Source organism: Streptomyces marokkonensis (assembly GCF_008312835.1).
GTDB lineage: Bacteria > Actinomycetota > Actinomycetes > Streptomycetales > Streptomycetaceae > Streptomyces > Streptomyces marokkonensis_A.
Map to the genome: position 1 here is coordinate 1 of NZ_VSKS01000034.1, position 52,122 is coordinate 52,122.

Here is a 52,122-nt window from a genome sequence, read left to right on the forward strand (position 1 = left end):
CGGCGGGTTCGGCCGGATCGGCGGGTTCGGCCGGCTGCCGGGCCCCGGCCGGGGGGTCGGCGGGCTCCGGCGGTGTCTCGGGGTGGTGCGCGGCGCGGCCCTGCGGGGGCATGGCGACGAGAACGTCCGCGCCGGGCTGGGTGAGGGTCTGGGTCTGGGTCTGCACGGGGGCGACCTCCAGGATGATCGCTGCCAGGGGGGACGACAGCGGCACTTCGGGGGCGGAGCCGGCGGCCTCGCCGCTGTCCGTCCCGTACGCGATGAGCGGAACCGCGGATGTCCGGGACCCGTCGGTGACGGATCGGCCGCGCTCCGATGACTCAGGCACCGCACCCCAGTGTGGGGTACGGCACATCGTCCCCACGAGGGGCGTGCGGTGACTTTTTGCGTCCGGTGCGTGACCGCGCGCTCACCCGGGCCGGCGGGTACCCGCGCCGGCCGGTGTCACAGCGCCGCCGCGCCGTGTGCGCGCAGGGCCTGGTCGTACTGCTGGAGGACCCACAGTTCGTTCTGGACGGCGGCCAGTTCGGCCGGGTCGCCGTGGGCGCCGAGGCGGGTGAGGCGGCCGGTGATGTCGCGGATGCGGCGCTCCACGGCGCGGCGCCGGACCGTGACCAGCTGGGCGCCCGCGTAGGTCTCGTCGACCTCCTTGACGCCCCGGTGCAGCATGATCGCCTCGACGGCGAGCTCGGTGACCATGGCGCGGACGGTGTCGTCGGGGGCGGCGTCGCGCACCCGGATCAGGTACTCCTGCGGGTCCTGGATGCCGTACTCCGCGCCGCCCGCGTCCAGGATCGCCTGGCGTACGGCCGCGTAGGGCGGCGCGGTGAACTCGTCGATGCCGTACGCGTCGAAGGCCGGGGAGACCAGTTCCGGGCGCTGGAGGGCGAGTTTGAGCAGCTCGCGTTCGGTGGCGAAGACCGGGTTGCGGAGGTTGAGGGCGGGGCCGCGCGGGGACTGCCCGGCGGGGGCCGCGGCGTACTGCTGGGAGGCTCCGCCGGGCCGGCGGCGGTCGGGGGCCGGGCCCTTGCCGCCGCGGTCGCGGGCCCAGCGGGCGAGCTGGGCGACCCGCTTGACGACGAACTGGGTGTCGAGGATGCCGAGCATGCCCGCGAGCTGGACGGCGACCTCGTGCTGGGCGCCGCTGTTCTTGATGCGGGCGACGATCGGGGCCGCTTCGTCGAGGGCCCCGGCGCGGCCGGCCGGGGTGTCCAGGTCGTAGCGGCGGACGACCTGGCGCAGGGCGAACTCGAAGAGCGGGGTGCGGGGTTCGACGAGGTCGGCGACGGCCTCGTCGCCCTTGGCGAGACGCAGGTCGCAGGGGTCCATGCCGTCCGGGGCGATGGCGATGTACGTCTCGGCGGCGAACTTCTGGTCGTCCTCGAAGGCGCGCAGGGCCGCCTTCTGGCCGGCCGCGTCGCCGTCGAAGGTGAAGATCACGCGTGCGCTGCCGTTGTCCATCAGCAGCCGGCGGAGGATCTTGATGTGGTCGCCGCCGAAGGCGGTGCCGCAGGTGGCGATGGCGGTCGTGACGCCCGCGAGGTGGCAGGCCATGACGTCGGTGTAGCCCTCGACGACGACCGCGCGGGAGGACTTCGCGATGTCCTTCTTCGCCAGGTCGATGCCGTAGAGCACCTGGGACTTCTTGTAGATCGCGGTGTCGGGGGTGTTGAGGTACTTCGGGCCGTTGTCCGCCTCGTAGAGCTTGCGGGCGCCGAAGCCGACGACGTCTCCGCCGATGTCGCGGATCGGCCACATCAGCCGGCCGCGGAAGCGGTCGATGGGGCCGCGGCGGCCCTCCTGGGAGAGACCGGAGAGGATCAGCTCCTTGTCGCTGAAGCCCTTGCCGCGCAGGAAGCGGGTGAGGTGGTCCCAGCCCTGGGGGCTGTAGCCGACGCCGAAATGGAGGGCGGCGGCCTGGTCGAAGCCGCGGTCGGCGAGGAAGACCCGCCCGGTGTCCGCCTCGGGGGACGTCGCGAGCTGTTCCGCGTACCACTCGGCGGCGATCTTGTGGGCCTCGACCAGGCGGATGCGCTCGCCGCGCTGGTGGGTGGGGTTGTACCCGCCCTCCTCGTAGCGCAGGGTGATGCCGGCCTGTCCGGCGAGGCGCTCGACCGCCTCCGAGAAGGAGAGGTGGTCGATCTTCATCACGAATGTGATGGTGTCGCCGCCCTCCTGGCAGCCGAAGCAGTGGAAGAGTCCCTTGCTCGGGCTGACCTGGAAGGACGGCGACTTCTCGTCGTGGAAGGGGCACAGGCCCTTGAGGTTCCCGCCGCCCGCGCCCCGCAGCTGGAGGTACTCGGACACCACGGCGTCGATCGGGACCGCGTCCCGAACCGCCTTCACGTCCTCATCATTGATCCGCCCAGCCACGCGTGAATTCTACGGGGGCGCTGTGACACCTCCGGGGCGTGCGCGCCCCGCGAGGGGCGCGGGGCCCTAGGCTCCGAGGCTCTCCAGGGGCACATGCGGGTCCGCCAGGGCCTCCGTGTCCACCGGGGCCCCGCTCCGGATCAGTCCCTGGATCGGGTCCGTGACATCCCACACATTCACGTTCATCCCCGCGAGCACGCGTCCTTCCTTCACCCAGAACGCGATGAACTCGCGCTTCGCCGCGTCGCCCCGGATGACCACCTGGTCGTACGAGCCGGGCGGCGCCCACCCGGAGTACTCCATCCCCAGGTCGTACTGGTCGGTGAAGAAGTAGGGGACGCGGTCGTAGGTCTCGCCCCGGCCCAGCATGGAGCGGGCGGCCGCCGGGCCGCCGTTGAGGGCGTTGGCCCAGTGCTCCACGCGCAGCCGCGTGTCGAACAGGGCGTGCGGGAAGGACGCGACGTCGCCGGCCGCGTAGATGTCCGGGTCGGACGTGCGCAGCCGCTCGTCGACGAGGACGCCGCCGCCGGCCTCGCGGTCCGCGAGCCGAAGGCCCGCCGCCTCGGCGAGGGCGACGCGCGGGGCCGCGCCGATCGCCGCGAGGACGGCGTGCGCGGGGTGCTCCTCGCCGTCGTCGGTGCGGGCGGCGAGGACCATGCCGTCCTGGCCGGTGATCTCGGTGAGCGTGGCGCCGAAGTGGAAGCGGACGCCGTGCTCGCGGTGCAGCTCGGCGAAGAGCTGCCCGAGCTCGGGGCCGAGGACCGAGTGCAGCGGGGTCTGTCCCCGGTGGACGACGGTGACCTCCGCGCCGTACCGGCGGGCCGCGGCCGCGATCTCCAGGCCGATCCAGCCGGCGCCCGCGATCACCAGATGGCCGTTGTCCCGGCCGAGGGAGGCGAGGACGCCCTTGAGGCGTTCGGAGTGGGCGAGGCGGCGCAGATGGTGGACGCCCGCAAGGTCCGTGCCCGGGACGTCCAGGCGGCGCGGCTCGGCGCCGGTGGCGAGCAGCAGCTTGTCGTAGCGGACGGTGGTGCCGTCGTCGCCGAAGCGGACGGTCCGCGCGGCGCGGTCGACGGCGTCGACGGTCTGGCCGAGGTGCAGCTCGATGTCGTGGCGCGCGTACCAGGCGGGCTCGTGCACGAAGACGCTGTCGCGTTCGTCCTTGCCGAGGAGGTAGCCCTTGGACAGGGGCGGACGCTCGTACGGGTGGTCGCGCTCGTCGCAGATCAGTATCACGCGGCCGGTGAAGCCCTCCGCTCTCAGCGTCTCGGCCGCCTTGGCGCCGGCCAGTCCGCCCCCGACGATGACGAAAGTCTGATCCGCGTCGACCACGTGATGCCTCCTCGTTACGGTGTAGCCACCTGCGAGCGTCCCGCACCCGGAATGATCCCGGAAGGGGGAGTGACCCGATCAGGCCAAGCGGGTCACGACTGCCCCGTGAGCCGGGCGTGGAGCGAGCGGGCCGAGGCGTCCGTGAGGGACGCGATCTGGTCGACGACCACCCTCTTGCGGGCGCGGTCGTCCGGGGCCCGGTCGAACAGGGTGCGGAACTGGGGGTCGAGGCCGTCGGGGGCGCGGGCGGTGAGCGCCTCGGCGAGTTCGGCGACGACGACGCGCTGGTCGGCGCGGAGCAGTTCCTGCTCGGCTCGCTGCATGACGTACCGGTCGGCGACCGCCTTGAGGACCGCGCACTCCATGCGGGTGCCGCGCGGTACGACCAGCTCGGCCCCGTATCTTGTGAGACGACCGCTGCCGAAGGCCTGCCGGGTGGCGCCCTCGGCGGCGAGGCAGAAGCGGCCGATGAGCTGGCTGGTGGCGTCCTTGAGGCGGGCCTGGGCGACGGCGGTGCCGTCGTAGCCGTGCGGCCACCACTCCTGGGCGAGGAGGCGGTCGAGGGCCTCGGCCAGTTCGGCGGGGTCGGTGTCCGCGGGGACGTACCGTCCCACGGCCACGGCGAAGACCGCCCGGCGTTCGGGCTCGGCGTGCAGGCAGTTGGGGTCGATGTGGCCGGCGTGCAGGCCGTCCTCCACGTCGTGCACCGAGTAGGCGACGTCGTCGGCCCAGTCCATGACCTGGGCCTCGAAGCAGGTGCGGGTGCCGGGGGCGCCCTTGCGGACCCAGTCGAAGACGGGGCGGTCGTCCTCGTAGACGCCGAACTTCGGTGAGGCCGGGTCGGTGGGGTGGGCGCCGCGCGGCCAGGGGTACTTGGTGGCCGCGTCGAGGGCGGCGCGGGTGAGGTTGAGGCCGACGGAGCCCTCCGGGGTGAACCGCTTGGGTTCGATGCGGGTGAGGAGGCGGAGCGACTGGGCGTTGCCCTCGAAGCCGCCGCAGTCCTCCGCGAACTCGTTCAGCGCCTGTTCGCCGTTGTGCCCGAAGGGCGGGTGCCCCAGGTCGTGGGAGAGGCAGGCGGCCTCGACGAGGTCGGGGTCGCAGCCGAGGGCGGCGCCGAGCTCGCGGCCGACCTGGGCGCATTCGAGGGAGTGGGTGAGGCGGGTGCGGGGGCTGGCGTCCCACATCTGGCTGCGCTCCCCCGGCGTGACGACCTGCGTCTTCCCGGCGAGGCGGCGCAGGGACGCGGAGTGCAGCACGCGCGCGCGGTCGCGCTGGAAGGCGGTGCGGCCGGGGCGTTTGTCGGGTTCGGAGGCCCAGCGCTCGACGTCCGACGGGTCGTACCCGGCGGGCGGGACGTGGTTCTCGTACGGCGTCGCGGGTGTGTCGGATGTGATGCCTTCCATGCACCGACAGTAGCCCCGGCCGCCGACATCCCGGTCCGCGGTGGTCGTTTCACGCCGTCAGGAGGGCGGCCGGTCCGGTGACCGGGGTCCTGGCGCGGAGGACCTGGTCGTAGCGGTGCAGGACGAGGCGGGCCATCGCGGGGTGGGTGCCGAGGGGGGCGGCGGCGATCCCGGGGGCCGCCGCGGCGCACTCCGTGGCGAAGCGGCCGGGAGCGGTGAAGTAGGAGGCGACGGCGACGCGGGAGCGGCCCCGTGCGGCCAGGGCGCGCAGGGCGTCGGGCACGGTGGGGGCGGCGGCGGAGGCGTAGGCGGGGACGACGGGGACGCCGAGCCGTTCGGCGAGCAGCCGCGCGGTGCGGTGGGTGTCGACCCTCGCCTCGGGGTCGCGGGATCCGGCGGCGGCGAGCACGACGCCGCTCGCGCGGCGGGCGGCGGCGTCCGCGGGGGTGCGCCAGCCGGCCTCGGTGAGGCGGGTGTGCAGGGCGTCCACGAGCAGCGGGTGCGGGCCGAGGGGTGCGGCCACGCGCGCGTGCAGGCGTGCCCCGGCGGCCGCCTCGGGGATGTCCCGCTTGACGTGGTGGCCCCGGCTGAGCAGCAGCGGCACGAGCACGGCCGCCCCGGTGCCCTGCGCGTCCAGCTCGGCGAGGGTGTCGGGGAGCAGGGGCGCGTTGAGCTCGATGTGGCCCAGGTGCACGGGCAGGCCGGGGCGCAGTGCGCGGACCCCGTCCAGGAGCCGCCGTACGGTGGCCAGCGCGCGCGGGTCGCGGCTGCCGTGGGCCACGACGACGAGAGCGGGGGGCGGGGCGGCCGGGCGGTGCCGGGCGTCGCGGTTCGGGGTGTGCGCCGTCATGCACCGATCGTGGCCGCGGGATGTTGCCTCCCCGTTGCGCGTGCGTGTCGGGTGTTTTCCGGCGGTTCACCGCGGGGACCGCCGCGGGTGTGAGGCCGTTCCACCTGTGGCTTCGTCCGGCGGCGTGAAGCCGGTCACAGGGCGGGCGGTGAACCGCGGGGCGCGGTGGGGCGTCTCTCCGGGTCGGGGACCGACCGGGAGGGGCCCGTCCGATGCGCCGTTTCGCAGTTCGCCGTCCGCGTCTGCCGCGTACCCGTACGGGGCAGCGGCGGCTGGTGCGGGCGGTGGTGGCGGTGTGCGTGCTGGCGCTGCTTCCGGCGACCTGGCTGCGGCTGACGACGGGCGACCGGCTGCGCGCCGCCGCCGACGTGCCGCGCACCGACGTGGCCGTGGTCTTCGGGGCGGGCCTGTGGGACGGGGAGCCGTCGCCGTACCTCGCGCACCGGCTGGACGCGGCGGCGGAGCTGTACCGCGCGGGGCGGATCGAGGTGGTGCTGGTCACCGGCGACAACAGCCGTGAGGACTACGACGAGCCCGACGCGATGCGCGCCTACCTCACCCGGCACGGCGTTCCCGACGCGCGGATCGTCAGCGACTACGCGGGCTTCGACACCTGGGACTCCTGCGTCCGCGCGAAGAGGATCTTCGGCGTGGACCGCGCCGTGCTGATCAGCCAGGGCTTCCACATCCGCCGGGCGGTGGCGCTGTGCGAGGCGGCCGGCGTCTCCTCGCACGGCGTCGGTGTCGACGAACCCCACGACGCCACCTGGTACTACGGGGGCGTCCGGGAGGTCCTCGCGGCGGGGAAGGCGGCGCTGGACGCGGCGTTCCGTCCGGATCCGCGGTTCCTGGGACCCCGGGAGGCGGGGGTCGGACAGGCCCTGGCACGGGCCCGCGCGGACCGGACACGGCGATGACCGGCCACGCATGTCGCGGTATGCGCAGGACCGCGGAATTCTCGCGATGTTCCAGGTCTTCCACGGTATGGGTGCGGACGTCGTCGTCGGGGCCAGCACCATCGTGGAGGTGAGCCACGCGCGGATGCGCACGGCCCGGCTGCGGTGGGCGCTGTCCCGTGTCAGGGCCGAGCCGGTGACCGAGCAGGCGGCCAAGGCGTCGGCGGAGCCGCTCAAGGCCGCGGGCCTGCACGGGCACGAGTACGCGATCGACGCGACGGTGGCCGGGACCGCACTGCGCCGGCCGGGCCCGGTGGCCGTACTGACGTCCGACGTCGACGACATGTCCCGGCTGTGCGGTGACCGTGTCCGGCTGATCGGCGTCTGAGCGGGCCTGCGCACCTCACCGCGGGCCGCGGGCGGCGGGGAGGCCGCCGTACCGGGCGTGTAACAGGGGCCGGCGCGCCGCGTAACACCGGCGGCGCAGGGTGAACCGCATGCAGAACACCGTGACGCCCACGCACTGCCCCTACTGCGCGCTGCAGTGCGGGATGAACCTGACGCCGGCCCCGGACGGGACGGGCGTCGAGGTGAGTGAGCGCGCGGACTTCCCGGTGAACCGGGGGGCACTGTGCGGGAAGGGGCGTACGGCGCCGGCCGTCCTGTCACCGGCCGTACGGCTGACCTCGCCGCTGGTGCGGTCCGAGGGGGGTGCGCTGGTGCCCGCCTCCTGGGGGGAGGCGCTGGACCGGATCGCCGAGGGGCTGGGGCGTACCCGGGCGGAGTACGGGGCGGACGCGGTCGGGGTGTTCGGCGGGGGCGGGCTGACCAACGAGAAGGCCTACGGCCTCGGGAAGTTCGCCCGGGTGGTGCTGGGCACCTCCCAGATCGACTACAACGGGCGGTTCTGCATGTCGTCCGCGGCGGCGGCGGGAGGCAGGGCGTTCGGTCTCGACCGTGGGCTGCCCTTCCCGCTGGAGGACATCCCGAGGACCGGCTGCGTCATCCTCGTCGGGTCGAACCCGGCGGAGACCATGCCGCCGTTCCTGCGGTACATCACCGAGCTGAAGGAGAACGGCGGCACGCTGGTCGTCGTCGACCCGCGCCGTACGAGGACCGCCGAGCAGGCCGATCTGCATCTGGCGCCGCGCCCCGGCACGGATCTCGCGCTGGCGCTGGGGCTGCTGCACCTGGTGGTCGCCGAGGGCCGCACCGACGAGGCCTACGTCCGGGAGCGCACCGTCGGCTGGGAGGAGACCCGGGCCGCCGCGATGGCGCACTGGCCGGAGTACGTGGAGCGGATCACCGGTGTGTCCGTGCCCGAACTGCGGGCGGCGGTCCGGATGTTCTGCGAGCCCGGGGCCGCGATGGTGCTGACCGCGCGCGGGCCCGAGCAGCAGGCCAAGGGCACGGACACGGTGGGCGCGTGGATCAACCTGTGCCTGGCGACGGGGCGGGCGGGCCGGCCGCTGTCCGGGTACGGGTGCCTCACCGGGCAGGGCAACGGGCAGGGCGGGCGCGAGCACGGCCAGAAGGCCGACCAGTTGCCCGGTTACCGCAAGCTGACCGACCCGGCGGCGCGGGCCCACGTCGCCGGGGTGTGGGGCGTGGACCCCGACACGCTGCCCGGGCCGGGGCGCAGCGCGTACGAACTCCTCGACGCGCTCGGGACGGACATCCGCGCGCTGCTGCTGATGGGGTCCAACCCGGTGGTGTCGGCGCCGCGCGCCGCCCACGTCGAGGAGCGGATCCGCTCGCTGGACTTCCTCGCGGTGTGCGACGTGGTCCTGTCCGAGACGGCCGCGCTCGCCGACGTCGTCCTGCCGGTGACGCAGTGGGCGGAGGAGACGGGGACGACGACGAACCTGGAGGGCCGCGTGCTGCTGCGCCGCCGGGCCCTCACCCCGCCGGAGGGGGTCCGCAGCGACCTGGAGGTCCTGCACGAACTGGCCGCGCGGCTGGGCGGCGGACGGAACCTGGAGAAGGGCTTCCCGACCGACCCCGAGGAGGTCTTCGCGGAACTGCGCCGGGCGTCCGCGGGCGGGCCCGCGGACTACTCCGGGATCACCTACCGGCGGCTGGCCGAGGAGAACGGCGTCTTCTGGCCGTGCCCCGCGGGCGGCCCGCCCACGCCGTCCGCGGCGGACGGCCCGCCCGCCGCGGACTCCACCGGGACCGGCCCGGTGGACGCCGCCGACGCCGAGGACGCCGCGCTCGACGCCCTGCCCGACGACCCGGCGCGGGCCGACGGCGACGGCGACGGCACCGAGGCAGGCGTCCACCCCGGCACCCCGCGCCTGTTCCTCGACCGGTTCGCCACCGAGGACGGGCGGGCGCGGTTCGTGCCCGTGTCGTACCGGGCGGTCGCCGAGGAGCCCGATGACGAGTACCCCGTGCTGCTGACCACCGGGCGGGTCGTGGCGCAGTACCAGTCCGGCGCGCAGACCCGGCGGGTCGACGAGCTGAACGCCGCCGCCCCCGGCCCGTTCGTGGAGCTGCACCCCCGGCTCGCGGAGCGGCTCGGCGCGGCCGAGGGCGACCCGGTGGCCGTGGTGTCCCGGCGGGGGCGGGCCGTGGCACCGGCGCGGATCACCACCGCGATCCGCCCCGACACGGTCTTCATGCCGTTCCACTGGGCCGGCGAGGGCCGCGCCAACACCCTCACCAACCCGGCCCTCGACCCGGTCTCCCGGATGCCGGAGTTCAAGGCGTGCGCGGTACGGCTGGAGGCGGTACGCCCCTGAGAGTCCCCTGCGGGGGGTCTCCGGCAGGGGAGATACCCTCACCCCGGCGCGCACGCCGGAGCCCACTCGCAGGAGACCAGGTGATCCTCCCCTTCTTCGTCTACGGCACGCTCCGCCCCGGCGAGCGCAACCACGACCTGTTCCTGCGCGGCCGCACCCTGCGCGAGGAACCCGGCCGGCTCCGGGACGCGACGCTGTACGAGGGGCCCGGATACCCGTACGCCGTCGAGGAGCCGGGCGGCGCGGTGAGCGGGGAGCTGGTGACCGCGCTGCCGGAGGCGTACCCGGGGCTGCTCGCCGAGCTGGACAGGCTGGAGGAGTACGTGCCGGGCGGCCCGCGCAACCTGTACGAGCGGGTGGCGAGGGAGGTCCTGCGCGACGCGGACGGCACGGCGGTGCGCGCGTGGGTGTACGTCGCCGCGCCCGCCGTCGCCGCGCGGCTGCGGGCACGGGGGAAGCCGGTCGAGGGCGGCGAGTGGCGCGGGGTGAGGTCCTGACGCCCCCTCGGCTCGTGGTCCTGCTCCCTCAGGTGCCCGGACCCGGGTGGCGCCGGCCGCCCGGGCGCGCCGGCGAGGGATGCTCCTCGCCGCCCGGCCCCGGGCCGGTTCCGGGGCGGATCACGTCCCCGGCGTACGCGTGGTTCACCACTGCCCCGCCGGCCGCGCCCCGGCGGCGTCACGGCCGCGCGATCCTCGCGGACGCGCCGGTCACCCGTTCACCCCCGCGCCGCGCACCCATCGGGTGCGTCTTCGCGTTCCGTTCGGGACGGCGCCGGTGACCTGCTGAAACGCGGTGAGGGCCGCGGCCGTACGGGTGCGGTCCGACACCCGTTCAGCCCGCCTCCTGACGCTTCCTCAGCGGGCGGTGACGGCCCGGTGGCACTTACCTCGGAGGGGCAGGGACGCGTCCGACGGCGGCACATGGGGGTGCCGCGGGCCGGGTCCCCTTCCGTGAGCTCGAGGGAGCATCGATGCGACGTACCGTCCGGCTGCTGACCGGCCTCCCCGGCACGACCGGTCTGACCGGCGCCGCGCTCGCCGTGGCCACCGCGGGGCTGCTGGCCGCGCCGCCCGCGTACGCCGGGGAGTCGCACGGCACGCCGGCCGGGAGCCTGGAGGTGTACCCGTCGTCGGCCGCGCCGGGCGCGCAGGTGACGGTGAACACCGCGGTGTGCGGCGACGAGGGCACGGTCGCGGGCGACGCCTCCGCCGTGGGCGCCGGCCGGTTCACGCTGACGCCGAGCGCGCACGAGCGGGACGCGATCGGACAGTTCCAGGTGCCGCCTGGCGCGCAGCCGGGGACGTACGAGATCGTCGCGACGTGCGCCGGGAGCGGCCGGCGGGTGGCCGGTGACCTGATGGTCACGCTGACGCCGGAGTCGCAGCAGGTGCATCCGCGAGGAAGTGTGAAGACGGGGGTCGGTGGCGCGCTGGGCCCCGACCCCGTGCAGACCGCGGCCGGTGTGACGGCTCTCGCCGTCGCCGCCGCGGGCGGTACCTGGCTCCTGCATCGCCGGGCGAGAGGCGACGGGATCTGACGGGCACCCTCCGCTGCCCGTCCCCGCCGGTACCGCATGTCCCCTCCCCCTCCGGGTCCGACGCCCCTCGCGGCCCGGAGGGGGGTACGGGGACCGACCCGAGATGAGGTCCAGTCCGTGACGCGCCGCAGGTTCCGCAGGACCGGGGGTCCGAGCAACGCAGCGATAACCGCCGTCACCGTGCTCGCCCTGTGCTCCGGGATGCTGCTGCTGCGCGACGGGCGGGGGGACACCCCGCCGCAGCCGTCGCCCGCCCAGGCGCACACGAGGGCCGACGACCGCAGCGCCGGCCGGTCCGCGGCGCCCGCGCTGCCGCCCTCCCCGCCGGACCGCGTCCGCATCCCCGCGATCGACGTGGACGCGCCCCTGACCGGCCTCGGCCTGACGAGGACCGGCAGCCTCGAGGTCCCGCCCGCCGACCGGAAGAACCTCGCCGGCTGGTACGCGGCCGGCACCACCCCCGGCGAGCGGGGCACCGCGATCGTCGCGGGTCACGTCGACAACGCCGACGGCCCCGCCGTCTTCTACTCCCTCGGCGCACTGCGCAAGGGCGGCACCATCGAGGTGGACCGGCGCGACGGCCGTGTCGCCGTGTTCACGGTGGACGCGGTCGAGGTGTACGACGCGCGGGACTTCCCCGACAGGAAGGTGTACGGCGCGGCGCCCCGCCCCGAGCTCCGCGTCATCACGTGCGGCGGCGGCTACTCGCCCACCACCGGCTACCGCGGGAACGTCGTCGTCTACGCCCACCTGACGGACACCCGCTGACCGGCCCCAGGCCGAGTCCGCCCGTCCGTGCGCTCAGGCCAGCCACTGCTCGTACGCCAGGTTCGCCACCAGGGCGAGGACGACCGTCAGCAGGACGACGCGGACGAAGCCGCTGCCCTTCTTCAGGGCCGTGTGGGCGCCGAGCGTGCCGCCCGCCAGGTTGAACACCGCCATCAGCGCCGCCAGCTGCCACAGCACCGCGCCCTGCCAGGCGAACGTCGCCAGCGCGCCGGCGTTGGTGCAGCAGTTGACGATCTTGGCGGTGGCGGAGGCGGTGACCAGGTCGAGGTGGAGCAGAGCGGTGAGCGCCAGCACGAGGAACGTGCCCGTGCCGGGGCCGACGAGGCCGTCGTAGAAGCCGATGCCCAGGCCGCCCAGGCCGATCGCGGCGAGGATCTGCCGGCGGGTGGCCGGACCGGTGGCGGGGGCCGTGCCGAAGGCGGGGCGCAGGATCACGAAGGCGGCGACGGCGAGCAGCACCACCATGATCACCGGTTTGAGGACCTCGGTGCTCATCCCGGCCGCGAAGAAGGCCCCGGCCGACGAACCGGCGAGGGCGGCCAGCCCGATGCGCACGGCCGTCCGCACGTCGACCGGCGCCTTGCGGGCGTAGGTGACCGCCGCACCCGTGGTGCCTACGATCGCGACCGCCTTGTTGGTGCCCAGCGCGTGCGCGGCCGGGGTTCCCGAGGGGAGCCCCAGCAGCAGGGCGGGCAGGAGCAGCAGCCCGCCGCCGCCGACCACGGCGTCGATCCAGCCTGCGGCGAGGGCGGCCAGACAGAGCAGGACGACCGTGGTGAGCGAGATGTCGGGCATGGCCGCGAGCCTAGGGACGGGATAGATGGTGCGTCCATCAAGATGAGCGTTTATTGAGGTTGGCCTTCCGCCGGCCCCCGTCGGCCCCCGCCGGCCTCCTCACACCGGCGCCCCGGCCGCTCCGGGAAGCCTCACATCCACCCCCCGCTCCCGCTGAGGGCAGCGTTCCGCGCGGGAAACAGAGGTGATGCTGCCGGGTAACACCCGCACCGCACGCTCGGGGACATGACCTCGAATGAGCGTGTGGTGGTGATCGGCTCCGGCCTCGCGGGCGTACGACTCGCCCGGCGGCTCGGCGAGCTCGGCACGCCCGTCACGCTGATCGGCGAGGAGGAGCACCGTCCGTACAACAGGGTGCTGCTCGCCGAGGTGCTGGCCGGGCGCTACAGCCCCGAGGTGATCGCCCTGCCGGCGCCCGCGGGCCTGGTCCGGGCCCGGGTCACCGGGATCGACCGCGCCGCGCGGACCGTCGCGTGCGCCGACGGTTCGGTGATCGGATACGGCCGGCTGGTCCTGGCCACCGGCTCCAACCCCGTGCTGCCGCCGCTGCGGGGCCTGTTCACCGCGGACCACGAGCTGCCCGAGGGCGTGCACGCGTTCCGCACCATGGACGACTGCCTGGGCCTGGCCAAGGCGGTAGGGCCTGGAGTGCGGGCGGTGGTGATCGGCGGCGGTCTGCTCGGCGTCTCCGCGGCCCGCGCCCTCGCCGTGCGCGGCGCACAGGTCGTCCTCGCCCAGCAGGCCGGGCGGCTCATGGAACGCCGGCTCGACCCGGCCGCCTCCACGCTCATCGAGCGGTATCTGACCGGCCTCGGCGTGGAGGTGCACACCGAGTGCCGGGTGCGGGACGTGCGCTGCGCCGCCGGCGCCGTCCGCTCGGTGGAGATGGCCGACGGATACGCCCTCGACGCCGACCTCGTGGTCCTGGCCTGCGGGGTCCACCCGAGGACCGGTCTCGCCCAGGCCGCCGGGCTCGAGGTCCGCAAGGGCATCGTCGTCGACGACGAGCTGCGCACCTCCGACCCGTACGTCCACGCCGTCGGCGACTGCGTCCAGCACGCCGGCACGGTGTACGGCCTCGCCGCCCCGGCCCTGGAACAGGCCGACGCGCTCGCCGCGCTGCTCGCCGGGGACGCCTCCGCCCGCTACACCGGCACCCGCTCCCTGACCCGGCTCACCCTCACCGGTCCCGACAGCCCCTTCGACCTGGCCGCGTTCGGCGAGACCGAGGCGCTGCCGGGCGACGACGTCGTCCAGCTCACCGACGCCACCCGCGGCACCTACCGCAAGGTCGTCGTCCGCGACGACCGCCTGGTCGGCGGAGTCCTGGTCGGCGAACTCGGCACCGTCGGCGCCCTCGCGCGCGCCTGGGAGGGAGCAGAGCCGCTCCCGTCCGACGGCGGGCCCCTGCTCCACCTGCTCACCAACGACGGAGGCTCCTGATGTCCACGGACACACCGACCATCGTGCTCGTCGGCCACGGCATGGTCGGCCAGCGTTTCCTCGAGGCGCTCGCCGAGCGCGGCCTGACCGCCACGCACCGCGTGGTCGTGCTGTGCGAGGAGCCGCGTCCGGCGTACGACCGCGTCCAGCTCACCTCGTACTTCTCGGGGAAGACCCCCGAGGACCTGTCCATGACGGACCTGGCGTTCATCGAGGCGCACGGCATCGAGCTGCACGTCGGCGACCCGGCGGAGACCGTCGACCGCGCGGCGCGCGAGGTGACCGCCCGCTCGGGGCTGGTCGTCGGCTACGACGTCCTGGTCCTGGCCACCGGCTCCTACCCGTTCGTGCCGCCGGTGCCGAACAAGGACGCCGAGGGCTGCTTCGTCTACCGCACCATCGAGGACCTGCTCGCCATCGAGGAGTACGCGCGCAGGTCGACGACCGGTGCGGTGGTCGGCGGCGGTCTGCTGGGCCTGGAGGCGGCGGGCGCGCTCAAGGGCCTCGGGCTGAACACCCACATCGTGGAGTTCGCCCCGCGCCTGATGCCGGTGCAGGTCGACGAGGGCGGTGGCGCGGCGCTGCTGCGCACCATCGAGGACATGGGCCTGAGCGTCCACACGGGTGTCGGCACGCAGGAGATCGTGACCGACGACGCGGGCGCCGTCACCGGCATGAAACTGTCCGACGGCAGCGAACTCGCCACCGACCTGGTGGTGTTCTCCGCCGGTGTCCGCCCCCGCGACCAGCTGGCCCGCGCCTGCGGCCTCGACGTCGGCGAGCGCGGCGGCGTCGCGGTCGACGAGCAGTGCCGCACGGTCACCGACCCGCACGTGTTCGCCATCGGCGAGTGCGCCCTGGCCGCCGACGGCCGGGTGTACGGCCTGGTCGCCCCCGGTTACGAGCAGGCGGCGACCGTCGCCGCGACGATCGCCGAGGACGAGGCCGCCTTCACCGGCGCCGACCTGTCCACCAAGCTGAAGCTGCTCGGCGTGGACGTGGCGTCCTTCGGCGACGCGCACGGCACCGCCGGGGACTGCCTGGACGTCGTCTACTCCGACTCCCGCGCCGGCCTGTACAAGAAGCTGGTCATCGGCCGCGACGGGACACTGCTCGGCGGCATCCTGGTCGGCGACGCCGAGGCGTACGGCACGCTGCGCGCCTTCACCGGCTCGGTGCCGCCCGTCGCCCCGGAGTCGCTGGTGCTGCCCGCCGGCGCCGGGGCCCCGGCCCAGCTCGGTCCCTCCGCGCTCCCCGACGACGCCGTCGTCTGCTCCTGCCACAACGTCACCAAGGGCACCATCCGCGCCGCGGTCACCGACCACCGGTGCACCACCGTGCCCGAGGTGAAGAAGTGCACCAAGGCCGGTACCGGCTGCGGCAGTTGCGTGAAGGTGCTGGGCCAGCTGGTCAACGCCGAGCTGGAGGCGAGCGGCGTCGAGGTCGACAAGGGCCTGTGCGCCTGCTTCTCGCAGACCCGCGAGGAGCTGTACGAGATCGTCCTGGCCCTGCGCGTCACCTCCTACCGGGAGCTGCTCGACCGGCACGGCCGCGAGACCGCCCGGGGCGGCGACGGCTGCGAGGTGTGCAAGCCGGCGGTCGGCTCGATCATCGCCTCCCTCGCCCCGACGATCGGCGCCGGCACGCACGTCCTGGACGGCGAACAGGCCGCCCTGCAGGACACCAACGACCACTTCCTGGCCAATCTGCAGAAGAACGGCTCGTACTCGGTCGTGCCGCGCATCCCCGGCGGGGAGATCGCCCCCGAGAAGCTGATCGTCATCGGCGAGATCGCCCGCGACTTCAACCTCTACACGAAGATCACCGGCGGCCAGCGCATCGACATGTTCGGCGCCCGCGTCGAACAGCTCCCGCTGATCTGGGCCCGCCTGGTCGACGCCGGCTTCGAGTCCGGCCACGCCTACGGCAAGTCGCTGCGCACGGTGAAGTCCTGCGTCGGACAGACCTGGTGCCGGTACGGCGTCCAGGACTCCGTACGCATGGCGATCGACCTGGAGCTGCGCTACCGGGGGCTGCGCTCCCCGCACAAGCTCAAGTCGGCGGTCTCCGGCTGCCAGCGCGAGTGCGCGGAGGCCCAGTCGAAGGACTTCGGCGTCATCGCCACCGCCAACGGCTGGAACCTCTACGTCGGCGGCAACGGCGGCGCCACCCCGCGCCACGCCGATCTGCTCGCCCAGGACCTCTCGGACGCCGAACTCGTCCGTCTCATCGACCGGTTCCTGATGTTCTACATCCGCACCGCCGACCGCCTGGAGCGCACCAGCGTCTGGCTGGACCGGATCCCCGGCGGCCTGGACCACGTACGGGACGTGGTCGTCCACGACTCGCTCGGCATCTGCGACGAGCTGGAGGCCCTGATGGCCGCCCATGTCTCCCACTACCGCGACGAGTGGGCCGAGGCCATCGGCGACCCGGAGAAGCTCGCCCGCTTCGTGTCCTTCGTGAACGCGCCCGACACCCCCGACCCGGTGGTCGCCTTCGTCCCCGAGCGCGACCAGATCAAGCCCGACCTGCCGCTGCTGAACATCGGCCTGCGCCCCGCCGACGACATCCTGGAAGGAACCGCGACGCGATGACCCTGACCCTCGAGACCACCGACCTGAAGGTTCGGCTCCGCCTCACGGACGACTGGTTCACGGTCTGCGACCTGAGCACGCTGCTCCCGGGCCGCGGGGTGGCGGCCCTCCTGCCCGACGGCCGCCAGGTCGCCGTCTTCGCCGACCGCTCCGGCCGCCTCTACGCCATCGACAACCGCGACCCCTTCACCGGCGCCGCGGTCCTCTCCCGCGGCCTGACCGGCACCCACCAGGGCCGCCCCTTCGTCGCCTCCCCGCTCCTGAAGCAGCGCTTCGACCTGGAATCGGGTCAGTGCCTGGACGACGAGACGGTCCGGGTGACGGCGTACGAGGTGAAGGCGGCCTGACCGGCCGGGGGCGGCCGGGTTCCCGTCCGGTCCGGGTCGCACCGGGCCGGCGTGCGGGTCCAGCCGCTCGATCACCGACCCGCGCTCCGGCGTCCCCGGCACCGCCGTCCGCGTCGGCGACTCGGTCGACGTTCACGGCGGTGGCGGTCCCGCCGCGGCCGACCGTCACAGGCCGTCGTACGCCACGCCCGTCAGCTCCTCCGAGGCGGCCCACAGCCGCTCCGCCGCCCTGTCGTCGAGGGTCCAGGGTGCCCGCCACGAGGGCGCGGGCGCCCCGCGCCACATGGCGAAGGACGGTCCGACGAACGCGTCCGGGCGGACGCCGGGCGCGGTCGCCGCGTACAGCACGGGCAGCGCGCCCGCCTCGGCGGACTGGGCGACGACGCGGTTGCCGAGCCGCACCACCCGCTCGGCCAGTCGCCGTCCCTCGGCGCGCGGTCCCGCGGTCTGGAGGTTGGTGGCCGCGTACCCGGGATGGGCGGCGGCCGCCACCACGTCAGCGCCGTGCGCCGCGAGCCTGCGGGCCAGCTCGTGCGTGAAGAGCAGGTTGGCGGACTTGGAGCGGGCGTAGGCGACCCAGCGCCGGTACCGCCGCTCGCTGTTGAGGTCGCGCGGGTCGATGTTGGCCAGCACGTGCATGAAGCTGGACACGGTCACGATCCGCGCGCCCGGTGCCGCGAGCAGCGCCGGCATCAGCAGCCCGGTGAGGGCGAAGTGCCCGAGGTGGTTCACCCCGAACTGCGTCTCGAACCCGTCCGCGGTCGTCCCGTACGGCAGTGCCATGACGCCGGCGTTGTTGACGAGCAGGTCGACCCGCTCGTACGGCAGCGTGGCCGCGAACTCCCGCACCGACGCCAGGTCTCCGAGGTCCAGCCGCCGCACCTCCGCGTCGGCGCCCGGCACCTCGGCGTGCAGCCGCGCCAGGGCCCGGCTCCCCCGCGCCTCGCTGCGGCAGGCGAGCACCACCCCGGCGCCCCCGCGGGCCAGCTCCCGTGCGACGACGAAACCGAGTCCGCTGTTGGCCCCGGTGACCACGGCGCGGCGACCGCTCCGGTCGGGGATGTCGTGCGTGCTCCAGCCGGTCATGGGTTCAGCCTAAGAGGAACGGACCGACGGTCGCATGGCGGAGAGCTACCCTCCGGTCACGTCACGTTCGCATCACGGGAAGTTCATATCCCCACCACACCATCCGCACCCCACTAGCTTCAGCACCCTCGCACCGAGCACACACATACGCCCGATCTGGGGGGCTCCTCACCATGAATCCGTTCCGTACCTCCGCCGCCGCGGTCCTCGCCGCCCTCGCCCTGGCCGCCGTACCGGCCACCGCCGTGGCCCACGACGGCAACCACCCGTTCAAGAACTGCACCGACGCGTACGACAACGGGTACAGCAACATCGCCAAGGGCGACGACCACTACGGCAAGCACCTGGACCGCGACAACGACGGCATCGGCTGCGACCAGCCGCCCGCGGACTTCGTCCCGCACGAGGAGGAGACGGACACCGGGTCCGACAGCACCGGCAGCGACACCGGCGGCAAGGAGCGGAGCGGCACCGGTACCGACCTCGCCGAGACCGGCGGCAGCGACGCCACGCCGTACGTCGCGGCCGGCGGCGCGGCCGTCGTCCTCCTGGGCGGCGGCGTGATGTTCGCGGCCCGCAGACGGCGCGACAACCGCTGACCCGCACGCGCGAGAGGGCGGCACCCCCGCACGGGTGCCGCCCTCTCTTTTCGTGATCCGGAGCCGTTGCCGATCGGTGAGGGTGGTCGGGTGACAGGCAACGGCTCCGGGGTCCACTCGGCCCCGGAGGGCTCAGCGGTGGTCGCTGCCCGCCGAGGTGACCGCCGCGCGGCCGGCCTCCAGACGGGCGACCGGGATGCGGAACGGGGAGCAGGAGACGTAGTCCAGGCCCACCTCGTGGAAGAAGTGGACGGACTCCGGGTCGCCGCCGTGCTCGCCGCAGACGCCGAGCTTCAGGTCGGGGCGGGTCTCGCGGCCGGCCTTGGCGGCGAGCTTCACCAGGGAGCCGACGCCGTCCTTGTCGATCGTCTCGAACGGCGACACCCCGAAGATGCCCTTCTCCAGGTAGGCGGTGAAGAAGCTGGCCTCCACGTCGTCCCGGGAGAAGCCCCACACCGTCTGGGTGAGGTCGTTGGTGCCGAAGGAGAAGAACTGCGCCGCCTCGGCGATCTGGCCCGCGGTCAGCGCGGCGCGCGGCAGCTCGATCATCGTGCCGATGGAGAGCTTGAGCGAGGTGCCGGTGGCCTCCTCGACCTCGGCGATGACCTTGTCGGCCTCCTCGCGGACGATCTCCAGCTCCTGGACCGTGCCGACCAGCGGGATCATGATCTCCGCGCGCGGGTCGCCCTTGGCGGCCTTGCGCTCGGCCGCCGCCTCCGCGATGGCCCGCACCTGCATGGTGAACAGACCGGGGATGACCAGGCCGAGGCGGACACCGCGCAGACCCAGCATCGGGTTCTGCTCGTGCAGCCTGTGCACGGCCTGGAGGAGGCGCAGCTCGTTCTCGTGCGGCTCCTGCCGGGACTCGGCGAGGGCAACGCGGACCGACAGTTCGGTGATGTCGGGGAGGAACTCGTGCAGCGGCGGGTCGAGCAGGCGGATGGTGACCGGGAGGCCGTCCATCGCCTCGAACAGCTCGACGAAGTCCTGCTTCTGCAGCGGGAGCAGGCCCTTCAGGGACTCCTCGCGCTCGGCCTCGGTGTCGGCCAGGATCAGCCGCTCCACCAGCTCGCGCCGGTCGCCGAGGAACATGTGCTCGGTGCGGCACAGGCCGATGCCCTGGGCGCCGAAGCGGCGGGCGCGCAGCGCGTCCTCGGCGTTGTCGGCGTTGGCGCGCACCCGCAGCCGGCGCTTGCGGTCGGCGAAGGCCATCATCCGGTGCACGGCCTCGACCAGCTCGTCGGCGTCGTCGGCGCCCGGGTGCATCCGGCCCTCGAAGTACTCGACGACCGGGGACGGCACGACCGGCACCTCGCCGAGGTAGACCTTGCCGGAGGAGCCGTCGATGGAGACGACGTCGCCCTCCTCCACCACGTGCCCGCCCGGGACGGTCATCCGGCGGCGCTTGGTGTCGACCTCGAGCTCCTCGGCGCCGCAGACACAGGTCTTGCCCATGCCGCGGGCGACGACGGCCGCGTGGGAGGTCTTGCCGCCGCGCGAGGTGAGGATGCCCTCCGCCGCGATCATGCCGTCGAGGTCGTCGGGGTTGGTCTCGCGGCGGATCAGGATGACCTTCTCGCCGGAACGCGACCACTTGACGGCGGTGTAGGAGTCGAAGACCGCCTTGCCGACCGCCGCGCCCGGGGAGGCGGCGATGCCGCGTCCGACCTGCTCGACCTTGGCGCTGTCGTCGAAGCGCGGGAACATCAGCTGGGCGAGCTGGGCGCCGTTGACGCGGGTGAGGGCCTCGGCCTCGTCGATCAGGCCCTGGTCGACGAGCTGGGTGGCGATGCGGAAGGCCGCGCCCGCGGTGCGCTTGCCGACGCGGGTCTGCAGCATCCACAGCTGGCCGCGCTCGATGGTGAACTCGATGTCGCAGAGATCCTTGTAGTGGTTCTCCAGCGTCTCCATGATCTGCATCAGCTGGTCGTACGACTTCTTGTCGATCCGCTCCAGCTCCGCGAGCGGGACGGTGTTGCGGATGCCCGCGACCACGTCCTCGCCCTGCGCGTTCTGCAGGTAGTCGCCGTAGACGCCCTGGTGGCCGGAGGCGGGGTCGCGGGTGAAGGCGACGCCGGTGCCGGAGTCGGGGCCGAGGTTGCCGAAGACCATGGAGCAGACGTTGACGGCGGTGCCCAGGTCGTGCGGAATGCGCTCCTGGCGGCGGTAGAGCTTGGCCCGGTCGCCGTTCCAGGAGTCGAAGACGGCCTTGATGGCGAGGTCCATCTGCTCGCGCGGGTCCTGCGGGAAGTCCCGGCCGGCCTCGGTCTTGACGATCTTCTTGAACTTGGTGACGAGCTTCTTGAGGTCGGCGGCCTCCAGCTCGGTGTCGACGGTGACCTTCTTGGCCGCCTTCGCCGCGTCCAGCGCATCCTCGAAGAGTTCGCCGTCCACGCCGAGGACGGTCTTGCCGAACATCTGGATGAGGCGCCGGTAGGAGTCCCAGGCGAACCGGTCGTCGCCGGCCTGCTTGGCCAGGCCCTGCACGGACTTGTCCGACAGACCGATGTTGAGGACGGTGTCCATCATGCCCGGCATGGAGAACTTGGCACCGGAGCGGACCGACACGAGGAGGGGGTTGTCGGCCTGGCCGAGCTTCTTGCCCATCTTCGCCTCGAGGGCGTCGAGGTGCGCACTCACCTCGTCACGCAGTTCCGCGGGCTCCTCGCCACTGTCGAGGTAGGTCTTGCAGGCCTCGGTGGTGATGGTGAAGCCGGGCGGGACGGGAAGGCCCAGGTTGGTCATCTCGGCGAGGTTGGCACCCTTGCCGCCGAGCAGGTCCTTGAGGTCCTTGTTGCCCTCGGTGAAGTCGTAGACGAACTTCACGCTCTCAACGCTCGTGCCCGGCTGAGCTACGTGGGGATCTTTGTTTTCCGACACGGGTCTCGACTCCTCGAGGACGCGGTGGCTGCCCTGACGGCGAGGAATGTACCCAGATCAAAGGCGTCTGGGTACGTCCACTTGTGGGTCATGCGCCTGTAACCACTCGTGCGCCAGCGGATTGAAAGTCAAAGCTTGGCAAGCGGTCACAGCCGAGTGTTTTCACTTCTTGAACGCGCCATCCCACCAACAGGGCCCCATTGCGCTCACATGAGCGGCAATCCCCACGTCTGATTTCGCTCGATGAACGATCAAGAGGTGGCACTGAGTGCCATGCTTTGAGAAGTGCAGTCGCCCAAGATCCGCTCATCTGAGCGCAACCCTTATCAAGGGTGGCGAGAATCACGCTGCCACAGCGCGCCGGATTTCACCATGCGGACCGGCTCAGGCACCGGTCGGATGAACGCACCGGTCAGCCCGCCCGTACGGAACGACGGCGGACCCGGACCCCCACGCCGGGTCCGCCTCCTCACCGGCTCGGTACGGAAGGAACCCCCGGGTTGCCCGCCTTCACACGCGTCCTCCCCCGCGTCCTCGCCCGCGCCCTCACGCGTCTGCGCGACACCCGCGACGCGCACCCCGCCGCCGCCCGCGCCCTCCGCCGGACCGTCCACGTGCTCGCGGCCGTCCTGGTCGTCGGCGCCCTCCTGATGCCGAACTCCGCCCCGGCCCTGCGGCCCGGCCGCTTCGCCGGCATCCCCGCCGAGGCGATCATCGGGGCCGTGACTCTGCTCGCCCTCCCCCGCCGGCCGCGGATCGTCGTGGCCGCCCTCTACGGGGCGGGCATCGGCGTGCTGACCGTGCTCAACCTGCTGGACATCGGGTTCACCGAGTACCTGGGCCGCGGCTTCAACGTCGTCCTCGACTGGGGACTGCTCGACGACGCCCAGTCGTACGTCGCGGACTCGATGGGCGGCACGGCGGCCACCGCCGCGGCCGTCGGCGCGGTCCTCCTCGTCCTGCTGATCGTGGCCCTCATGGCGCTGGCCACCGTCCGGCTCGGCAACCTGCTCGCCCGGCACCGCGCCCGTGCCACCCGGGGCGCTCTGACCGCGGGCACCGTGTGGGTCACCTGCACCGCCCTGGGCCTGCAGATCGCCGGTGTGCCGGTCGCCTCCGACCGGGCCGCCGGTGCGGTGAAGGGGCAGACCGAGCGCGTGGTGAACACCCTGCGCGACGAGGCGGCGTTCGCGAAGGAGGCACGGGCGGACACCTTCGGCGCCACTCCCCCCGGCCGGCTCCTGACGGACCTCCGCGGCAAGGACGTCGTCATCGCCTTCGTCGAGAGCTACGGGCGCAGCGCCCTGGAGGACCCGCTCATCGCCCCCGGCGTGACCCGCACGCTCGACACCCGCACCGCCGCGCTCGGGAGGGCCGGCTACCGCGCGCGCAGCGGCTGGCTCACCTCGTCGACGTACGGCGGCAGCAGCTGGCTCGGCCACTCCACGGCCCTGTCCGGCCTGTGGATCGACAACCAGCAGCGCTACCGCACCGTCACCAGCGGCGACCACCTCACGCTCACCAAGGCGTTCCGGAAGACCGGCGCCTGGGACACCGTGGGCATCATGCCCGGGGTGCGGAAGGCCTGGCCGGAGGCGGAGTGGTACGGCCTCGACAGGGTCCGCGACGCCTTCGGCCTGGGCTACCGGGGACCGAAGTTCAGCTGGTCGACCATGCCGGACCAGTACGCCCTGGAGGCGTTCCAGCGTCTGGAGCACGGCAGGAAGCGCGACAGGCCGCTGATGGCGGAGGTCGTCCTCACCTCCAGCCACCAGCCCTGGGCGCCGGTCCCCGAACTGGTCGACTGGGACGACCTCGGGGACGGCTCGGTCTTCGACGCCGTCCAGAAGGCGGGGAAGAAGTCCTCCGACGTCATCGCCGACTCCTCGGCGTCCCGGCGCGAGTACGGCAGGTCGATCCGGTACTCGGTCACCAGTCTCACCCAGTGGCTCGAGCGGTACGGCACCGACGACACGGTCCTCGTCTTCCTCGGCGACCACCAGCCGATCGCCCGCGTGAGCGGCCACGGGGCGAGCCGGGACGTGCCGGTGACGATCGTCGCCAAGGACCCGGAGGTCCTGGGGAAGATCGACGGCTGGAACTGGACCGAGGGGCTCAGGCCGGCCGAGGACGCGCCCGTGTGGCGGATGAGCTCCTTCCGCGACCGTTTCCTGACGGCCTACGGCTCCGTCCCGCACCCCACCGGGGACTGATCAGCCGCCGGAGGTGTCGAGCTCCGCGTCCTCGCCGACGCCGGCGCAGTCGTAGGGGTCCCTCAGCCAGCCGTCCGGCAGCACCACCCGGTTGTTGCCGGACGTACGGCCGCGAGGGCCGTCGGCGCCGGCCGGCCAGGGCTGGCCGAGGTCCAGCTCGTCGAGCCCGGCCCGCAGCTCCTCCAGCGAGGAGGTGATCGCGAGCCGCTTGCGCATCTCGGAGCCGACCGCGAAGCCCTTCAGGTACCAGGCGACGTGCTTGCGGAAGTCGATCACTCCGCGCGACTCGTCACCGATCCACTCCCCCAGCAGCGTGGCGTGCCGGACCATGACGTCGGCGACCTCGCGCAGGGTGGGCCGTACGTAGGCGTCGGTACGCCCCTCGAAGGCCGCCACCAGATCCGCGAACAGCCACGGCCGGCCCAGGCACCCCCGGCCCACGACCACGCCGTCGCAGCCGGTCTCGCGCACCATCCTGAGCGCGTCCCCGGCCGACCAGATGTCGCCGTTGCCGAGCACCGGGATCTCCGGGACGTGCTCCTTCAGCCGGGCGACGGCGTCCCAGTCGGCGGTGCCGCCGTAGTGCTGGGCGGCGGTGCGGCCGTGCAGCGCGACAGCGGTCACGCCCTCCTCGACGGCGATCCGGCCGGCGTCCAGGTAGGTCAGGTGGTCGTCGTCGATGCCCTTGCGCATCTTCATCGTCACCGGCAGGTCCCCCGCGCCGCTCACGGCCTCGCGCAGGATCGACCGCAGCAGGTTCCGCTTGTACGGGAGGGCGGAGCCGCCGCCCTTGCGGGTCACCTTCGGCACCGGGCAGCCGAAGTTGAGGTCGATGTGGTCGGCGAGGTCCTCCTCCGCGATCATGCGGACGGCCTTGCCGACGGTCGCCGGGTCGACGCCGTAGAGCTGGATGGAGCGGGGCTTCTCGGTCTCGTCGAACCTGATGAGCTGCATGGTCTTGTCGTTGCGCTCGACCAGCGCCCGGGTGGTGATCATCTCGCTGACGAACAGGCCCTTGCCGCCGCTCCACTCCCTGCACAGAGTGCGGAAGGGGGCGTTGGTGATCCCGGCCATGGGAGCGAGCACGACGGGCGGCCGGACGGCATGCGGGCCGATGCGCAGGGCCGCGTCCGCGGTCGTGTCCGTGATCGCGTTCCCGGTCGTGGTCGTGGTCGTGTTCGTGGTCGGCGAGGGCGTGGGCATTCCCCCATTGTCCCGCACGCCGCGGGGCACCGGGCACGCCGGGGCGCGGGGGTGAGCGCGTGATCAGTCCGGCGGCAGCAGCGGGACCAGCGGGGGCCACCACCCGGGGTGGTCCCGCACCAGGTCCCGCACGACCGGGCTCTGCGCCAGGATGTGCCGGCTGTACTCGGTCCACGGCTCGGCGCTGGTGCTGTCGGGCACCTTCTCGTGGACGACGAGACCACTGCTCAGCACGTCCGCCAGCAGTTCGGCGATGGTGGTGATCTCGTCCCGCTCGTCCCGTTCCCCGGGCCGCTCGGGGAGCGGCTTGCCGGCGTAGAAGTACGCGCGTGAGCCGGGCCGTTCGAGCATCAGCAGGTGCACCTCGCGCAGCGCGCGCAGGGCCATGTCGTTGGCCGTGACGGAGGCCACCGCGTTGCTGATCCCGGTCTGCTCGGCGGCCGCCCTGGTCTGCCGGGCCAGATACAGGACGGACCACACGGACACCGCCAGCGCGATCACGGCCACCAGGACGCCCACCACGTCGGCCATTCCATGCCCCCCGCTCTCCCCGCAGCAGCGCCGAGAACCGTACCGCGGCGGAATTCACTTCGGGAGAGCGCCCGTTGATGTTGCTCTTGCTGCACACTCCTTGTCGTCCCGGAAGCGGGGCAGAAGAACGGTTGCACCCGTCACCGGAGGCCGGAGGAGTCATGCCGCAGACCGACACCAGCAAGGTCAGCCGCTGGGACCTGCACGGGCGCGAGCACACCGTGCGCGTCCAGCGCACCGGCGTACAGCGCACGATCAGATGTGACACGTGCGGGTGGCGCAGAGGGGCGCAGTTCCTGCCGTGGCTCAAGGCGCAGGAGCACCTGGTGGAGGCCCACCAGGCGACGGTGGACCCCACCGCCGCCTGAGCACCCGGGCCCGCGGACCCGGTGGACGAAAACGCCCGCCCTCCAGCCGACCGGGTCGGGTGGAGGGCGGGCACAGGGCGACGAACGTCAGCAGCCGATCAGCCGGGCCGCGAGGTACCCCTCGATCTGGTCCAGCGACACCCGCTCCTGCTTCATCGTGTCGCGCTCGCGCACGGTCACCGCGTTGTCGTCCAGGGTGTCGAAGTCGACGGTCACGCAGAACGGCGTACCGATCTCGTCCTGGCGACGGTACCGGCGGCCGATGGCACCGGCGTCGTCGAACTCGATGTTCCAGTTCTGCCGCAGCGCCTGCGCCAGGCCCTTGGCCTTCGGCGACAGCTCCGGGTTGCGGGACAGCGGGAGGACGGCCACCTTCACCGGGGCGAGGCGGTGGTCGAGCCGCAGCACGGTCCGCTTCTCCATCTTGCCCTTGGCGTTGGGCGCCTCGTCCTCGACGTAGGCGTCGAGCAGGAAGGCGAGCATCGCCCGGCCGACACCGGCCGCCGGCTCGATGACGTACGGCGTCCAGCGCTCGCCGGCCTCCTGGTCGAAGAAGGACAGGTCCTGGCCGGAGGCCTTGGAGTGGGCGCCGAGGTCGTAGTCGGTGCGGTTGGCGACGCCCTCCAGCTCGCCCCACTCGCTGCCGCCGAACTGGAAGCGGTACTCGATGTCAGCGGTGCGCTTGGAGTAGTGGGAGAGCTTCTCCTGCGGGTGCTCGTACCACCGCATGTTCTCCTCGCGCATACCGAGGCCGGTGTACCAGTTCCAGCGCTGCTCCATCCAGTACTCCTGCCACTTCTCGTCCTCGCCCGGCTTGACGAAGAACTCCATCTCCATCTGCTCGAACTCGCGGGTGCGGAAGATGAAGTTGCCGGGCGTGATCTCGTTGCGGAAGGACTTGCCCATCTGGGCGATTCCGAACGGCGGCTTGCGGCGCGAAGTGGTCTGCACCTGGGCGAAGTTGGTGAAGATGCCCTGGGCGGTCTCCGGGCGCAGGTAGGCGATGGAGCCGGAGTCCTGCGTGGGGCCGAGGTGGGTGGAGAGCAGGCCCGAGAACTGCTTGGGCTCGGTGAAGGTGCCCTTGTTGCCGCAGTTGGGGCAGTTGAGGTCGGCGAGGCCGTTCTCCGGGGCGTGGCCCTTCTTCTCCTCGTACGCCTCCTCCAGGTGGTCCGCGCGGAACCGCTTGTGGCAGGAGGTGCACTCGGTCAGCGGGTCCGTGAACGTGGCGACGTGACCGGAGGCCACCCACACCTCGGGGGCCAGGATCACGGACGAGTCGATACCGACCACGTCCTCGCGCGACGTCACCATGTAGCGCCACCACTGGCGCTTGAGGTTCTCCTTGAGCTCGACACCCAGCGGCCCGTAGTCCCAGGCGGCACGCTGGCCGCCGTAGATCTCACTGCAGGGGAATACGAAGCCACGGCGCTTGCTCAGGCTGACGATGGTGTCGATCTTGTCGGCGGCCACGGTGCTCTCTTCATTACGACGACGAATACTGACGGGTGCGGCGCGTAGCGCCTCGATGAGGGGTGGTGGTCGGGAGACGGGCGGGCGAAGCGAGATTGCTTCCAGCGAAGCCCTCAGGCTACCGGCGCGGCCTGCCCCGCGACCAATTCGGTGCCCCCTGCAGCGCTCTCACGTGCCTTGTTGACAACGGTTTCCATATTTGTTGAAAATGAGTGTCATGAACGTACGACGACACCACATATCCGCGGCCGCCCTGGCCGCGGTCACCGCCCTCGGTCTCGGCACCCTGACCGCCTGCTCCTCCGACTCTGCCGCCGCGGGCAACACCGACAAGTTCGACGTCGTCGCCTCGTTCTACCCGATGGCCTTCCTCGCCGAGCAGATCGGCGGCGAGCACGTCAACGTCACCAGTCTGACCCAGCCCGGCCAGGAGCCGCACGACCTGGAGATCAGCGCCAAGCAGACCGCGCAGCTCCAGGAGTCCGACGCGGCCCTCTACCTCAAGGGCCTCCAGCCCACCGTCGACGAGGCCGTCGGCCAGTCCGAGGTCAAGACCAAGATCGACGCGAGCACCCTGACCTCCCTGGAGGAGCACGGCGCCGGGACCGGCGGCCACGAGGAGGAGCACGCGGACGAGCACGGCGCCGAGGAAGAGCCCGGCCACGAGGACGAGCACGGCCACGAGGGCGAGGGCGGCAAGGACCCCCACATCTGGCTCGACCCGGTCAAGTACGCCGAGGTCGCCGAGGGCGTCGGCAAGGCCTTCGAGAAGGCCGACCCGGACCACGCCGCCGACTACAAGAAGAACACCGAGGCCCTGGTCGGCAAGCTGAACGACCTGAACACGGAGTTCGAGACCGGCCTGAAGGACAGGAAGACCGACGTCTTCATCACCACGCACGCCGCCTTCGGCTACCTCGCCGAGCGCTACGGCCTGACCGAGGAGGCCATCAGCGGCCTCGACCCCGAGTCCGAGCCCAGCGGCGCCCGCGTGAAGGAGCTCCAGAAGACGGCGAAGGCCGACGGCGTCACCACCGTCTTCTACGAGACACTCGTCAGCGACAAGACCGCCAAGACCCTCGCCGGTGACGCCGGGCTCAAGACCGACGTCCTCGACCCGATCGAGGGCATCACCGACAGCTCCCGCGGCGACGACTACTTCCAGGTCATGGAAGCCAACCTCGAGGCCCTGCGGACGGCCCTGGGCGCCAAGTGACCGACGAACCACCGGAGGACGGCATGAGCACCGAGCCCGTCATTTCCCTGAGCGGCGTCCGCGCCGAGCTGGGCTCGCGCCCCGTCCTGCGCGGCATCGACCTCACCGTGCGCCGCGGTGAGGTCGTCGCCCTGCTCGGCGCCAACGGCTCCGGCAAGTCGACCGCCGTGCGCAGCGTCATCGGCCAAGTGCCCGTCAGCGCCGGGGAGATCGAACTGTTCGGCACCCCGCAGCGCCGGTTCCGCGACTGGGCGCGCGTGGGCTACGTCCCGCAGCGCACCACCGCCGCGGGAGGCGTGCCCGCCACGGTCACCGAGGTCGTCTCCTCGGGCCGCCTGGCCCGCACCCGCTTCGGCGTCTTCCGCAAGGCCGACCGCGAGGCCGTACGCCAGGCCCTGGACCTCGTCGGCATGGCGGGCCGCGCCAGGGACTCCGTCGACGCCCTCTCCGGCGGCCAGCACCAGCGGGTCCTGATCGCCCGCGCGCTCGCCGCCGCACCCGAACTGCTGATCATGGACGAGCCGATGGCGGGCGTGGACCTGGCGAGCCAGGAGGTGCTCGCCGAGACCCTGCGCCACCAGGTCTCCGAGGGCGCCACCGTCCTCCTCGTCCTGCACGAACTGGGCCCACTGGAGCCCTTGATCGACCGGGCGGTCGTACTCCGCGACGGCTGCGTCGCGCACGACGGCCCGCCCCCCAAGGCCGTCGGCCAGCACGCCCTGCCCGGCCACGACCACGTACACCCGCACGCCCCCGCGGGCGCCGAACCGATGCGCACAGGACTGCTCAGCTGATGGAGATCCTCGACTACGCCTTCATGCAGCGGGCGCTGCTCGCCGCCGTCCTGGTCGGCATCACCGCCCCCGCCGTCGGCATCTACCTGGTCCAGCGCCGCCAGGCCCTCATGGGCGACGGCATCGGCCACGTGGCGATGACCGGCGTCGGCCTCGGCTTCCTGCTCACCTGGTCCCCGGTGTGGATGGCGACCCTGGTCTCCGTCCTCGGCGCCGTCTTCATGGAACTGGTCCGCTGGTACGCCAAGACCCGCGGCGACATCGCCCTCGCGATGCTGTTCTACGGCGGTATGGCCGGCGGCGTCATGTTCATCAACCTCGCCCCCGGCGGCTCCACCACGAACCTCTCCTCGTTCCTCTTCGGCTCCCTGTCCACCGTGTCCGAGTCCGACGTCACGGCGATCTGCCTGCTGGCCGCGTTCGTGATGCTGGTCACCGTCGGTCTGCGCCGGCAGTTGTTCGCGGTCAGCCAGGACGAGGAGTTCGCGCGGGTGACGGGCCTGCCGGTGCGGTTCCTCAACCTGCTCACGGCGATCACGGCGGCGGTGACCGTCTCGGTCGCGATGCGCGTGGTCGGCCTGCTGCTGGTGAGCGCGCTCATGGTGGTGCCCGTGGCGGCGGCCCAGCAGCTCACCCGCAGCTTCGCCGCCACCTTCGCCATCGCCGTCGCGATCGGCGTGAGCGTGACCATCGGCGGTACGGTCACCTCGTACTACCAGGACGTGCCGCCCGGCGCGACGATCGTGCTGCTGACCATCGGCGCGTTCATCGCGCTGACCGCGCTGGCGGCCCCGCTGGCCCGCCGCCGCGCCCGGGCGCTGGCCGCCGCGCAACCCGGCGGCGACCCCGCCGAGTGCGCGATTCCGGTCAGCCGCAAGGCCGGCGACGAGGTCGGCGCCTGACTCGCCACTGCCCGGCTGGCACAATGGCCCGGGCAGATGCCAGACGTGAGGAGGCAATCCGGTGACGACCGCAGGACCGCCCGTGAAGGGCCGCGCCACACGGCAGCGCGCCGCCGTGGCGGCTTGCCTTCAGGAGGTCGACGAGTTCCGCAGCGCGCAGGAGCTCCACGACATGCTCAAGCACAAGGGCGACTCGGTCGGGCTCACCACGGTCTACCGCACGCTGCAGTCACTCGCCGACGCGGGCGAGGTCGACGTCCTGCGCACCGCCGACGGCGAGTCCGTCTACCGGCGCTGCTCCACCGGCGACCATCACCACCACCTGGTGTGCCGCAGCTGCGGCAAGGCGGTCGAGGTCGAGGGCCCGGCGGTGGAGAAGTGGGCGGAGGCCATCGCGGCGGAACACGGCTACGTCAACGTGGCCCACACGGTGGAGATCTTCGGCACGTGCGCGGAGTGCGCCGCGGGCTGAACCGAGCGCGATTCCGCCGTGGGGCTGCGGCGCGTCGGCGGCCTCGGGTGCGTTGTGGCTGGTCGCCCGGCTCCCCGCGCCCCTGGGGCGTCTTCACGGACCGCGCGACCCGCCCCGGGCACCCGTGTCAGCCCTGCTGCTCCGCCTCCGGGGCCCGCCCCTCCATCGCCAGCAGCTCCTCGTTCGGGATCGCCCCGCCGAACCGCCGGTCCCGCGACGCGAACTCCAGGCACGCCCGCCACAGATCACGCCGGTCGAAGTCCGGCCACAGGACGTCCTGGAAGACCATCTCCGCGTAGGCGCTCTGCCACAGCAGGTAGTTGGACGTGCGCTGCTCACCGCTCGGCCGCAGGAACAGGTCCACGTCCGGCATGTCCGGGTAGTACATGTACTTCTGCAGCGTCTTCTCGTTGACCTTCGACGGATCCAGCCGTCCGGCCTTCACGTCCTCGGCCAGCGCCTGCGCGGCATCCGCGATCTCCGCCCGCCCGCCGTAGTTCATGCAGAAGTACAGGGTCAGCCGGTCGTTGTCCTTCGTCTGCTCCTGGGCGACCTGCAGCTCCTTGGCCACCGACTTCCACAGCCTGGGCATCCGCCCGACCCACCGCACCCGGATCCCCAGCTCGTCGAGCTGGTCACGGGTCTTGCGGATGAAGTCGCGGTTGAAGTTCATCAGGAAGCGCACCTCGTCCGGCGAGCGCTTCCAGTTCTCCGTGGAGAAGGCGTACAGCGAGATCGCCCCCACGCCCATCTCGACCGCGCCCTGGAGCACGTCCAGCACCCGCTCGGCACCGACCTTGTGCCCCTCGGTGCGCGGCAGCCCCCGCTCCTTCGCCCAGCGCCCGTTGCCGTCCATGACGATCGCCACGTGGTTCGGGACCAGCTCGCCGGGGAGCTTCGGCGGCCGCGCGCCCGACGGGTGCGGTTCCGGCGTCCTGTACTCCCGGCGCTGACGCCCCAGGAACCCGCGTACGACCATGTGCCTCTCGTCTCCTCTGGCTGTGCGCTGCGCGCGCTACTTCTCGACGTACCGGAGCGAGCGCAGCCCACGCTCCAGATGCCAGTGCAGGTAGGCGGACACCAGCCCGCTGCCCTCCCGGACGTACCGCGCCTCGCACGCGTCCGCGGTCTCCCAGTCTCCCGTAAGCAGCGCCCCCAGGAGTTCCAGGGCCTGCGGCGAGGGTACGACGCTGCCGGGCACCCGGCAGTCGGGGCAGAGGGAACCGCCCGACGCGACCGAGAAGAAGCGGTTGGGTCCGGGCATCCCGCACTTCGCGCAGTCGGTGAAGCTGGGCGCGTACCCGTTGACGGCGAGGGAGCGCAGCAGGAACGCGTCGAGCACCAGATGCGGTGCGTGCTCGCCCCGGGCGAGCGTCCGCAGGGCGCCGACCAGCAGCAGGTACTGCTGCACCGCCGGCTCGCCCTCGTGGTCGGTGAACCGCTCGGCGGTCTCCAGCATGGCCGTGCCGGCGGTGTAGCGCGCGTAGTCCGTCACGATCCCGCCCCCGTACGGGGCGATGGTCTCGCTCTGCGTGCACAGCGGCAGGCCGCGGCCGATCAGCTCGCTGCCCTTGGAGAAGAACTGCACGTCCACGTGCGAGAACGGCTCGAGGCGCGCGCCGAACTTGGACTTCGTCCGGCGCACGCCCCTCGCCACGGCGCGTACCCGCCCGTGACCCCGCGTGAGCAAGGTGATGATCCGGTCCGCTTCACCCAGCTTCTGGGTGCGCAGCACGATGCCGTCGTCGCGGAACAGACTCATGGCGTCCATTGTCGCTTACGTTCAAGGCACCTCACCGCGACTGCGGGCATTGGCGTACGCCGTCGCCGCACGCAGCCGCTCGGCGTCGGTCGCCTGCCGTACGACGTCGGGGTCGGCGTCCCACTCGCGGCCGCCGCCGCACGGTCTCAGCTGGACGTAGGGCCCCTCGTGGCCCATGACGATGCCGATCCGCTCGGTCCCGGTGTCCACGACGTACGCGCCGACGGGCGGCTTCACCGCAGCACCGCCGCCGCGATCCGCCGCGCGGTCTCCACGGAGCACCGTCCCAGTTCGATGAGCGGACAGGGCGCCTCCCGCGCGAGACTCACCGGGTCCAGCCCCAGTGACGGCAGGGAAATTCCGGCCTTCGCGAGTGCCGCCCGCAATTCCTTCACCACGTCCTCCGCTTCTCCGACGCAGACCGCCGAGTGTTGTGCCGTCACCGTGATTCCCTTCCCTTCGTGTTTCACTCTTCGCATACCCACCGTGACGGTGCGTACTTAGACTGGGAAGGGGTTTAAGCGCTACAAGCGCGGGGCTGCACAAAGGGGTTGAGCAATGGCCAACGGTTCGCGCCGGGCGGCGTGGGAGTTCTTCGGTGCGGAACTGAAGCGACGGCGGGAGGAGGTGGGGTTCACGCAGGTGGAGCTGGGGACGCGGGTCTTCGTCTCCGGCGGCTACATCGGCCAGTTCGAACAGGCCATTCGCAAGCCGCAATTGGATGTGGCCCAGCGGATCGACGAGGCGCTGCGAACCGACGGTATTTTCGAGCGGATGTGGCGCAAGCTCATCAGGGACCAGATTTCTCTGCGGGGGCGCACCCGGCCATGGGCAAACTGATGAAGCTCATGGAGTTCGACGACGCGCCCCCAACTGTCTATACAGAAGGCGTGCTTTCGGGCAGCTTGCTGGACGAACCGGCGCTGGTGAAGCGCACTCGGGCGTCTTACGATCACATCAGGGCCGCCGCCTTGTCCTGGGAGGCGTCCCTCTCCCTGATCGAGTCGGCTGCGGAGGACTTCAGACGATGCGCGAGTTCGACCTGAGCAACGCACGCTGGCGCAAGAGCACCCACAGCGACGGCAACGGAGGCGAGTGCCTCGAGGTCGCATACGACTTCCCCGGCGCCGCCCGCTGGCGCAAGAGCACGTACAGCGGCGGCGACGGCGGCGAGGCATGCCTCGAAGTGGCCGACGGAGTCCCCGGTGTCGTCCCCGTCCGGGACAGCAAGCTGAACGGCGGCCCCGTGATCGTCGTCCGGTCGGCCGCCTGGGCGCAGTTCGTACGCGGCGTCAGGGTCCGCCGGGACCTGTCTGACCATTGATCTCGGGCGAGGCCGCTGGTGCCGCACGGCGGCGAGGACCGCGCCGCGGCGGACATGGTGGTGGGCCGGCGGGCCGAGTGCGTCGGCCCGCCGGCCCGGTACGTCGGAGCCGGGCTCAGCTCAGGACCGCGCCGAGTGCCAGGAAGCCGGCGACCGCCACCAGCAGCATGCCCATGAGGGGTGCCATGAAGCGCAGGTACTGGTCGTAGCGGACCTTGGCCAGGGCAAGGCCGCCCATGACGACGGCGGAGGTGGGGGTGATGAGGTTCACCCATCCCGAGGCCGACTGGTAGGCGGTGACCACCAGGGCCCGGCTGACTCCGGCGAAGTCGGCCAGCGGCGCGAGGATGGGCATGGCGAGGGCCGCGTGGCCGGAGGAGGAGGGGACGAAGAACGCCAGAGGGAGGTTCACCCCGAACATCAGGACGGCGAACACGCCGGACGATGTGCCGGACACCGCCCCGTGCAGGGTGTCGAGGATGGTGTCGGTGACGCTGGCGTTGTTCATGATGACGGTGACACCGCGCGCCAGCATGACGATCATGGCCGCACCGATGAAGTCCCCGGCGCCGGCGGTGATGGCCTCCGCGGTGCCCTTCTCCCGCAGGCCGCCGACCAGCCCGACGAGGATGGACGCGACGATGAACAGGGCGGCGAGCTCGGGGAAGTACCAGCCGAGGGTGGGCAGGAAGGTGATGTGCAGATCGGCCCAGGGAACCACGGCGAAGATCATGAAGAGGAAGGTGGCCGTGAAGAGCCCCAGGACGGTGCGCTGACGACGGGTGAGCTCCACCTGGCCGCCGCCCTCGGCCTGGAGGCGGTGGTCGTCCTCGGTGAGCGGGGTCAGGGAGCGGGTGGGGTCAGCGGTGATGCGGCGGGCGTAGCGCAGCACGTACGCGGCTGCCAGCGCCGTCAGGCAGGCCCACATCGCCAGGCGCAGCAGGATGCCGTCACCGGTACCGATGCCGGCGCTGTCGGAGGCCACTCCGGTGGCGAACGGGTTCACGGTGGAGGCGAGGGTGCCGACTCCGGCGCCGACCATGATGACGGTCGCGGCGACCATACGGTCGTAACCCAGGCCCAGCATCAGCGGGATCATGAGCCCGTAGAAGCCGAGGGTTTCCTCCGCCATGCCGTAGGTGGTGCCGCCGAGGGAGAACACCGCCATGAGAACGACGAGCAGCACCGCTCGGTGGTGGCGCAGGCGTTGGGCGAGACGTGCGACTCCGGCGGTGAGGGCGCCGGTGCGCATGGTGACGGTGATGAAGGCGCCCACGGCCAGGATGAAGAGGAACACTCCGGCGGCGCCCGCGAAGATCCCGGTGGCCCCGGGGGTGGTGAGACCGCTCTGGGTGTCGGTGACCCCGTACAGGCCGTTGACCGGTGAGAGGAACAGGTCCTTGAGCCGCTCCCAGAAGCCGGTGGTCACCTCCACCGAACGGTAGGTGCCGGGGACGGGGCTGCCGTCCTTCGTGTCGTAGCGTCCGGCGGGCAGCACGAAGGTCAGGGCCCAGACCGCGACGGTGACCACTATCAGGACGGTGAACGCGGAGGGGAAGGAGAAGCGCCGCTTCGTGGGCGCGGTGCCGGCGGCGGGATCGGGGGCTGTGGGAGTGGTGCCGAGGCTCATCTCAGGTCCTCATGTGCGTCAAGGCGGCCGTCGAGGTCACGGCCGGTGGGTGTGACGACGGTGCCGGCGGTCCCGTCGAGGATGGCGCGGGCGTCCTGGAGGGCACCGATGGCTGCCGTGCCGCCGGTGAGTTCCACGAACCGGCACACGGCGTCGACCTTGGGGCCCATCGATCCCGCCGGGAAGTGCTGGGCTCGCAGCGCCGCGGGGGTGGTCCGGCCGATGGGTTCGGCCTCGGAGGTGCCGTAGTGGAGCGAGACGTGGGGAACGTCGGTGAGCAGCAGCAGGGCGTCGGCGTCGAGCGCCTCGGCCAGGAGGGCCGCGGTGAGGTCCTTGTCCACCACCGCTTCGACACCGGCCAACTGCCCCTGCTCGTCCCGGATGACCGGTACGCCGCCGCCTCCGGCGCACACGGCCACCGCTCCCGACTGGAGCAGCAGCCGGATCAGCCGGGTCTCCACGACCCTCTGCGGGCGGGGCGAGGGTACGACGCGCCGCCAGTGCGTGCCGTCCTGCTTGACCGTCCAGCCCCGCTCCGCGGCGAGATGCTCGGCCTCATCCCGGTCGTAGACGGGGCCGACGAACTTGGCCGGGTCGGCGAAGGCGGGGTCGGCCGCGGAGACCAGGGTCTGGTTCAGCAGGGCGCACACCTGGCGGCCGGGCAGGGCGTTCTGCAGGGACTGCAGGAGCCAGTAGCCGATCATGCCCTGGGTCTCCGCGCCCAGGACGTCGAAGGGGTAGGGGCTGCTCAGGGAGCGGTCCGCGGCGCTCTCCAGGGCGAGGACGCCGACCTGAGGGCCGTTGCCGTGGGTGATGACGAGCTCGTGCTCACGGGCGAGCGGGGCGAGGGCCGCCACGGCGGCGCGGACGTTGGCGAGCTGCACGGCGGCGTCCGGCCGCTCCTCGCGGCGGAGCAGGGCGTTGCCGCCCAGGGCGACGACGACACGCATGAGTGTTCTCCAGGGGGTGGGCGGCGGGCGGGGTCAGTCGGCGAGGGTGGCGACGAGAACCGCCTTGATGGTGTGAAGCCGGTTCTCGGCCTGGTCGAACACGATGGAGTGGGAGGACTCGAACACCTCGTCGGTGACCTCCAGCGCGGTCATGCCGGTGCGGGCGGCGATCTTCGCGCCGACGGTGGTGTCGCTGTTGTGGAAGGCCGGAAGGCAGTGCATGAACTTCACCCGCGGGTTCCCGGTCGCCTGAAGGACGGCGGAGGTGACCTGGTAGGGCTTGAGCAGGGCGATGCGTTCGTCCCACAGCTCCGGCGGCTCCCCCATCGACAGCCAGACGTCGGTGTAGACGAAGTCGGCACCGGCTCCGCCTTCGGCCACGTCCTCGGTGAGCGTGATCCGCGCGCCGGTGCCGGCTGCCACCTTGCGTGCCTCGTCGACTATGTCAGGGGCGTTGTGCAGGGAGCTGGGGCCGATCATGCGTACGTCCATACCGAGCATCGCCGCGGTGATCAGCAGTGAGTTGCCGACGTTGTTGCGTGCGTCCCCCAGGTAGGCGAAGGACACCTGCTGCAGCGGCTTGTCGGTGTGTTCCCACATGGTGAGCACGTCGGCGAGCGACTGGGTGGGATGCCACTGGTCGGTCAGCCCGTTCCACACCGGCACGCCGGCGTACTGGGCCAGCTCCTCCACCAGGCGCTGGTCGCTGCCCCGGTACTCGATGCCGTCGTAGTAGCGGCCCAGCACCCGGGCGGTGTCCTTGATCGATTCCTTGTGTCCGAGCTGCGAGCTCGAGGGCTCCAGGTAGGTCACATGCGCGCCCTGCTGATGGGCAGCCACTTCGAACGCGCAGCGGGTACGCGTCGAGGTCTTCTCGAAGATGACGGCGATGTTCTTGCCGCGCAGCCGCTGCTCCTCGCAACCGCCGCGGCGGTCCGCCTTGATCCGTGCGGACAACTCCAGCAGGTGGCGGAACTCCTCCGGGGTGAAGTCGAGTTCCTTGAGGAAGGTGCGGTGGCTCAGGTCGACGGACATGTTAGAACTCCTGGGGACGTGTGTCGGGGCGTGAAGGGACGGGGCGGCAGGACGCCGGTGTGCGCTCAGGCGGCTTCTCGTTCGATGGGACAGCTCATGCAGCGCGGGCCGCCACGGCCCCGGCCGAGCTCGTTGCCGCGCACGGTGACGACCTCGATCCCGTTCTTGCGCAAGTAGGTGTTGGTGGTGACGTTGCGCTCGTAGGCGACGACCACCCCGGGCTCCACGGCCAGCACGTTGCAGCCGTCGTCCCATTGCTCCCGCTCGGCGGAACGCACGTCCTGGCTGGGTGTGAGCACGTTGATGGACGGCAGTCCCAGGGCATCCGCGATGGCCTGGTCCATGTACTCGGGCGCGTGGTCCGTGATCTTCAGTCCCTGCCCGCCCGTGCCGGGTTCGATCGTGGATGCCGGCAGCATGCCCAGGCCGGCGTAACGGGTGAACGTGTCACCGCTCACCATCGTCATCACGGTGTCCAGGTGCATGAAGCTGCGGCGTTTCGGCATGTTGACCGCCACCACCCGCCGGGCGGAGCCCGCGGTGAACATCCGCAGCGCCAGGTTCTCCACCGCCTGCGGGGTGGTGCGCTCGCTCATCCCGACGAGTACGGCGCCGTTGCCGATGACCAGGACGTCGCCGCCCTCGATGGTGGCGGGGTAGGCCCCTTCACCGTCGGTCCATCGGTGGAACTCGCCCTTGTCGAAGAGGGGATGGTGACGGTAGATGGCCTCGAAGTGGACTGTCTCGCTGCGGCGGGCGCGCTTGCTCATCGGGTTGATGCTCACCCCGTCGTACACCCAGCACGACGTGTCGCGCGTGAAGAGGTGGTTGGGCAGCGGTGCGAGGAGGAAGTCATCGGGGGCCATGGCGTGGAGCCGGACGCTCGGTATGGTCCCGACGCGCTCGAGCAGTTCGCCTTTGGTGACACCACCGATGAGGCAGGTGGTGAGCGCGGCCGGCTCCAGGGAGTCGAAGTACGCGCGGAAACGGCCGGTGGCCAGGGCGCCGAACTCCCGGTCGTCGAAGACGCGCTCCATGACCAGCTGCCGCGCGGCGGGCAGTGCCAGCGTCTCGGTCAGCAGGTCCGCGAGGAGGTGGACGCGCACGCCACGATCACGAAGTGTGTCGGCGAAGGCGTCGTGCTCCTCGCGGGCGCGCTTGACCCACAGCACGTCGTCGAAAAGGAGCTCGTCCTTGTTGGTGGGTGTCAGGCGTTTCAACTCGAGGTCCGGCCGGTGAAGGATGACCTGCTTGAGGCGGCCCGTCTCGGAGTCGACGTGGAAGGACATGGAACCCCCGTGAGGTCGGTTTCTGCGTGTCCCGGACACAGGGCACGTGACGTGCGTCCGGGCGTCTGCGGGACAGACACCCGGGAGCACTTGAACCCTGTCACTCGCGGCTCACCGAACGCGGACGGCAACAGGCCTTGGTGTCCGGCCGTGCGGTACACGGCGGAGGGGGCCGGTTCGTCGGGTGCGCAGGGCCCTTCGGCCCCTGGGTATCGGCGGAAGGGCGGGCGCGCCGGGTCCTGTGGTGCGAACATGGGGCTCCGTCACGTGTCCTCGTGCGGCACCACGGCCACAGGGGACACGTAGTGGTGCGGCGCTGCGTGCGTGACGGAGCCCAGGTGGGCGCGCGTTGGGCCCGGCGTGTGCGGAGGGGCGTCGGCCCGGTCATGTGCGGGACGCCCGGGCCGGCACAGCGCGGCAACGGGCACTGAGGGGGCATCGTGGTGCCAGGGCTGCGGAGCAACCACAGGAGCAACCACAGGAGCAACTATCGAACAGGTCCTGCTTCTAGGGGGCGAGGGCCGGGGTCCTGGGGGCGGTCGCCAGGCGCAGGCCGAGGTCGACCAGGGTCCAGCCGAGGCGGGTGCGCAGGCGCCGCGGGCGCCCGGCCGCGGCGGCGAGGCGGTACGCGTCGGCCTCCGCACGGAGATCCGCGGCACGGACGTGGTGCAGGGCGAGACGGGTCTCCGGGTGCATCGGGCAGCCTCTCAATCCGTACGGACGGGGAAGACGTGGTGGTGGACGCGCACCTGTTCGGCGTCCGGCGCACCGTCGTCGGGGGCCTGCGCGCGGTAGCTCTCCACGAGGGCGTGCACCTTGTGGATCAGTTCCTCCGCCAGTTCCGGCGTGAGGCGCAGCGTCCAGTCGCTCAGGTCCGACGCGCGGCGCCAGGCCTCCGACCACTCGTTGCCGGTGCCGAGCCAGGTCGCGATCTCCTGGGTGTGATGGTTGGCGACCTCGTGCAGGAACAGGTCGGCGGCGCCTCGCACCTGGGGATCGCGGTCCTTGAGCAGCGCGTCGTCGAAGCTCACTCCCGCGTGGACCGCCCTCCACCACCGCTCCCGCCCCTTGCCGTGCTCCGGCGCGTCCTCCACGAACCCGTGGACGGCGAGCTGACGCAGGTGGTAGCTGGTGGCGCCGCTGGACTGGCCGAGTCTCGCGGCCAGTTGGGAAGCGGTGGCCGGCCCGCCACGCCGCAGCGCGCTCAGCAGCTGCATGCGCAGGGGGTGCGCGAGACCGCGCAGTGAGCGCGCGTCCAGGCTGTGGAGCTTGGGGTCCTGTGGATCCTGGGGATCACCGGGCTTGTCCATGGGTGCGAAGATAGCGTTGCAAAGAAATCTATGCAACTACTTCTTTGCAACCCTCTCTTTGCATGTCGATGAACTGCCTGTCGATGAACTGCCGATGACGCCGTTGGCGTGACGTTTCACCGCGGTCGCAACCGGAGCGGGTGCGGGCGGGCTCCTGTCCTGCAGAACCGACACCCTTCGGTGAGGAGACCCACATGACCGCGACCGCCTTCGAGTACGGCCCGAACCATGCCCTCGTCGACCCCTACGCCGTCGGGAACGGCACCGACGCCGCCTGGTGGCCCTCCGCCGCCGGACAGACGGACAGCGACTACCTGCTGGCCCCGCCGAACCCGGCCGAGCGCGTCGACACCGCCATCGACCCGCGTGACCGCCGACGGCTGGAACTCCACGCCGCGCTGACCGCCGCCGGCATCCCGCCGCGCCCCGAGGACCGCGAGGCCATCGAGAGCCTGAGCGCCCTGTCCGGCAGCATCAACACCACCATCCAGCGCTGGCTGCACCACACGCTGTGAGCCGCCGGGCTCACGCCCTCCCCGGCGCCACCAGCCCCGACTCGTACGCCACGATGACCAGTTGGGCCCGGTCCCGGACCCCGAGCTTGCCCATGGTGCGGCTCACGTGGGTCTTGGCGGTGAGCGGGCTCAGCCCCAGCGACTCCGCGATCTCGGTGTTGTTCATGCCGCGCGCGACCAGGGTGAGCACCTCCCGCTCACGGTCGGACAGGCACTCGGGGCCGGCGGCGACCGGCGCGGACGGGCTGCGCAGGAACCGCGCGATGAGGCGTGCCGTGGGGCCCGGTGAGAGCAGGGCCTCGCCGGCCGCGACCGTGCGGATGGCGTCGAGGAGTTCGGCGGGCCGGGTGTCCTTCACCAGGAAGCCGGAGGCACCGGCGCGCAGCGCGTCCACGATGTTCTCGTCCGTGTCGTAGGTGGTGAGGACGAGGACCTTGACGCCCGCGAGGTCGTCGTCGGCCGCGATCTCGCGGGTCGCCTCGATGCCGTCGAGGTCGGGCATGCGGATGTCCATGACGACGAGGTCGGCGCGCTCGGAGCGGGCCAGTTCCGCCGCCTGCCTGCCGGTGGCGGCCTGGCCCACGACCTCCATGTCGGGCGCCGACTCGACGAGCATCGCGAACGCCTCCCGTACGAGGGTCTGGTCGTCGGCGAGCAGCACGCGGATGGTCATCCGGTGGTCCCTTCCCGTGTCGCGGTCGTCAGCGGCAGGCTCGCGGTCACCTGGAAGCCCCCGCCCTCCCGTGGTCCGGCGTCGAGTGTGCCACCCACGCTGCGGGCCCGTTCGCGCATGCCGACGAGTCCGAATCCGGGGGTGCCGCCGGGGGTGGGCCCGGTGCCGTCGTCGGTGACGGACAGACGCAGGGTGCCGTCCTCCTCGCGCAGGTCGACGCGGACCGCCGGATCGGGACCGGCGTGCCGGACGGCGTTGGTCAGCGCCTCCTGCACGAGGCGGTAGGCGGCGGCGCCGACGGCGGGCGGAACGGGCCCCGTCACGCGGACGGCCGGTTCCACGCGGGCGCCGGCGAGACGCGCGGCCGCCACCAGGTCGGGCACGCCGTCGAGGCCGGCCAGCGGGCCGCGGGCGTCCGCGGGGGCGCCGTTGTCGCGCAGCACCTCCAGGGTCGTACGGAGTTCCCCGCGCGCCGTCCGGCAGGTCTCGGCGATGTCGTCGAGGGCCTTGGCGACGGTCGCCCGGTCGAGGCGTTCGGGGTCGGCGGCCAGGACGTGCGCGGCGACGGAGGTCTGCACGCCGATGACGGTGATGCTGTGGGCGAGCAGGTCGTGCAGGTCGCGGGCGATGCGCAGACGCTCCTCGGCGACCCGGCGGCGGGCCTCCTCCTCGCGGGTGCGTTCGGCGCGTTCCGCGCGTTCGACGATGGCGGCGACGTACTGGCGGTAGAAGCGGACGTCGACGCCGAAGACGAGTACGGCGACGACCCAGCCGGTGATGCGGACCAGTTCCACGAGGCCGTCGGGGTTGGTGAGGGCGTTCATGGTGAGGGTCACGCCGATGAGGACGGTGCCGAGGAGCAGGGTGCGGCGCGGTGGGCTGGTCGCGGCGACGGTGTAGAGGGCGACCATGGAACCGGCGACGGGCGCGCCGTGGTTGTTGTCCAGGGCGTGGTACGGCACGACCGCTGCCATCACCAGCAGGAGCACGAGCAGCGGGCGCCGCCGTCGCCACGCCAGCGGCACGTGGGCGGCGAACAGCAGCGTCCAGCCGAGCGCGTCGGGCCGGCGGCCGTCGTCGACGAGCAGCGCGACGGCGGTGGCGAGCACGGCGGTGCACACGGCCAGGATCGCGTCGTTGCGGACGGCGTGCGGGGCGGTCAGGGGGTCACGGTTGACCGCCGCCATGATCCGCTCGCCGGTGCGGAGGTGTTCCGCCGGTGGCGTGGGGGTCGCTGTCGTCGTGGGCACGGGGTCCATCCTCCGGGAGGAGGGCGCCCCTCCGGGAGGGAGGGGCGCCCTGGGCGGCACGCGGGTGGCTACACCGGTTCCGGCTGCCGTTCGCGCGGGGCCGCTTCCGGAGTCCGGGAGAGCCTGCCGGGCCACCACATCCAGCGGCGCAGCAGCACGCTCGCCGTGGTGACCAGGTAGGTGCGGACGAGGAAGGTGTCGAGGAGCACGCCGACCGCGATGACGAAGCCGAGTTCGACCAGCGCCACCAGCGGCAGGGTGGTGAGGACGGCGAACGTCGCGGCGAGCACGATGCCGGCGGAGGCGATCACCCCGCCCGTGGTGCGCAGTGCCGTCAGCGCGGCGGCCTCGGGTTCGGCGCCGTTCAGGGATTCCTCCCGCATGCGGTGCATGAGGAAGATGCCGTAGTCGACGCCGAGGGCGACCAGGAACACGAAGGACAGCAGCCCGAGTCCGGGATCGGTGCCGGCGAAGCCGAACAGCGGCTCGAAGACCAGCCCGCCGATGCCGAGGGCGGCGCCCCAGACGGCGGCCACCGCGGCGAGCAGCAGCAGCGGTGCGACGAGGCTGCGCAGCAGAGCCACGAGGATCACGAACACGGCGGCGAGCACCAGCGGCACGATCACCTTGCGGTCGCGGGACTCGCTGTCGGCGAGGTCGAGCTGCTGGGCGCTGGGGCCGCCGACGTGGGCGCCGTCGCCGAGGGTGTCGCGCAGGGCCTCGATGGTGCGGGTCTCGCCCGGTGATTCGGGGGCGGCGGTGGTGAAGACGGCGATCTCGGTCCAGCCCTCGGCGCTGCGCCCGGCGGCGGCCTCGGCGACCCCTTCGGTGCTGCGGGCCTTGTCCACCACGGCGTCGGCCCGGTCGGTGGGTGCCATGACGGTGAGGGGCCGGCTGCTGCGCTCGGGGTACTCCTCCGCCAGGGTCCGCATCGCGGCGATGGACTCGGGCCGGTCGGTGAAGGAGTCCTCCTGCTTGAGGCCGCCGTTCAGGTTGAGCGTGCCGAGGGCGAGGGCGCCGAGGAGTACGGCGCCGCCCGCGAGGACGACGGCGGGGCGCCGGGCGGCCGAGGTGCCCATGGCGGCGAACAGCGACCTGCGGGCCGTGGGCGTGCTGCCGAAGGCGGGGATCAGCGGCCAGAACACGCGGCGCCCGAGCAGGACGAGGACCGCGGGGAGCAGGGTCGTCATGGCCACGAGGGCGGCGAGCACCCCGATCACGCCGACCGGGCCCATGCCGCGGCTGCTGTTGAGGTCGGCGGCGAGCAGGCACAGCAGTCCGGCGGCGACGGTGCCGGAGGAGGCGAGGATCGCCGGTCCGCAGCCGCGCAGGGCGGCGCGCATGGCGTCGTACGGCCGCTCGTGGCGGCGCAGTTCCTCGCGGTAGCGGGAGACGAGCAGCAGCGCGTAATCGGTGCCGGCGCCGAGGACGAGGACGGTCATGATGCCGCCGCTCTGTCCCGTGATGGTGACGTCGAACAGCTCGTGGAGTCCGTACCCGGCGGCCATCGCCACGGCGGCGGCGACGCCCGCGACGGCGAGCGGGACCAGCCACAGGAACGGGCTGCGGTAGATCAGCACCAGCAGCACGGTGACGACGCCGAGGGTGGCCAGCAGCAGGGTGCCGTCGATGGTCTCGAACACCTTGCCCATGTCGGCGTTGAGCGCGCCGGGCCCGCCGACGTCGACACTCAGCCCGCCCGCTCCCCCGGTGATCGCGCGCACTCCGTCGACGAACGCGTCCCTGGCCTCCTCGTCCTGGCCCGGCTCGGTGCTGGAGACCGGGTACATGAGGGTGCTGCCGTCCTCGGAGGGGATGCCCCGCGGCGTGCCCGACAGCTCGTAGCCGCTCTCCACCTCCGCGACCTGCTCTGCGGCGGCCTTCCGGTCGGCGGCTGTCAGTCCGCCGTCCCGGTGGTACACCAGCACCAGGTCGGTGGACTCGCCGCCGGGCAACTCGTCCTGGATGCGTGCCACTTGGGTGGAGTCGGCACTGTCGGGCAGATAGTCGACGGCCCGGTCCTGCTGCACCTCGCCGAACTTGCCGGCCAGCGGCCCGACCAGCACGAGCGCGGCCAGCCACAGCCCGACCACCGCCCACGGCACGGCGCCTCGTCGCCGAGTACGTGTCATTGCGGCCCCCATGAGACCTGGCTCCCTCCGGTCGGGTGTCTGGATCGCTCTCCAGACTTCCGTCGGACGGGGGAGCGGGGCGTCGGGCGTGAGGGCGAGACGCGCGCTACTGCGTGGGGTGGTCGAAAGGCGGGACTACTCCCCAGGGAGTAACCGGGAACCGCCCAGCTCATGGCCCCGAATCGAGCGTCCTCACGCCGGGCCCCCCGGCGACGGAGCCGGCCGAGGAGCGGGCTCCGCGGCAGTCGCCCACAGTGAGTTGAACGCCCGCACATGTCCGTCGACCCGGCGGCCGTCCGCATCGAGCCTGGTCTGGACGTTGCCCTCCTGACGGTCCGGCTCGAACTCCAGGTACAGCTCGCTGTCGAAGATCACGACGTCCCGTGCCACCACTGGCCTCGGGTTCGACCGCTCGGGGAGCGGCAGGGAGAGGAACCGGACGCTGATACCGGCGTCACGCTGGTCCTGGCAGAGCCTTGTGAATCTTCGCATGAAGTCCGGGTTGGCCCTCTCCTCCTCTTTGATCATGAAAAGCCTCCGAATGGTCACCCCCCGGGCACGCATGGCCTCCGCCTGGGCGTCGAGGTAAGGTCCCGCCGAGTCGGTGTTCCAGAAGGGCTGATCGACGGAGCTGCTCGTGGCGTCGATCGTGCGCCGGGCGCATTCGGTGAGCCTGATGAGCCACTCGTTGTTGTCCCGGGGCCAGTGCGCGGTCATGCCGGTCAGGTCGGTGACGACGGAGGCAAGGTTTTCCACCTCGGACCGGGCGAACGCCTTGACGATCTCCGGGCCCTGTTGTCCCACCCGGTTCAGGCTCTTGATCAGACGTCTGGCGTCGCTGGTACTCATGCCCGCCTCGTCCAGCTCGCTCAGCAGTCCGGCGGCTTCGCTGAGCTGGTTGAACTGAACCCCGAGTTCCCGGCTTCGCTCACGGTGACCGGTCTCGACCGTGACCAGCCGCTGTTCGAAGTCGACCATGTACTGCACGATGAGCGCGGAACCGCCGATGACGACGGCCACGGCGATCTTCCACAGCTCGTCACCGGACTGGTCCACCAGGTTGGTGAGCACATAGGCGACGGTGCTCACGACCACGGTGACGAGTATCTTGAGCACGATGGGCGCGATACGCACCCCGCCCGCGGCCGGTCCCGGTGCGCCCGGTCCTCCATGCATCTGCCTCTCCCCCCGTCAGGTATCGAGTGGATGGTGCCCGGTCAGCGACGGCCCGGCACCTCGTCACGCAAGTGAATCGCCCGGAGGGCGAGTTGGTCGCGAATGCGCTGGGCGTGTGCGGTCCATTGCCTGCTGTAGCCCGGTGTCTCCTCCAGCTGGTTCCAGACGGTTTGAAGGACACGGTCGACGCGTGCTCGAGGCATCCACAGGTGCAGCAGGTGGTCGACGAGCGGCCGCAGCACCCTCAGCACGGCCCGGTCGTCCGCAGCGCCGGTCGGCAGCCCGTCGAGCTTGTCCGCGACGGTCGTCAGGAGCCAGTCGTGCAGCGCCAGTTCCTCACAGAGACCGACCGCCGCGGTGGGCGGCAGGCCGGACGGCAGCGACAGTTCCAGAGTGCGCAGACCGTCCTCGCCCTTGGTGAAGAGCGAGGAGGGCTCCTCGCCCGCGGCGGTGCGCACCGCGGTCCAGCGCAGGCGAGTGTCGGCGGCGGTGAGCGGGGGGTCGTGGTCCAGGATCCGGTCCTGCCGGGAGATCCGGGCCAGCACGCTCTCGGCGATCGATCCGACGTCCAGCCGGCCCGGGCGGTGTCCCAGGAGGAAACCCCGGACGAGCGCTCTCTGGGGCAGTTGCCCGACGGGGACGAGGGATCCGGGACGGACCAGGTAATAGCTCCATGCCTGTCGCCGATCGGTTCCGACGGCGGGCAGGGAGAAGGAAGCCGTGGCCTGGATCACCCGGCCCTCCACAAGCGACGCGTGGCTCCCCACAGTGCCCACCGCGCGGACCCGGGCACCCGTGTCGGTAGGAAGTGGGCAGTCGACACCGGTCAGCACCTCCGGGGAGACCACGTACCGGTTCGGATGCCGGGAGACCCTGACCCGCTCGTCGGGGCGCAGACGCAGCAGCTTCACGGCAGCCCGCTCGTCCAGTGCGTCGCGGGTGGGCAGCAGGCATGTGCGCACTTCGCCGCAGGCGATGACGGGGTGCGGGTCCCGGCCGGTCCGGCTCATGTCACAACCCGAGCGGGAAAACGTACGAGGCACGGTCCGCAACGCCCGCGGGCACGGCGAAACCCTCGGACCCGGACCGTTCGGCCACCTGCCGGAGCGGTTCGTCCTCGACGTGGACCTGGTCGAGGACGACGCGTACGGCGTGTTCGACAGGCAGGAACCGGCGGGGGAGCACGCTGCACGTGACGTACGCGGTGAAGGGCGCGGCCCGGGGGTTCAGACGCAGCACGGGCGGAAGCGCGTCCCAGTCCGTGGGGAACCCCGCGTCGTCCCAGGGGGTCGGGGCGAGCAGAGCGCGGCCGTTGTCGCGCAACAGGCCCAGCCGGACCAGTTGCCAGACGGAGGCGAGGAAGGCGCAGGACCATGTGCGCTCTCCCTCGGCCTCGCTCCACAGTTCGATGTCGAGGAAGACGGAATGACCCCGCGCGTCCGTCTCACGGGGTGGCTGCCAGGCCGCACCGGCGGTGTCGAGAGCCGCGGACGAGCGCTGTGCGGGCGTGCGTCTGCCGTTGCTGAGCCAGCCGGTGCGGCTGACGGGTGGACGGAATCCGCTGCTGCCGGGCGGAGGGGACTCCACAAGCCGGTGCATGACGGACTCGGCGGGACGGACGAGCGTGCGGTCGGCACCAGGAGCGACCGCACAACCGGACTCGCGTGCCAGGTAGTCGATGGTCAGCCCGGCCCCGGCGGCCGCGTCGATGAGCGGTGGCAGAAGTTCGTCGGGCGTGGTCAGCCGGGAAAAGTAGTCGTCGATGAGGAAGCAGGTGCTGACGCGCGGACGCGCGTCTGCGAGATGCGCGCCCACGTCGTTCCGGACGGCGTCCGCCCAGGGCCTTACGGTGTCGAAGTGGCGACGCAGCCGATCGGGGCCCTCTGCGAAGTCCTCCATGTACAAATGGCCGATCTCCAGGGAAAGATGAGAGAACGGCAGGGATTCGACGCGCGGCTCGGCGCTGGTCTCCCGGAAGGTCGGGACGGATTCGTTCACCGCTCTCCCCAGAGGGTGTCGTCGGTCAGTTGCTGAGCGAGACCGATCAGTGCGTCCCAGGTGGCCTGGTTGGCGATCTGCCGGTCGTACACGTCCTCGATGGTGATGAGGCGCTCCTGCCATTGGAGAACGGGTTCCAGCGGGATCGACGCCAGCGTCCAGGTCCTGCCGACGCCCCGGGTCGAGGCGAGTGTCTCGAGCGTGCTGTCGCAATGCCGCATCCACGCGTACTGCGCCGGTGTCACATGGGACCACGGGGGCGACTCCAAGTCGGGCACCGCGGCGCGGACGAAGCGGATGGCGGCCCGGAGCACGTCCGGTTCGTGCCCCATGGCCGCACCCGCCTGCACGATGCCGCGGGGTCCGAAGGCGAGTTCCGCGGCGGCCGCCACATGCTGCCGCGTCCAGCGATGGAAGACGAGCCAGCGATGCTTCAGCCCGGCGAGCCCGCCGCGGGGCGAGGTGGCCGCCAGCACCAGATCCACGGCGTAGCTGCGTCCGGCACTCAGGTCCACGACGATCACGTCGAACTCGCGATGCAGTCTCAGGATGAGGTCGACGCATCGGTGCAGGTGCTCCTCGCCGGTGACGAACTCTCCTCCGGACCGGTCACCCGGCACGAGGACGAGGCGGCCGGAGCCGGCGGGCCGGTCTCTCAGGTCGAGGTGCTCGGTGCGGGACCAGACGTCGATACGAAGCGGCTCGTTGGCCGCGCCCCGCAGATACGCGTGCAGACCCGTCCCCTCCGCCTCTGCGGGGACGTCGGGCAGGTCGAAGACGGTGGCGGCGGTCGGCGATCCGAAGTCGAAGTCAAGGAAGCAGACATCCGACCCGTCCAGGGCGTGGTGGTAGGCCAGATTGGCGCTGGTGACGGACCGGCCGGTCCCACCCTTGTCCGAGGCGGCGAAGACAAGCATCCTCACACCTCCCGGTCCGTACTCCGAGCGCGGGCGAGGGTGTCCAGCCGGGCCAGGACGCCCAGTGCCAGTGCCAAGGCCGTACCGGGCTGCCGGTCGACCAGCGCACGAGCCCGGCGCAGGTCGGCCTCGACGCCGCTGATCCATTGACCCTGCGGGGTCCTGGGTCCGGGCGCCGGGTGGTCCTCCTGCTCCTTGCCCAGCAGATGGGCGGCCTCACTGATCGCCTCCCGCGCCGGGACGGAAAGCTGCACACTACGGATCGGCGGCTGGCGGTACAGGACGTGCGCGGCGACCATGCACTCGGCGACGCGTTCCGTGATACTCCAGGAGAGCTTCCGGGCCCGGGCCGGCGACCCGGGGTGGACGGCTTGTACGTCGTCCCAGAGACCGACGCCTTCACCCTGGCTGATGCGGCGCTCCCAGACATGGTCGAGGACGCTTTCGGCGAGCTTGAGCAGACGCTCGTCCGACGCGGTGTTCCGGGAGAGGGAACACAACTGGACTGCCCGCTTCAACAACTGCGTGGAGAAATCAGTCATCACCCACGTCATCGTCGGGCCCAGTGCCTCACTGCCCAGCAGTCGCATCGTCACTCCCGGGCTGTGCAGGCCGATCGCCGGGTCGTCGTGGCCGACGCCGCCGGTGATGCGGCCGCGCTCGGCGAGGCGCTCCATGACTCTGACCAGGCGCGAGAGGTCGTGATCGGTGGTATGCCGGCGCATCATGTCGTGGACGACGATGGAGACGACCGTGAGCGAGAAGTACTCGGACTCCGACTGCTCGGCAGTGGTGCGCCAGGGAATGTCCTCGAGCGGCCAGGCGTCCTCCTCGAAGCGGGCGACGGCGGACCAGTACTGCTGGGTTATCTCCCAGCGCAGCCGTATCCCGTCGGCCAGCTTCTGCTGTTCGGGATCGAGCAGACCGAGGACCAGGGTGTGATCCGACAACAGGTCGATGATGCCGTCGAGGGCGACGACGGTGAAGTGGAGGTACGGCACGGGAAGGGCCACGCCGGGGGGCTGCGCGCCCACGATGTGCGCGGACTCCGGCTCCAGGGGGACCTCCGCGGCGCCCCGCACCACGCTCCAGGCCCAGCCGCACTCGAACATACGGTTCTCGTTACGCAGTTCGTCGCAGACGTCGGCGCTGAGGCCGAGAGCGATGCTCTCGGTGATCTGTGCGCGCAGGGACGTGAACCGGCGCTGGAAGCGCTCGGCGACCTGCCGGTCGGAAAGGCGGTTGCGGCCCAGCAGCCGGGCGAGAGCGTGCCCCTCCTCGGAGGAGATGTCGACCACGTGGACGGTGAAGGAACGCAGGAGGCCCACCAGGGCGGCGGTGAGCCGTGCGCTGGTGTCACGTCGAAGGCGCTCGATGCGGTCAAGGGTGCTCTGACGACCGGTCCTTCCCCGGTACACCTTGAGAAATCCGAGGGTGGCCAGGCACAGGCTGACCGACATGGAGTAGGAGTCGACGACGTCGATCTCCCGCTGGTCCGCGGTGAGTTCCCGCGTGGGGTCGGCCGGGGCGAAATAGTGGCCACCGGCGAAGGCGGGAGCCGTCCCCCGGCGATGCCGCTCCATGAACTCGCCCAGCACTTCGACGAGTTTGAGGGGGATGTCGGTCGCGTCGCCCATATCGCGCAGGGCCGCCGACACATCGGGCTGTGTGGTGTCGGGGGCATCCAGGCGGAACGTCTGGATCTCCGTTGCGGGGTAGAGGAGGCACAGCAGTCGTTCGGCGTCCGCGACACTGCTGCGCCCACCGCGTTCGTCCCAGGACCACACCCCGTCGGTGAAGGAATGGCGGGCCAGTGCCTGCCACATGCTCAGCAGATGCTGCCGCGGCTTGATCCGCACCCCGTATCCCCCTGTCGGCCCGGCCTTTCCTGAGCAGCCTTTCGAGAGCTACCCACTCACCGGAAACCGCAAGCGAGGATGATGGAGGTGTAGCCAGGACGGACCTCCCCCGGTCCGCCGATCCGGTAGGTGCGTACGGAGTCGGTGACGCGTTTGATGCTGGCGCTGATTTCCGCCTGGCTGACGTCACACGCGGGGAACCAGGTGTCTCCCACCCAGTATCCCTGGCTGTGCTCCATGAAAGCGGCCGCGAAGGGCGCCCCGGGGGTCAGCGTCTCCAGGAAGTGCCTGACCGCGCGGTGGAACTCCGTGATGGAGGTGGATATGGACTCGGCGACGAAGAACATCGTTCCTGTCTGCCACCTTTCCGGCCGGTCGACGGGCTGGAGTATGTCTCCCTGCTCGACCCGCGCAACCTCACTCAACCGTGCCCAGGGCCCGCCGGGCATCCCGGCGTAGGCGTCGTCCAGGCACAGCTTCCGCCAGAAGCTCTCCCAACCGTCGTCGTGGCCGACGATCTGCTGACGCAGGTACTCCAGGTTGGACTTCGAACGGTCCAGCAGAGTTATCCGGTCGCACCAGGGGAGCATCGAGAGCGCCGGATAGAGATTGGCTCCGGCACCGACGTCGATCCCGTGCACCGACCGACCGGACCGCCGACGGAAATGATCACTGAAATGGGCACGGACGACCGTCATGATCGTCTCGTCGACGGAGAGCACCCTGCTGTAGTTCTTTTCGACGTACAGCGCGGGATCGAAATCGTCCCAGCGCGCGTCCGCGTTCACCTGTGCCCGTTCTTCCGGTGATCCCAAAGGCATGCCTCACGGTACCAATACGGTCGCTCCCCTGTTTCTTCTCTTCCGGTCCGCTTCGGGGCAAGGAGGCATGCGGGGCGCACGGCGGCAAAAGCAGCGCCGGACACCTCATCCAGGGGCTTGAACGGCGGCAGGCACCAGGCAATTCTGGTGCGATGTCAGCTCTGCACCCTTCGTACGGCCGTGTACGCACGGTCGCCGGGCACGACATGCCCGACCTGCTCCGCGTGGATCAGGAGGCTTTTCCCGACGATCCGATGCCGTACTCCGTCCTACGCCAGTTCGTGGACATCTTCACCGACCATGTGCTGGTGGTCGAGGACGGTGACGGTCGGCTGTGCGCCTACCTGGTGGCCACGCCGCCGCACAGGGGGGACAGCTGGATCTTCAGTCTGGGTGTCACGCCCGCGACACGCAGGCACGGGCTGGCCCGGGAGTTGATGCAGGCAGCACTGGAGAATCTGCGTGCCGAAGGGGCGGATACCGTCCTGCTCTACGTGGAGCCGAACAACAAGCCCGCTACGGCACTCTACGAATCCCTCGGCTTCGTGCCCGACCCACAAGGCGCTCGCCCGGACCACTTCGGCCCGGGCGCCGACCGCATCCTGATGTCTCTTCCCCTGGCTTCCCCGACGGCCTCCTAG

General features: G+C 71.8%; 48 protein-coding genes and 2 pseudogenes. 20 read left to right on the forward strand and 30 right to left on the reverse strand.

The genetic code is table 11. From position 1 onward, the window contains the following. From F1615_RS34420 to F1615_RS34440, 5 genes and pseudogenes are all read right to left on the reverse strand, one after another. Nucleotides 1-328 (reverse strand): annotated as a pseudogene (locus F1615_RS34420) (RNA polymerase sigma factor); the annotation flags it as partial. 116 nt (nucleotides 329-444) lie between these two features. Further along, nucleotides 445-2,373 carry a DNA primase gene (dnaG, locus tag F1615_RS34425; protein WP_149552976.1) on the reverse strand — a complete coding sequence of 643 codons (1,929 nt, stop codon included), beginning with the start codon at nucleotides 2,371-2,373 and terminating at the stop codon, nucleotides 445-447. Nucleotides 2,374-2,439: 66 nt separating this feature from the next. Then, a complete protein-coding gene (locus tag F1615_RS34430; protein WP_149552977.1) occupies nucleotides 2,440-3,705 on the reverse strand; it encodes an NAD(P)/FAD-dependent oxidoreductase in 1,266 nt (421 codons plus the stop codon). A 92-nt stretch (nucleotides 3,706-3,797) separates the two neighbouring features. Beyond that, nucleotides 3,798-5,108 carry a deoxyguanosinetriphosphate triphosphohydrolase gene (locus F1615_RS34435; protein ID WP_149552978.1) on the reverse strand — a complete coding sequence of 437 codons (1,311 nt, stop codon included), beginning with the start codon at nucleotides 5,106-5,108 and terminating at the stop codon, nucleotides 3,798-3,800. Between the two features lie 49 nt (nucleotides 5,109-5,157). Further along, on the reverse strand, nucleotides 5,158-5,958 hold the full coding sequence (locus F1615_RS34440) for a sirohydrochlorin chelatase (protein ID WP_149552979.1): 801 nt from the start codon (nucleotides 5,956-5,958) through the stop codon (nucleotides 5,158-5,160). A 212-nt stretch (nucleotides 5,959-6,170) separates the two neighbouring features. Between F1615_RS34440 and F1615_RS34445 the strand changes: the two genes are divergently transcribed. The 6 genes from F1615_RS34445 (at nucleotide 6,171) to F1615_RS34470 (ending at nucleotide 11,903) form a co-directional block, all read left to right on the forward strand. Continuing rightward, nucleotides 6,171-6,875 carry a SanA/YdcF family protein gene (locus F1615_RS34445; protein WP_149552980.1) on the forward strand — a complete coding sequence of 235 codons (705 nt, stop codon included), beginning with the start codon at nucleotides 6,171-6,173 and terminating at the stop codon, nucleotides 6,873-6,875. 10 nt (nucleotides 6,876-6,885) lie between these two features. After that, nucleotides 6,886-7,242, forward strand: coding sequence for a DNA-binding protein (locus F1615_RS34450; protein ID WP_149552981.1), 357 nt, complete (start codon nucleotides 6,886-6,888; stop codon nucleotides 7,240-7,242). A gap of 109 nt (nucleotides 7,243-7,351) precedes the next feature. Then, on the forward strand, nucleotides 7,352-9,598 hold the full coding sequence (locus F1615_RS34455; RefSeq protein WP_149552982.1) for a molybdopterin oxidoreductase family protein: 2,247 nt from the start codon (nucleotides 7,352-7,354) through the stop codon (nucleotides 9,596-9,598). Nucleotides 9,599-9,678: 80 nt separating this feature from the next. Continuing rightward, nucleotides 9,679-10,095, forward strand: a complete 417-nt coding sequence (locus F1615_RS34460; RefSeq protein WP_149552983.1) for a gamma-glutamylcyclotransferase family protein — start codon at nucleotides 9,679-9,681, stop codon at nucleotides 10,093-10,095. A 473-nt stretch (nucleotides 10,096-10,568) separates the two neighbouring features. Then, nucleotides 10,569-11,135, forward strand: coding sequence for a hypothetical protein (locus F1615_RS34465; RefSeq protein WP_149552984.1), 567 nt, complete (start codon nucleotides 10,569-10,571; stop codon nucleotides 11,133-11,135). A gap of 201 nt (nucleotides 11,136-11,336) precedes the next feature. Next, nucleotides 11,337-11,903 (forward strand): class F sortase, encoded by a 567-nt coding sequence (locus F1615_RS34470; RefSeq protein WP_244328958.1) that lies wholly within the window; start codon nucleotides 11,337-11,339, stop codon nucleotides 11,901-11,903. 33 nt (nucleotides 11,904-11,936) lie between these two features. Here the strand turns inward: F1615_RS34470 and F1615_RS34475 are convergent, their stop codons facing one another. Beyond that, nucleotides 11,937-12,719, reverse strand: coding sequence for a sulfite exporter TauE/SafE family protein (locus F1615_RS34475; RefSeq protein WP_149552986.1), 783 nt, complete (start codon nucleotides 12,717-12,719; stop codon nucleotides 11,937-11,939). Between the two features lie 225 nt (nucleotides 12,720-12,944). Here F1615_RS34475 and F1615_RS34480 point away from each other — a divergent pair, with 225 nt between their 5' ends. From F1615_RS34480 to nirD, 3 genes are read left to right on the forward strand one after another with little or no spacing between them, the layout of a single operon-like run. Then, nucleotides 12,945-14,162, forward strand: coding sequence for an NAD(P)/FAD-dependent oxidoreductase (locus F1615_RS34480; RefSeq protein WP_149552987.1), 1,218 nt, complete (start codon nucleotides 12,945-12,947; stop codon nucleotides 14,160-14,162). After that, nucleotides 14,162-16,759 (forward strand): nitrite reductase large subunit NirB, encoded by a 2,598-nt coding sequence (gene nirB, locus F1615_RS34485; RefSeq protein WP_167533947.1) that lies wholly within the window; start codon nucleotides 14,162-14,164, stop codon nucleotides 16,757-16,759. The genes F1615_RS34480 and nirB overlap by 1 nt, the downstream gene beginning before the upstream one ends. Continuing rightward, nucleotides 16,756-17,106, forward strand: coding sequence for a nitrite reductase small subunit NirD (nirD, locus tag F1615_RS34490; RefSeq protein ID WP_149552988.1), 351 nt, complete (start codon nucleotides 16,756-16,758; stop codon nucleotides 17,104-17,106). Before nirB ends, nirD begins: the two co-directional genes overlap by 4 nt. A 165-nt stretch (nucleotides 17,107-17,271) precedes the next feature. Here the strand turns inward: nirD and F1615_RS34495 are convergent, their stop codons facing one another. Further along, nucleotides 17,272-18,192 carry an oxidoreductase gene (locus tag F1615_RS34495; protein ID WP_149552989.1) on the reverse strand — a complete coding sequence of 307 codons (921 nt, stop codon included), beginning with the start codon at nucleotides 18,190-18,192 and terminating at the stop codon, nucleotides 17,272-17,274. Nucleotides 18,193-18,365: 173 nt separating this feature from the next. Here F1615_RS34495 and F1615_RS34500 point away from each other — a divergent pair, with 173 nt between their 5' ends. Then, nucleotides 18,366-18,791, forward strand: a complete 426-nt coding sequence (locus tag F1615_RS34500) for an excalibur calcium-binding domain-containing protein (RefSeq protein WP_149552990.1) — start codon at nucleotides 18,366-18,368, stop codon at nucleotides 18,789-18,791. 132 nt (nucleotides 18,792-18,923) lie between these two features. Here the strand turns inward: F1615_RS34500 and ppdK are convergent, their stop codons facing one another. Further along, nucleotides 18,924-21,671 (reverse strand): pyruvate, phosphate dikinase, encoded by a 2,748-nt coding sequence (gene ppdK / locus F1615_RS34505; protein ID WP_149552991.1) that lies wholly within the window; start codon nucleotides 21,669-21,671, stop codon nucleotides 18,924-18,926. 500 nt (nucleotides 21,672-22,171) lie between these two features. Between ppdK and F1615_RS34510 the strand changes: the two genes are divergently transcribed. Next, nucleotides 22,172-23,884 carry a CDP-alcohol phosphatidyltransferase gene (locus tag F1615_RS34510; protein ID WP_425385679.1) on the forward strand — a complete coding sequence of 571 codons (1,713 nt, stop codon included), beginning with the start codon at nucleotides 22,172-22,174 and terminating at the stop codon, nucleotides 23,882-23,884. On the opposite strand, the gene dusB is transcribed toward F1615_RS34510, so the two are convergent. Together dusB and F1615_RS34520 are read right to left on the reverse strand one after the other, a co-directional pair. Next, complete coding sequence (gene dusB / locus F1615_RS34515; protein ID WP_149552992.1) at nucleotides 23,885-25,087, reverse strand: tRNA dihydrouridine synthase DusB; 1,203 nt, start codon at nucleotides 25,085-25,087, stop codon at nucleotides 23,885-23,887. A gap of 63 nt (nucleotides 25,088-25,150) precedes the next feature. Continuing rightward, nucleotides 25,151-25,618: a hypothetical protein gene (locus F1615_RS34520; protein ID WP_149552993.1), complete on the reverse strand. Its 468-nt coding sequence runs from the start codon at nucleotides 25,616-25,618 to the stop codon at nucleotides 25,151-25,153. 161 nt (nucleotides 25,619-25,779) lie between these two features. Between F1615_RS34520 and F1615_RS34525 the strand changes: the two genes are divergently transcribed. Then, nucleotides 25,780-25,986 carry a hypothetical protein gene (locus F1615_RS34525; protein ID WP_149552994.1) on the forward strand — a complete coding sequence of 69 codons (207 nt, stop codon included), beginning with the start codon at nucleotides 25,780-25,782 and terminating at the stop codon, nucleotides 25,984-25,986. A gap of 87 nt (nucleotides 25,987-26,073) precedes the next feature. Here F1615_RS34525 and F1615_RS34530 read toward each other — a convergent pair whose 3' ends face one another. Further along, nucleotides 26,074-27,456, reverse strand: a complete 1,383-nt coding sequence (locus tag F1615_RS34530) for a glycine--tRNA ligase (protein WP_149552995.1) — start codon at nucleotides 27,454-27,456, stop codon at nucleotides 26,074-26,076. A 217-nt stretch (nucleotides 27,457-27,673) separates the two neighbouring features. Between F1615_RS34530 and F1615_RS34535 the strand changes: the two genes are divergently transcribed. The 4 genes from F1615_RS34535 to F1615_RS34550 all read left to right on the forward strand — a co-directional run bounded on the left by F1615_RS34535 (nucleotide 27,674) and on the right by F1615_RS34550 (nucleotide 30,840). Further along, on the forward strand, nucleotides 27,674-28,672 hold the full coding sequence (locus tag F1615_RS34535) for a metal ABC transporter substrate-binding protein (protein ID WP_149552996.1): 999 nt from the start codon (nucleotides 27,674-27,676) through the stop codon (nucleotides 28,670-28,672). 23 nt (nucleotides 28,673-28,695) lie between these two features. After that, the gene (locus tag F1615_RS34540) at nucleotides 28,696-29,466 is read left to right on the forward strand and encodes a metal ABC transporter ATP-binding protein (protein WP_149552997.1); all 771 of its coding nucleotides are present in this window, start codon (nucleotides 28,696-28,698) and stop codon (nucleotides 29,464-29,466) included. Further along, nucleotides 29,466-30,368 (forward strand): metal ABC transporter permease, encoded by a 903-nt coding sequence (locus tag F1615_RS34545; protein WP_149552998.1) that lies wholly within the window; start codon nucleotides 29,466-29,468, stop codon nucleotides 30,366-30,368. The genes F1615_RS34540 and F1615_RS34545 overlap by 1 nt, the downstream gene beginning before the upstream one ends. Nucleotides 30,369-30,429: 61 nt before the next feature. After that, nucleotides 30,430-30,840, forward strand: coding sequence for a Fur family transcriptional regulator (locus F1615_RS34550; protein ID WP_037935665.1), 411 nt, complete (start codon nucleotides 30,430-30,432; stop codon nucleotides 30,838-30,840). Nucleotides 30,841-30,967: 127 nt separating this feature from the next. On the opposite strand, the gene F1615_RS34555 is transcribed toward F1615_RS34550, so the two are convergent. The 4 genes from F1615_RS34555 to F1615_RS34570 are packed head-to-tail and all read right to left on the reverse strand — an operon-like array spanning nucleotide 30,968 to nucleotide 33,045. After that, on the reverse strand, nucleotides 30,968-31,819 hold the full coding sequence (locus tag F1615_RS34555) for an isoprenyl transferase (protein ID WP_149552999.1): 852 nt from the start codon (nucleotides 31,817-31,819) through the stop codon (nucleotides 30,968-30,970). Between the two features lie 36 nt (nucleotides 31,820-31,855). Continuing rightward, nucleotides 31,856-32,602 (reverse strand): DNA repair protein RecO, encoded by a 747-nt coding sequence (gene recO / locus F1615_RS34560; RefSeq protein ID WP_149553000.1) that lies wholly within the window; start codon nucleotides 32,600-32,602, stop codon nucleotides 31,856-31,858. 21 nt (nucleotides 32,603-32,623) lie between these two features. Next, nucleotides 32,624-32,839 (reverse strand): hypothetical protein, encoded by a 216-nt coding sequence (locus F1615_RS34565; protein ID WP_037935672.1) that lies wholly within the window; start codon nucleotides 32,837-32,839, stop codon nucleotides 32,624-32,626. Continuing rightward, nucleotides 32,836-33,045, reverse strand: coding sequence for a hypothetical protein (locus F1615_RS34570; RefSeq protein WP_149553001.1), 210 nt, complete (start codon nucleotides 33,043-33,045; stop codon nucleotides 32,836-32,838). The genes F1615_RS34565 and F1615_RS34570 overlap by 4 nt, the downstream gene beginning before the upstream one ends. 115 nt (nucleotides 33,046-33,160) lie before the next feature. Here F1615_RS34570 and F1615_RS34575 point away from each other — a divergent pair. Then, nucleotides 33,161-33,648 (forward strand): annotated as a pseudogene (locus tag F1615_RS34575) (Scr1 family TA system antitoxin-like transcriptional regulator). Continuing rightward, nucleotides 33,630-33,926: a DUF397 domain-containing protein gene (locus F1615_RS34580; RefSeq protein WP_149553002.1), complete on the forward strand. Its 297-nt coding sequence runs from the start codon at nucleotides 33,630-33,632 to the stop codon at nucleotides 33,924-33,926. Before F1615_RS34575 ends, F1615_RS34580 begins: the two are co-directional and overlap by 19 nt. Before the next feature lie 115 nt (nucleotides 33,927-34,041). Here the strand turns inward: F1615_RS34580 and F1615_RS34585 are convergent, their stop codons facing one another. The 6 genes from F1615_RS34585 to F1615_RS34615 form a co-directional block, all read right to left on the reverse strand. Beyond that, nucleotides 34,042-35,556, reverse strand: a complete 1,515-nt coding sequence (locus tag F1615_RS34585; protein WP_149553003.1) for a YfcC family protein — start codon at nucleotides 35,554-35,556, stop codon at nucleotides 34,042-34,044. After that, a complete protein-coding gene (locus tag F1615_RS34590) occupies nucleotides 35,553-36,506 on the reverse strand; it encodes a carbamate kinase (RefSeq protein WP_149553004.1) in 954 nt (317 codons plus the stop codon). The genes F1615_RS34585 and F1615_RS34590 overlap by 4 nt, the downstream gene beginning before the upstream one ends. A gap of 33 nt (nucleotides 36,507-36,539) precedes the next feature. Continuing rightward, the gene (gene argF / locus F1615_RS34595) at nucleotides 36,540-37,541 is read right to left on the reverse strand and encodes an ornithine carbamoyltransferase (protein ID WP_149553005.1); all 1,002 of its coding nucleotides are present in this window, start codon (nucleotides 37,539-37,541) and stop codon (nucleotides 36,540-36,542) included. A gap of 65 nt (nucleotides 37,542-37,606) precedes the next feature. Continuing rightward, nucleotides 37,607-38,830, reverse strand: a complete 1,224-nt coding sequence (locus tag F1615_RS34600) for an arginine deiminase (RefSeq protein WP_149553006.1) — start codon at nucleotides 38,828-38,830, stop codon at nucleotides 37,607-37,609. A 507-nt stretch (nucleotides 38,831-39,337) separates the two neighbouring features. Next, complete coding sequence (locus F1615_RS34610) at nucleotides 39,338-39,526, reverse strand: hypothetical protein (protein WP_149553007.1); 189 nt, start codon at nucleotides 39,524-39,526, stop codon at nucleotides 39,338-39,340. Nucleotides 39,527-39,537: 11 nt separating this feature from the next. Next, on the reverse strand, nucleotides 39,538-40,140 hold the full coding sequence (locus F1615_RS34615) for an ArsR/SmtB family transcription factor (RefSeq protein ID WP_149553008.1): 603 nt from the start codon (nucleotides 40,138-40,140) through the stop codon (nucleotides 39,538-39,540). Nucleotides 40,141-40,334: 194 nt separating this feature from the next. Between F1615_RS34615 and F1615_RS34620 the strand changes: the two genes are divergently transcribed. Further along, complete coding sequence (locus F1615_RS34620) at nucleotides 40,335-40,655, forward strand: hypothetical protein (RefSeq protein ID WP_149553009.1); 321 nt, start codon at nucleotides 40,335-40,337, stop codon at nucleotides 40,653-40,655. A gap of 10 nt (nucleotides 40,656-40,665) precedes the next feature. Here F1615_RS34620 and F1615_RS34625 read toward each other — a convergent pair whose 3' ends face one another. From F1615_RS34625 to F1615_RS34665, 9 genes are all read right to left on the reverse strand, one after another. Beyond that, nucleotides 40,666-41,328, reverse strand: a complete 663-nt coding sequence (locus tag F1615_RS34625; protein WP_149553010.1) for a response regulator — start codon at nucleotides 41,326-41,328, stop codon at nucleotides 40,666-40,668. Next, nucleotides 41,325-42,587, reverse strand: a complete 1,263-nt coding sequence (locus F1615_RS34630) for a sensor histidine kinase (protein ID WP_244328955.1) — start codon at nucleotides 42,585-42,587, stop codon at nucleotides 41,325-41,327. Before F1615_RS34630 ends, F1615_RS34625 begins: the two co-directional genes overlap by 4 nt. 59 nt (nucleotides 42,588-42,646) lie before the next feature. After that, nucleotides 42,647-44,722: an MMPL family transporter gene (locus F1615_RS34635; protein WP_149553011.1), complete on the reverse strand. Its 2,076-nt coding sequence runs from the start codon at nucleotides 44,720-44,722 to the stop codon at nucleotides 42,647-42,649. A 180-nt stretch (nucleotides 44,723-44,902) separates the two neighbouring features. Beyond that, nucleotides 44,903-45,826 (reverse strand): DUF6879 family protein, encoded by a 924-nt coding sequence (locus tag F1615_RS34640; RefSeq protein ID WP_149553012.1) that lies wholly within the window; start codon nucleotides 45,824-45,826, stop codon nucleotides 44,903-44,905. Between the two features lie 101 nt (nucleotides 45,827-45,927). Continuing rightward, nucleotides 45,928-46,896, reverse strand: a complete 969-nt coding sequence (locus F1615_RS34645) for an SCO2521 family protein (RefSeq protein ID WP_149553013.1) — start codon at nucleotides 46,894-46,896, stop codon at nucleotides 45,928-45,930. Between the two features lies 1 nt (nucleotide 46,897). Then, nucleotides 46,898-47,884 (reverse strand): SCO2522 family protein, encoded by a 987-nt coding sequence (locus F1615_RS34650; protein WP_149553014.1) that lies wholly within the window; start codon nucleotides 47,882-47,884, stop codon nucleotides 46,898-46,900. Beyond that, nucleotides 47,881-48,801: an SCO2523 family variant P-loop protein gene (locus tag F1615_RS34655; RefSeq protein ID WP_149553015.1), complete on the reverse strand. Its 921-nt coding sequence runs from the start codon at nucleotides 48,799-48,801 to the stop codon at nucleotides 47,881-47,883. The genes F1615_RS34650 and F1615_RS34655 overlap by 4 nt, the downstream gene beginning before the upstream one ends. A 2-nt stretch (nucleotides 48,802-48,803) precedes the next feature. Beyond that, nucleotides 48,804-50,660, reverse strand: coding sequence for an SCO2524 family protein (locus F1615_RS34660; protein WP_149553016.1), 1,857 nt, complete (start codon nucleotides 50,658-50,660; stop codon nucleotides 48,804-48,806). A 56-nt stretch (nucleotides 50,661-50,716) separates the two neighbouring features. Further along, a complete protein-coding gene (locus F1615_RS34665; protein WP_244328956.1) occupies nucleotides 50,717-51,448 on the reverse strand; it encodes an SCO2525 family SAM-dependent methyltransferase in 732 nt (243 codons plus the stop codon). Nucleotides 51,449-51,633: 185 nt separating this feature from the next. On the opposite strand from F1615_RS34665, the gene F1615_RS34670 reads away from it, so the two are divergent. Continuing rightward, entirely contained in the window at nucleotides 51,634-52,122 is a 489-nt protein-coding gene (locus F1615_RS34670) for a GNAT family N-acetyltransferase (RefSeq protein ID WP_149553018.1), read from the forward strand.

Bases quoted from the DNA above. Each gene is read 5' to 3' on its own strand.
- F1615_RS34555 (WP_149552999.1), bottom strand. From the start codon at position 31,819: ATGGTCGTACGCGGGTTCCTGGGGCGTCAGCGCCGGGAGTACAGGACG.
- F1615_RS34445 (WP_149552980.1), top strand. From the start codon at position 6,171: ATGCGCCGTTTCGCAGTTCGCCGTCCGCGTCTGCCGCGTACCCGTACG.
- F1615_RS34670 (WP_149553018.1), top strand. From the start codon at position 51,634: ATGTCAGCTCTGCACCCTTCGTACGGCCGTGTACGCACGGTCGCCGGG.
- F1615_RS34585 (WP_149553003.1), bottom strand. From the start codon at position 35,556: ATGAGCCTCGGCACCACTCCCACAGCCCCCGATCCCGCCGCCGGCACC.
- F1615_RS34525 (WP_149552994.1), top strand. From the start codon at position 25,780: ATGCCGCAGACCGACACCAGCAAGGTCAGCCGCTGGGACCTGCACGGG.
- F1615_RS34470 (WP_244328958.1), top strand. From the start codon at position 11,337: ATGCTGCTGCTGCGCGACGGGCGGGGGGACACCCCGCCGCAGCCGTCG.
- dusB (WP_149552992.1), bottom strand. From the start codon at position 25,087: ATGCCCACGCCCTCGCCGACCACGAACACGACCACGACCACGACCGGG.
- F1615_RS34620 (WP_149553009.1), top strand. From the start codon at position 40,335: ATGACCGCGACCGCCTTCGAGTACGGCCCGAACCATGCCCTCGTCGAC.
- recO (WP_149553000.1), bottom strand. From the start codon at position 32,602: ATGAGTCTGTTCCGCGACGACGGCATCGTGCTGCGCACCCAGAAGCTG.
- F1615_RS34440 (WP_149552979.1), bottom strand. From the start codon at position 5,958: ATGACGGCGCACACCCCGAACCGCGACGCCCGGCACCGCCCGGCCGCC.
- F1615_RS34520 (WP_149552993.1), bottom strand. From the start codon at position 25,618: ATGGCCGACGTGGTGGGCGTCCTGGTGGCCGTGATCGCGCTGGCGGTG.
- F1615_RS34615 (WP_149553008.1), bottom strand. From the start codon at position 40,140: ATGGACAAGCCCGGTGATCCCCAGGATCCACAGGACCCCAAGCTCCAC.
- F1615_RS34465 (WP_149552984.1), top strand. From the start codon at position 10,569: ATGCGACGTACCGTCCGGCTGCTGACCGGCCTCCCCGGCACGACCGGT.
- F1615_RS34635 (WP_149553011.1), bottom strand. From the start codon at position 44,722: ATGGGGGCCGCAATGACACGTACTCGGCGACGAGGCGCCGTGCCGTGG.
- F1615_RS34590 (WP_149553004.1), bottom strand. From the start codon at position 36,506: ATGCGTGTCGTCGTCGCCCTGGGCGGCAACGCCCTGCTCCGCCGCGAG.
- F1615_RS34480 (WP_149552987.1), top strand. From the start codon at position 12,945: ATGACCTCGAATGAGCGTGTGGTGGTGATCGGCTCCGGCCTCGCGGGC.
- F1615_RS34450 (WP_149552981.1), top strand. From the start codon at position 6,886: ATGTCGCGGTATGCGCAGGACCGCGGAATTCTCGCGATGTTCCAGGTC.
- F1615_RS34545 (WP_149552998.1), top strand. From the start codon at position 29,466: ATGGAGATCCTCGACTACGCCTTCATGCAGCGGGCGCTGCTCGCCGCC.
- F1615_RS34600 (WP_149553006.1), bottom strand. From the start codon at position 38,830: ATGTCCTTCCACGTCGACTCCGAGACGGGCCGCCTCAAGCAGGTCATC.
- F1615_RS34540 (WP_149552997.1), top strand. From the start codon at position 28,696: ATGAGCACCGAGCCCGTCATTTCCCTGAGCGGCGTCCGCGCCGAGCTG.
- F1615_RS34580 (WP_149553002.1), top strand. From the start codon at position 33,630: ATGCGCGAGTTCGACCTGAGCAACGCACGCTGGCGCAAGAGCACCCAC.
- F1615_RS34535 (WP_149552996.1), top strand. From the start codon at position 27,674: ATGAACGTACGACGACACCACATATCCGCGGCCGCCCTGGCCGCGGTC.
- F1615_RS34435 (WP_149552978.1), bottom strand. From the start codon at position 5,108: ATGGAAGGCATCACATCCGACACACCCGCGACGCCGTACGAGAACCAC.
- F1615_RS34625 (WP_149553010.1), bottom strand. From the start codon at position 41,328: ATGACCATCCGCGTGCTGCTCGCCGACGACCAGACCCTCGTACGGGAG.
- argF (WP_149553005.1), bottom strand. From the start codon at position 37,541: ATGTCCGTCGACCTGAGCCACCGCACCTTCCTCAAGGAACTCGACTTC.
- nirD (WP_149552988.1), top strand. From the start codon at position 16,756: ATGACCCTGACCCTCGAGACCACCGACCTGAAGGTTCGGCTCCGCCTC.
- F1615_RS34455 (WP_149552982.1), top strand. From the start codon at position 7,352: ATGCAGAACACCGTGACGCCCACGCACTGCCCCTACTGCGCGCTGCAG.
- F1615_RS34500 (WP_149552990.1), top strand. From the start codon at position 18,366: ATGAATCCGTTCCGTACCTCCGCCGCCGCGGTCCTCGCCGCCCTCGCC.
- F1615_RS34495 (WP_149552989.1), bottom strand. From the start codon at position 18,192: ATGACCGGCTGGAGCACGCACGACATCCCCGACCGGAGCGGTCGCCGC.
- F1615_RS34645 (WP_149553013.1), bottom strand. From the start codon at position 46,896: ATGAGCCGGACCGGCCGGGACCCGCACCCCGTCATCGCCTGCGGCGAA.
- F1615_RS34475 (WP_149552986.1), bottom strand. From the start codon at position 12,719: ATGCCCGACATCTCGCTCACCACGGTCGTCCTGCTCTGTCTGGCCGCC.
- nirB (WP_167533947.1), top strand. From the start codon at position 14,162: ATGTCCACGGACACACCGACCATCGTGCTCGTCGGCCACGGCATGGTC.
- F1615_RS34630 (WP_244328955.1), bottom strand. From the start codon at position 42,587: ATGGACCCCGTGCCCACGACGACAGCGACCCCCACGCCACCGGCGGAA.
- F1615_RS34655 (WP_149553015.1), bottom strand. From the start codon at position 48,801: ATGCTTGTCTTCGCCGCCTCGGACAAGGGTGGGACCGGCCGGTCCGTC.
- F1615_RS34610 (WP_149553007.1), bottom strand. From the start codon at position 39,526: ATGCACCCGGAGACCCGTCTCGCCCTGCACCACGTCCGTGCCGCGGAT.